Annotated in this window: 43 protein-coding genes (2 of these 43 running past the window's edge); 11 read left to right on the top strand and 32 right to left on the bottom strand. The window is 66.4% G+C overall.

All coding sequences use genetic code 11. The annotated features are described in order from the left end of the window. On the bottom strand, positions 1-1,026 hold the 5' portion of the coding sequence (locus ABN401_RS07745) for a DUF932 domain-containing protein (RefSeq protein ID WP_349684265.1). 174 nt of this gene lie to the left of the window's left edge; the window shows 1,026 of its 1,200 coding nt (coding positions 1-1,026); the start codon lies at positions 1,024-1,026; the stop codon falls past the left edge of the window. Between the two features lie 235 nt (positions 1,027-1,261). Between ABN401_RS07745 and ABN401_RS07740 the strand changes: the two genes are divergently transcribed. The 3 genes from ABN401_RS07740 to ABN401_RS07730 are packed head-to-tail and all read left to right on the top strand — an operon-like array spanning position 1,262 to position 10,079. Next, positions 1,262-7,402 carry a DEAD/DEAH box helicase gene (locus tag ABN401_RS07740; protein WP_349684264.1) on the top strand — a complete coding sequence of 2,047 codons (6,141 nt, stop codon included), beginning with the start codon at positions 1,262-1,264 and terminating at the stop codon, positions 7,400-7,402. Continuing rightward, on the top strand, positions 7,402-9,123 hold the full coding sequence (locus ABN401_RS07735; protein ID WP_349684263.1) for an NERD domain-containing protein: 1,722 nt from the start codon (positions 7,402-7,404) through the stop codon (positions 9,121-9,123). The genes ABN401_RS07740 and ABN401_RS07735 overlap by 1 nt, the downstream gene beginning before the upstream one ends. Further along, positions 9,120-10,079, top strand: coding sequence for a hypothetical protein (locus ABN401_RS07730; protein ID WP_349684262.1), 960 nt, complete (start codon positions 9,120-9,122; stop codon positions 10,077-10,079). Before ABN401_RS07735 ends, ABN401_RS07730 begins: the two co-directional genes overlap by 4 nt. On the opposite strand, the gene ABN401_RS07725 is transcribed toward ABN401_RS07730, so the two are convergent. From ABN401_RS07725 to ABN401_RS07655, 15 genes are all read right to left on the bottom strand, one after another. Further along, positions 10,060-12,918 carry a helicase-related protein gene (locus ABN401_RS07725; RefSeq protein WP_349684261.1) on the bottom strand — a complete coding sequence of 953 codons (2,859 nt, stop codon included), beginning with the start codon at positions 12,916-12,918 and terminating at the stop codon, positions 10,060-10,062. The two genes, ABN401_RS07730 and ABN401_RS07725, sit on opposite strands and share 20 nt — an antisense overlap. Beyond that, on the bottom strand, positions 12,915-15,803 hold the full coding sequence (locus tag ABN401_RS07720) for a hypothetical protein (RefSeq protein WP_349684260.1): 2,889 nt from the start codon (positions 15,801-15,803) through the stop codon (positions 12,915-12,917). The genes ABN401_RS07725 and ABN401_RS07720 overlap by 4 nt, the downstream gene beginning before the upstream one ends. Positions 15,804-15,854: 51 nt before the next feature. Next, entirely contained in the window at positions 15,855-16,559 is a 705-nt protein-coding gene (locus ABN401_RS07715; RefSeq protein WP_349684259.1) for a hypothetical protein, read from the bottom strand. Positions 16,560-16,597: 38 nt separating this feature from the next. Then, entirely contained in the window at positions 16,598-18,616 is a 2,019-nt protein-coding gene (locus tag ABN401_RS07710) for a Druantia anti-phage system protein DruA (RefSeq protein WP_349684258.1), read from the bottom strand. A gap of 69 nt (positions 18,617-18,685) precedes the next feature. After that, positions 18,686-20,395 (bottom strand): ATP-binding protein, encoded by a 1,710-nt coding sequence (locus ABN401_RS07705; RefSeq protein ID WP_349684257.1) that lies wholly within the window; start codon positions 20,393-20,395, stop codon positions 18,686-18,688. A 4-nt stretch (positions 20,396-20,399) separates the two neighbouring features. Beyond that, a complete protein-coding gene (locus tag ABN401_RS07700; protein ID WP_349684256.1) occupies positions 20,400-21,050 on the bottom strand; it encodes a hypothetical protein in 651 nt (216 codons plus the stop codon). Between the two features lie 194 nt (positions 21,051-21,244). Then, positions 21,245-23,206, bottom strand: a complete 1,962-nt coding sequence (locus ABN401_RS07695) for an ATP-binding protein (RefSeq protein WP_349684255.1) — start codon at positions 23,204-23,206, stop codon at positions 21,245-21,247. 116 nt (positions 23,207-23,322) lie between these two features. Next, positions 23,323-23,973, bottom strand: a complete 651-nt coding sequence (locus ABN401_RS07690) for a hypothetical protein (protein WP_349684254.1) — start codon at positions 23,971-23,973, stop codon at positions 23,323-23,325. Between the two features lie 481 nt (positions 23,974-24,454). Beyond that, positions 24,455-25,816 carry a glutamate--cysteine ligase gene (locus ABN401_RS07685; protein WP_349684253.1) on the bottom strand — a complete coding sequence of 454 codons (1,362 nt, stop codon included), beginning with the start codon at positions 25,814-25,816 and terminating at the stop codon, positions 24,455-24,457. Between the two features lie 107 nt (positions 25,817-25,923). Then, a complete protein-coding gene (locus ABN401_RS07680; protein WP_349684252.1) occupies positions 25,924-26,637 on the bottom strand; it encodes a 16S rRNA (uracil(1498)-N(3))-methyltransferase in 714 nt (237 codons plus the stop codon). After that, a complete protein-coding gene (locus tag ABN401_RS07675; protein WP_349684251.1) occupies positions 26,634-26,894 on the bottom strand; it encodes a Txe/YoeB family addiction module toxin in 261 nt (86 codons plus the stop codon). The genes ABN401_RS07680 and ABN401_RS07675 overlap by 4 nt, the downstream gene beginning before the upstream one ends. Then, positions 26,891-27,145 (bottom strand): type II toxin-antitoxin system Phd/YefM family antitoxin, encoded by a 255-nt coding sequence (locus ABN401_RS07670; protein WP_349684250.1) that lies wholly within the window; start codon positions 27,143-27,145, stop codon positions 26,891-26,893. Before ABN401_RS07670 ends, ABN401_RS07675 begins: the two co-directional genes overlap by 4 nt. Positions 27,146-27,186: 41 nt before the next feature. Continuing rightward, positions 27,187-28,350 carry an acyl-CoA dehydrogenase family protein gene (locus tag ABN401_RS07665; RefSeq protein ID WP_349684249.1) on the bottom strand — a complete coding sequence of 388 codons (1,164 nt, stop codon included), beginning with the start codon at positions 28,348-28,350 and terminating at the stop codon, positions 27,187-27,189. 176 nt (positions 28,351-28,526) lie between these two features. Then, positions 28,527-30,311 carry an acyl-CoA dehydrogenase C-terminal domain-containing protein gene (locus ABN401_RS07660; protein WP_349684248.1) on the bottom strand — a complete coding sequence of 595 codons (1,785 nt, stop codon included), beginning with the start codon at positions 30,309-30,311 and terminating at the stop codon, positions 28,527-28,529. A gap of 4 nt (positions 30,312-30,315) precedes the next feature. Then, positions 30,316-30,798 (bottom strand): MerR family transcriptional regulator, encoded by a 483-nt coding sequence (locus ABN401_RS07655; RefSeq protein WP_349684247.1) that lies wholly within the window; start codon positions 30,796-30,798, stop codon positions 30,316-30,318. Between the two features lie 89 nt (positions 30,799-30,887). On the opposite strand from ABN401_RS07655, the gene ABN401_RS07650 reads away from it, so the two are divergent. The 3 genes from ABN401_RS07650 to ABN401_RS07640 all read left to right on the top strand — a co-directional run bounded on the left by ABN401_RS07650 (position 30,888) and on the right by ABN401_RS07640 (position 34,026). Further along, on the top strand, positions 30,888-31,082 hold the full coding sequence (locus ABN401_RS07650) for a DUF2256 domain-containing protein (protein WP_349684246.1): 195 nt from the start codon (positions 30,888-30,890) through the stop codon (positions 31,080-31,082). Positions 31,083-31,122: 40 nt separating this feature from the next. Next, positions 31,123-31,800, top strand: a complete 678-nt coding sequence (locus ABN401_RS07645; protein WP_349684245.1) for a hypothetical protein — start codon at positions 31,123-31,125, stop codon at positions 31,798-31,800. Between the two features lie 120 nt (positions 31,801-31,920). Further along, a complete protein-coding gene (locus ABN401_RS07640; RefSeq protein ID WP_349684244.1) occupies positions 31,921-34,026 on the top strand; it encodes a TonB-dependent receptor plug domain-containing protein in 2,106 nt (701 codons plus the stop codon). A gap of 82 nt (positions 34,027-34,108) precedes the next feature. Here the strand turns inward: ABN401_RS07640 and ABN401_RS07635 are convergent, their stop codons facing one another. The 7 genes from ABN401_RS07635 to ABN401_RS07605 all read right to left on the bottom strand — a co-directional run bounded on the left by ABN401_RS07635 (position 34,109) and on the right by ABN401_RS07605 (position 40,340). Next, on the bottom strand, positions 34,109-35,839 hold the full coding sequence (locus ABN401_RS07635) for a peptide MFS transporter (protein WP_349684243.1): 1,731 nt from the start codon (positions 35,837-35,839) through the stop codon (positions 34,109-34,111). 363 nt (positions 35,840-36,202) lie between these two features. Continuing rightward, the gene (locus ABN401_RS07630) at positions 36,203-36,724 is read right to left on the bottom strand and encodes a methylated-DNA--[protein]-cysteine S-methyltransferase (protein ID WP_349684242.1); all 522 of its coding nucleotides are present in this window, start codon (positions 36,722-36,724) and stop codon (positions 36,203-36,205) included. Continuing rightward, complete coding sequence (locus ABN401_RS07625; RefSeq protein ID WP_349684241.1) at positions 36,705-37,841, bottom strand: bifunctional transcriptional activator/DNA repair enzyme AdaA; 1,137 nt, start codon at positions 37,839-37,841, stop codon at positions 36,705-36,707. The genes ABN401_RS07630 and ABN401_RS07625 overlap by 20 nt, the downstream gene beginning before the upstream one ends. A gap of 55 nt (positions 37,842-37,896) precedes the next feature. Continuing rightward, positions 37,897-39,015, bottom strand: coding sequence for an HAAS signaling domain-containing protein (locus ABN401_RS07620; protein WP_349684240.1), 1,119 nt, complete (start codon positions 39,013-39,015; stop codon positions 37,897-37,899). A 28-nt stretch (positions 39,016-39,043) separates the two neighbouring features. Further along, positions 39,044-39,373 carry a PadR family transcriptional regulator gene (locus ABN401_RS07615; RefSeq protein ID WP_349684239.1) on the bottom strand — a complete coding sequence of 110 codons (330 nt, stop codon included), beginning with the start codon at positions 39,371-39,373 and terminating at the stop codon, positions 39,044-39,046. An 87-nt stretch (positions 39,374-39,460) separates the two neighbouring features. Further along, positions 39,461-39,670: a helix-turn-helix transcriptional regulator gene (locus tag ABN401_RS07610; protein WP_349684238.1), complete on the bottom strand. Its 210-nt coding sequence runs from the start codon at positions 39,668-39,670 to the stop codon at positions 39,461-39,463. Then, positions 39,663-40,340, bottom strand: a complete 678-nt coding sequence (locus tag ABN401_RS07605; RefSeq protein ID WP_349684237.1) for a hypothetical protein — start codon at positions 40,338-40,340, stop codon at positions 39,663-39,665. Before ABN401_RS07605 ends, ABN401_RS07610 begins: the two co-directional genes overlap by 8 nt. A gap of 130 nt (positions 40,341-40,470) precedes the next feature. Here ABN401_RS07605 and ABN401_RS07600 point away from each other — a divergent pair, with 130 nt between their 5' ends. Then, a complete protein-coding gene (locus ABN401_RS07600) occupies positions 40,471-43,137 on the top strand; it encodes a M14 family metallopeptidase (protein WP_349684236.1) in 2,667 nt (888 codons plus the stop codon). Positions 43,138-43,412: 275 nt separating this feature from the next. Beyond that, the gene (locus tag ABN401_RS07595) at positions 43,413-44,327 is read left to right on the top strand and encodes a hypothetical protein (protein ID WP_349684235.1); all 915 of its coding nucleotides are present in this window, start codon (positions 43,413-43,415) and stop codon (positions 44,325-44,327) included. A gap of 169 nt (positions 44,328-44,496) precedes the next feature. Here ABN401_RS07595 and ABN401_RS07590 read toward each other — a convergent pair whose 3' ends face one another. Next, positions 44,497-45,267, bottom strand: coding sequence for an extensin family protein (locus ABN401_RS07590; RefSeq protein WP_349684234.1), 771 nt, complete (start codon positions 45,265-45,267; stop codon positions 44,497-44,499). Between the two features lie 152 nt (positions 45,268-45,419). Between ABN401_RS07590 and uvrB the strand changes: the two genes are divergently transcribed. Both uvrB and ABN401_RS07580 read left to right on the top strand, forming a co-directional pair. Next, positions 45,420-47,783, top strand: coding sequence for an excinuclease ABC subunit UvrB (gene uvrB / locus ABN401_RS07585; protein ID WP_349684233.1), 2,364 nt, complete (start codon positions 45,420-45,422; stop codon positions 47,781-47,783). A gap of 163 nt (positions 47,784-47,946) precedes the next feature. Beyond that, complete coding sequence (locus ABN401_RS07580; protein WP_349684232.1) at positions 47,947-50,304, top strand: DGQHR domain-containing protein; 2,358 nt, start codon at positions 47,947-47,949, stop codon at positions 50,302-50,304. A gap of 12 nt (positions 50,305-50,316) precedes the next feature. On the opposite strand, the gene ABN401_RS07575 is transcribed toward ABN401_RS07580, so the two are convergent. After that, positions 50,317-51,108, bottom strand: a complete 792-nt coding sequence (locus tag ABN401_RS07575; RefSeq protein WP_349684231.1) for an MT-A70 family methyltransferase — start codon at positions 51,106-51,108, stop codon at positions 50,317-50,319. 207 nt (positions 51,109-51,315) lie between these two features. Here ABN401_RS07575 and ABN401_RS07570 point away from each other — a divergent pair, with 207 nt between their 5' ends. Beyond that, entirely contained in the window at positions 51,316-52,137 is an 822-nt protein-coding gene (locus ABN401_RS07570) for a hypothetical protein (RefSeq protein WP_349684230.1), read from the top strand. Positions 52,138-52,441: 304 nt separating this feature from the next. Here the strand turns inward: ABN401_RS07570 and ABN401_RS07565 are convergent, their stop codons facing one another. The 7 genes from ABN401_RS07565 to ctaD form a co-directional block, all read right to left on the bottom strand. Next, positions 52,442-53,704, bottom strand: coding sequence for a M16 family metallopeptidase (locus ABN401_RS07565; protein WP_349684229.1), 1,263 nt, complete (start codon positions 53,702-53,704; stop codon positions 52,442-52,444). Then, the gene (locus ABN401_RS07560) at positions 53,701-54,387 is read right to left on the bottom strand and encodes an SURF1 family protein (RefSeq protein WP_349684228.1); all 687 of its coding nucleotides are present in this window, start codon (positions 54,385-54,387) and stop codon (positions 53,701-53,703) included. Before ABN401_RS07560 ends, ABN401_RS07565 begins: the two co-directional genes overlap by 4 nt. 19 nt (positions 54,388-54,406) lie before the next feature. Beyond that, positions 54,407-55,279 carry a cytochrome c oxidase subunit 3 gene (locus tag ABN401_RS07555; RefSeq protein WP_349684227.1) on the bottom strand — a complete coding sequence of 291 codons (873 nt, stop codon included), beginning with the start codon at positions 55,277-55,279 and terminating at the stop codon, positions 54,407-54,409. 53 nt (positions 55,280-55,332) lie between these two features. After that, positions 55,333-55,884: a cytochrome c oxidase assembly protein gene (locus ABN401_RS07550; RefSeq protein WP_349684226.1), complete on the bottom strand. Its 552-nt coding sequence runs from the start codon at positions 55,882-55,884 to the stop codon at positions 55,333-55,335. Then, entirely contained in the window at positions 55,884-56,060 is a 177-nt protein-coding gene (locus ABN401_RS07545) for a hypothetical protein (RefSeq protein WP_349684225.1), read from the bottom strand. The genes ABN401_RS07550 and ABN401_RS07545 overlap by 1 nt, the downstream gene beginning before the upstream one ends. Then, complete coding sequence (gene cyoE, locus ABN401_RS07540; protein ID WP_349684224.1) at positions 56,060-57,040, bottom strand: heme o synthase; 981 nt, start codon at positions 57,038-57,040, stop codon at positions 56,060-56,062. Before cyoE ends, ABN401_RS07545 begins: the two co-directional genes overlap by 1 nt. A 175-nt stretch (positions 57,041-57,215) precedes the next feature. Then, on the bottom strand, positions 57,216-57,671 hold the 3' portion of the coding sequence (gene ctaD, locus ABN401_RS07535) for a cytochrome c oxidase subunit I (RefSeq protein ID WP_349684223.1). The gene runs 1,224 nt beyond the window's last position; the window shows 456 of its 1,680 coding nt (coding positions 1,225-1,680); its start codon lies off the right edge, out of view — the gene reads right to left on this strand; its stop codon occupies positions 57,216-57,218.

The following is a 57,671-nucleotide window of genomic DNA, read 5'->3' as shown; positions in this document are numbered from 1 at the left end:
CTTGCCGAACCCGCGCTTGCGCAGAAACTCGGTACGGTCGTCATCGGTCCGGGCGACGATCCGTTGGCGCGCTTGGGCGATGCTGTTGATGAAGGGCCGGGGAGAGGAGTTGGCGAAGCGGGTCAGCGCCGGTGCCGCCTCGTGCGCGAACCGCGAGGCGGCGTGTTTCGAGTGCCGGATGGTGATCTCCTCGAAGTCCTCGACGCCCCAGAGATTGCGGTTTTGGCAGACGGCGCGGAGGTAGAAGCTCGCCATCCCGAGCGTCTTCGCGCCCACCTCCGAGTTCCAGCAGTAGAAGCCCCGGAAGTAGAGATCGGGCGATCCGTCGGGCAGCCGCCCGGCTTCGATCGGGTTTAGATCGTCGACCAGGAAGAGGAATACGTCGCGGTCCGACGCGTAGAGCGTGGTCGTGTCCGGTGTGATGTCGACCAGTGGATTGTAGACGCCGGTCGACCAGTCGAGCACGCCCGGGACCTTCCAGCGCGTATCGCCGGTACCGTTGCCAGCGATCCGCTGTACGGCGGTGACCAACTCATGGTCGTAGATGCGGCCATAGTCGACTCCGGTCACAGCGCGCAGTTCGATCCGGCCGTCGTCGGTCTCGAGCGTCTTCACCTGTTCGGCGCGGTGCGAGGTCAGGCCATACTGGAGATTGATACCGGCGAGCGGTGCCGGAAGCTGGCGGAGATAGGCCGCCGGTGCGCCAACGAGCGCTGCAAGCTGGCCGAAGCTCCAATGGGTGGGCACGACCGGCTGATCGGAACCGGGCAGCACAAGCGCGAGCCGCTCGGCGTTATCGCGGTCGGCTTCGACCCGGACCGCCGCGCTCTCCACGGTGCGTGTCCGACTGCGATCGGCGCGGCCCTTCACCGACGCCATCAGATCGGAGAGCGACAGGTAACGCTCGTCGGCCGGACGGCTGAACCACTCGGACGAAACGCGCCCGATCCGCTGGCCGCGGCCGACATCGACGCGGTAGCCACCCCGGGAATCGGGACGCTCGTCCAGAACTTCAGAATTGGTCATCGGAGGTCTCCTGCGACGGGCTGGCCGGGAGCCTCTCTCTCGACCACGAACCGTCACGGCGACAGCCGCCGCCCTCTCACTCGTCCTTATTCAAAGATCAGTTTCGCCCGGCTAAGTCTGGCCGCCTTTCAGGTTGGAGCGTGAGGAAGAGCCCCGTAGAGATACTTTGCGCTGTTCGCGTGGAGAATCACGACGTTACGGATCAGGGGGTAGGGTGCGGACTGAAATCCAACATATGCGTGAGGCGCTGGCCTCTTACATCGAAGCCACCTACCACCTTTCGAACTCCAAGGTTGTTGATCTTCGGCGCAGTTTGCTGACCCGCGGCGGGATCGCGCAGACCCCCTATATCGAGAGCACACCGGCCTATGTCGGCGACCGGAAGTTTGCCGCCTTGGCGATCGACCCGCAGGTTCGCGCTTTTCTGACCAGCATGGCTGCCAAGGAGTCCGACGAACTCCTTTTTGACCCGCCCTATGAGCACCAAGCGCAGGCGCTCGAACTGGCGGCGAAGCCAGATGCAGGAGGCACCGGGATCGTCGTGACGACCGGGACCGGGTCGGGCAAGACCGAGAGCTTCCTGCTGCCCGTGCTTGCCCGCCTCGCGGATGAAGCCACGCACCGGCCCGATCGTTTCGCGACGCGCGCGGTGCGGGCGCTGCTGCTCTATCCGATGAATGCGCTGGTCAACGACCAGTTGGGTAGGCTGCGGACGCTGTTCGGCGCGACCGCGGTGCGCAAATGGTTCACCGCCGCCGCCAATCGGCCCGCCAAGTTCGGGCGGTATACCGGCCGTACGCTCTATCCGGGGATGCGCGACGGCGACCGCGACCAGAAGCGGCTCAAGACGCTCGAATATTATCTCAAGATCGAGGACGGCGCGCGCAGCGGCAACCCAAAGGATCAGGCGCTGCTGCAGACCTTGCGCGACAAGGGCCGCTGGCCCGGCAAGCCCGACAGCTTCCTCGGGGGCTTCGACGGCTTGCGTAACTGGTACGGCAAGCCCGGCGCGCATTGGGTGGATGGCAATGGCGATCCGCTGCGCGCGATCGAGCGGATCGAGGATCCCGAACTGCTCACCCGGCACGAGATCCAGGCAGCCAGCCCCGACCTCCTCGTCACCAACTATTCGATGCTCGAATATATGCTGTTGCGTCCGATCGAGCGCGACATCTTCTCCGACACGCGCGCCTTCTTCGAGGCGCATCCCGACGAGATATTCTATCTGGTCCTGGACGAGGCGCATCTCTATCGCGGCGCGAACGGCACCGAGGTCGCCTATCTGATCCGTCGGCTGCTCGACCGGCTGGGGCTGCCCGCTTCGCGCGTGGTGTTCATCGCGACTAGCGCCTCTTTCTCGAACGGCGAGGCGGCCGCGAAATTCGTCGCGCGGCTGACAAGCCTTGAGCCCGAGGCGATCACCACGCTCACCGGCGACAAGCTGGCGTTCGCGCCCGCCGCCCCCGCACCCAACGGCCTGGCCAGCGCATTCGCCGCCGTGCCGCTCAACATGCTGCAATCCTCGTTGCCGCGCGATCGCGCCGCCGTCCTCAAGCCGGTCGCGGCGCATTCGTCGGCGACAGGCGCGCCGGTGACGCTGACGCGTACCGACGGCGCGGCGAGCGAGATCATCGTGAGTGTCCATGGGCTCGACGGCGCAGGCAATGCGCTCGTGGAGGAGGTGCTGCTCGCCGCCGCTGGCAGCGCTGAGACCGAACAAGCCTTCCTCGTCGTCGACCATGTGCAATTGACGGAAGGCGGCGTGGCCTTTGCCCGTCGCTTCGAGCTCGGCACAGCGACGGCCGAAGGCTGTATCTGGAAGGAAGACGACCTTCCGGCCGCCCTTGCCGAATTGCTCGGCGACCTGCCGGTGCTCGGGCGGCTGCGCAATATCACCTCGGGCGCGCAACTGGCGAGCGACCCGGTCGTCTCGCCGGGCGCCGCCTGGGCGCTGACCGAGCTTCCGGGCGCGCTGTTTCCGCAAGCCGATGCCGAGACGGGCGCGGCGGCGGTCGACGCGCTGCTTGAACTGGCGTCGCTCGCGAGGCCCAAGCCGGGGGCACCGCCGCTGCTGCCGGCGCGGGTCCATATGCTATTTCGCGGGCTTCCCGGGCTGTGGGCATGCGCCAATCCGCAATGCACCAACATCGCCGAAGCCGAGCGCGGCGGGCCGACGGGCGCGCTCTATGCCGAGGCGCGTCAGAATTGTGGATGCGGCGCGCAAGTCTATGAACTCCATAGCTGCCGCGACTGCGGGTTGTCGGTCGCCCGCGCCAATGTCGGCGCTCCCACCGGGGTCGAGCATCTCTGGCAAGACAATGGACGTGCCTATGCCGGCGACACGGGCGTCATCGAGCCGATCCATGTCTGTCTCGAGGATCCGCTGCCGCAAAAGCCGAACATGGTGCGCGCCGCGTTCCTCGACCTCAAATCGGGGCGGATCGGCGGCAGCGGCGCGTTCAGCCGCGAGGTTTGGCTGCCGCCCTTGATGGGCGCCAAGCTGTTCGAGAAATGCCCGCGCTGCGAAGCCTCGTGCGCCGACACCGCGCCGGGTGGCATCTCTAACCTGCAGACCAAGGGCGAACAGCCCTTCAAGGAACTGATCTCGGTCCAGGTGCTCGAGCAGCCGCCGCGCCCCGAGAGCACCGCGCCGCTGCAGGGCCGCAAGGCCCTGGTCTTCTCCGACGGCCGCCAGACCGCGTCGCGGCTCGCGGGCGAGATGAAGACCTATTCGTTCCGCGACAGCTTGCGGCCGCTGTTGCTCACCGGAATGCAGGCGCTGCGCTCGCCGGTGTTCACCCCGTCGCTCAACGATGCGCCGCTCGCGATCTCGCTCGGCGCCGCCAAATATGGCGTCCGCCTGCGGCCGTCGGGCGACGATGACGGGGCGATGGATCATGCCGGCCGCCGCGCCAACGCGTTGGTCACCAACCCCGACGCCGAAGCGGAGGACTTCCGTTCGCTGACCGTGCAAACCTCGGATCGCACACCTTTATCGGTGTTCCAGAGCATCTATGCGGTGCTGCAGGACGATCATACCGGGCTGTTCCCCCTCGCGCTGGCGATGCTGCGTCCCAGGCTGACCAAGACTGAGGAAAAACAGCTCAAGGATGCGCTCGTGCTTCCGCCGATCGACGGACTCAATGAAGAGATGGCGCGCGCCGCCTTGATCGAGCTCTGGCTATGGCAGGCGATGCGCAAGCACGCGATCAAGCTGCAAAGCAGCTTCAAGAATCTCGAAGGCGCCAAGGGCTCGGCAGGGATACGGCCATGGAACGGCCGGTTCAGCCAGGTGATCGCCAAGCAATTGGGCGATCGCGGCCTCAAGGCATGGGTGAAGGGCGACTATGCGAGCATCTGCGAGCCGGCATTGCGTGCGGTCTTCTCGGACGGCGAGCCCGGCGATTATTTCCTGGCTGCCAGCAAGGTCGCGCTCGATGCCGGCGAGACGTCAGCGTGGCTGCGCTGCGAACGCTGCACCAGCGTTTCGCCCCGCAACGCACTGCTCGGCGATAGCTGCGGCTATTGCGGCGGGACCGCCAAGGTCATCGACCCGACCAGCGATGCCGTGTTCCGTAGCCGCAAGAGCTTCTACCGGCGGCTATGGGAGCGGCTCAGCGATCCCGACGATGCCTATGCGCCGCACCAACTCATCGCCGAAGAACATTCAGCGGCGCTCAACGATAGCGGGCTCGCCAATGCGATGTCGCGCAACGAAGCCTATGAACTGCGCTTCCAAGATATCCCGATCGAACAAGACGGTCAGACCGGGTCGCCCATCGACATATTGAGCTGCACGACGACGATGGAAGTCGGCATCGACATTGGCGGTCTGACTGCGGTCGCGCTGCGCAACGTGCCACCGGGGCGTGCCAACTACCAGCAGCGCGCGGGTCGCGCCGGACGCCGCGGTGCCGGCCTCTCGACGGTGGTGATGTTCTGCGGCGCCGACAGTCACGACCAGAGCTTCTTCCGCGATCCTGCGCCGATCGTCGCGGGCCCCGCGCCCGATCCGATCCTCAATCTCGACAATCCGGTGATCGCGCGGCGTCAGGCGCTCGCGTACCTGATCGGCCGGTTCCAGCAGGACCGGATCGATACCGTCGGCGGCTCGGCCGATGTCTTCTCGTCGCTCGGCAGCGTCGCCGACTTCCTCGCCGGTGCCGATGACGTGTTCTCGCTCAAGGGCCTGACGCAGTGGATCGCGGACAATCGCGACGAGCTCCATTTCGACCTCGAGCGGCTGTTCACCAGTTCGTGCCCGGCGCTCGATGCCGACGATCTGCTCGATCATATGCCCGCGCTGCTCGAATCGCATCTGCTCGTGCCGGTCGAGAGCGTTCCGGCGCCGGCAGCGCCGGCCAAGCCCGCCGATATCGAGGAGGACGATATCGCGGACGAGGATGAGGAGATGGAGGACAGCGCCGACGACGATCACGGCGTCGCGGACAATGGCAAATTGCTCGACCGGCTGTTCGATGCCGGCCTGCTGCCGAAATACGCCTTCCCGACCGATGTCGCGACCTTCAGCGTGTTCGAGGAGACTACCGACCCGTGGAATCCCAAGCGCCGCTACTCGCCGCAGCAAGGGCTCAACGCCGCGCTCAGCCAATATGCCCCAGGCCATGAGGTGTGGGTCGACGGCAAGCGCTATCTCTCGCTCGGCCTCTACTCCGAGCGCGATGAGGATCGCATCGCCGCCTATCGCGCGCGGCAGCTCTATTATCAGTGCCAGTTGTGCAACTACGCCGATCTCAAAAAGCTTTCTGAAGGCTATCCCGAGCAGACGCGCGGTTGCCCCGCGTGCAATGGCCGCGCGACCTTGGGGCCGGCGCGGCGCTGGGTCCGGCCGACCGGCTTCTCGCACCCGCCCACGATCACGGCGCTGCCGCCCGACTTCGACGCCGGCACGCGGACGCGCCCGACCCGCGCCACGCTCGACTCGCTGCAATTCCCCGACGATGCGCGCATCGGCGGCGAGGACTGGCCGATGGGGACACGCTGGGAAGCATGGGGCGATACCAAGACATTGGTCGTCACCAACCGCGGGTCGCTCGACGCGAGCAACTACGCCTTCAACTATTGCGGCAAGTGCGGGCGGATCGAACCCGGCGACTTCGATCCGGCGATGCGGCGGCTGCGCTCGGGCCAGACCCACCCGCGCCCGCGGCCCAACCGGCCGAAAGAACAGGAGGAGTGCGACGGGACGCCGATCAAGATCGTGCTCGGCAACGAGTTCGATACCGACGTCGTCGTGATGCGGCTGGGCCTGCCGCACAATTGGTCGCTCGATCCCGATCGGGCGGCGACCACCATCGCGGCGCGGTCCGCGGTCGAGGCGCTTCGCCGCGCGGCCTGTGCGATGGAGGATCTCGAGCCCAACGATATCGACGGCGACTTCCGCTTCGCGCCGGGCAGTGCCGACCATCAGTTCATCGACCTCTATCTCTACGACCAGGCGGCGGGCGGCGCCGGGTTCGTCAAGGCGGCGGCGCGCGATCCGCACAAGCTGGTCGATGCCGCGCTCGAACTGCTCGACCGCTGCGACTGCGACGACAGCTGCTACCAATGCCTGCGCTCGTACAAGAACCGCTATGATCATGCGCTGTTCGACCGCAGGATCGGTGCCGACCTGCTGCGCGCCGCATTCAAAGGCATGCCGCTGGCGATCGAGCCTGGGCGCGAGGATTATGCCCTCGACCGGCTCGCCGCCGATCTCGAGGAAAGCGGTGCGGCGACCACGCGGCTCGATGGCGGTCTCGCCGACGCGAACGGCAAGATCATCTGTCTCGCCCATCCGTTCGTCGAGAATGTGCCCTGCTCGCCGCGCGCGCGTGCGCTCGTCGAGGGCAAGGATGCAGTCGCCGTCGACATCCTGCTCGTCCTGCGGGCACTGCCGATCGCGTCGAACGAAGCGCTGTCGGTACCGAATGTCGATTTGAACGCCGGCCTCAAGCCCGATCCGAACGGGGTGCCGGAGTTGAGCGCGAAGCAGGTCGTCGGCGGGGACACGGCCGCCGGCGTCGATGCGCCGCGCTTCGCGGTGGCCGATGCAGAGGCCGGCGATTTCCTGTTCAAGCTCGACGCCAATACGCTGTCGGGCAAGGCCGGCGTCGCCAAGGGCACGATGTGCTTGTTCCGGCCCTTTGCCGGCGAACCGACCAAGACCGATATCTATCTTATCCGGCGCAGCGACGGTGAAGCCTTCGGAGCGACACGCGCGAGTTGGACGGTCGGCATGCTCCAGGCGCTCGACAAGGACCAGACGCGTGTCCGCTACCGGGCGGCGTCGCACCATATGGAATGTTCGAGCCAACTCGTGCAGCCATCAAGCGCGCTGGTCGCGGTCGCCCAGTTCATCAGGGCGGTGCATTGATGGCGCATTTCATCCCTCAGATCGACCCCGAGACAATGGAGTTCTGCTCCGAGGCCGACTTCGCGCGGGCGATGCAAAAGCAACTCGGCGAAGGGTATCTAGTGATGCACTCGCTGCCCTGGGTCTTTCCCGCGCGCGACGACATCGACGCGCCAGCGCGCGAGGGCGAGGCCGACTTCCTCGTGCTGCACCGCCAATATGGCCTGCTCATCATCGAGGTGAAGGGCGGCGAGATCACGCTCAAGGGCCGGACTTGGTATCGCCACGTCAAGGCGGGGCTCAAGGAAATCAAAGACCCGGTCAAGCAAGCGCGGCGGAGCTTGTGGGCGCTGAAGAAGCGCATCGAGCTTGTTTGCGGCAAGCCGGTCGCTGAAAAGACCATCATCTCGGTGGCGATCGCCTTCCCGCATTGCCTGTTCAAGGACAATCCGCCGACCGACCTGCCGGCGGATGCGATATTGACGATGGACGATCTCGCATCGATCGAGCCCGCGATCCTTCGCGCCTACAAGGCGGGCGGCGGCGGCAAGCGCGAGTTCTCTGCCCAGGAATTCGACGCGGTGCGCCGGGCGCTCGCTCCCGAATTTCGCGTCTATGAGCCGCTGCGCGTCGGCGTCGATGCTGCCGGCGAGACGCTTGCCCGGCTGACGCGGCAACAATTGCAGGTGCTGCGCGGCTTCGACGCCAACGCGCGGGCGATCATCGAGGGGGTCGCGGGCTCGGGCAAGACCCTGCTCGCGATGCAGCGCGCCCGGTCACTCGCCACAACCCGCAAGGCGGTTCTGTTCACCTGCTTCAATGCCGAACTGGCCAAGTGGATACGCGAGGAGATGGGCAACGATCTCGTTGAGAATGGCGGCAAGATCACGGTGCAGAATTTCCATCGGCTGGCGTCGGACCTGTGCAAGGCGGCCGACATGGATTTCACCGTCAACCAAGGGGATGCTGCGCGCTGGTGGGACGAAAAAGCGCCCGACCTGCTCGCCGAGGCGGCACTGGATGTCTATGGCGGCGAGCCGCCGTTCGATGCGATGGTGGTCGACGAAGCGCAGGATTTCTCACCCTCCTGGTGGGACGCGCTCGAATATCTGTGCGATCGCAAGGGTGCCGTCTGGGCCTTTCTCGATAAGGCGCAGAGCCTGCGGCGCGATCCGGTCGACCCTCCGCTGGACGGCGCTTTCCGCTTCTCGCTCGACGTCAATTGTCGCAACACACGGCGGATCGTCGCCTGCGCCAATGCGGCGACCGATGTCGCCAGCGAGCCGTTCGAACTGGCGCCGCTCGGACGGCCGCCCAAGCTGATCGTACCGCAGACCCCGACCGCGATCAGCGGGCTGGTCCAGCAGGAAGTGCGGTCGCTGCTCAAGGAACACCGGCTCGAGCCACGTCAGATCGCCATCCTCGGTCCGGCGAGCAAGGCGAAGGGGCCGCTCGCCACAATCAGCGCGATCGACGGCGTCCCGTTGATCGACGACGCATCGCAGTGGCGCGACGGCAAAGGTATTTTGTGCAGCACCGCCCGCAGCTTCAAGGGGCTCGAAGCGGATGTCGTCATCCTTTGCGATTTCTCGGGGCTCGGGAATCTGTTCACGGTCAGCGATCTCTATGTCGCGCTGACCCGCGCGCGTTCGCATCTCGTCATCGTCGCGCATGATCGTACGGCCAAGGAGAGCCTAGACGCGGCGCTCGCGGCGGCAATCGCGACGGGTGCCGACGAATGAGCATGATCGACGCCTGGAGCGACGCGATCGGCTTGACTGCGGACGAAGCGGGGGCACCTTCCGTTGCCACGGTCGTCGAGCATGTCCGGGCCGCGGTCATAGAGGCCGGGTTCGTCAGCAGGGGGCGGATCACCAGCGGGCTGAAGGAAGCCTATCGCCCGCTTGGCGTGGACGCGGCCCTGATGCGCCAGAGGATGGACGCCGCGATCCACCTGATGTTGCTGAGCGGCGATCTCGAGGAACATGCGACCAGCGCGGGACGGGGCTATGCGGGCACGCCGTCCAGATTGATCCACTGGGACGGTGATCGCGTCAGCCTGCTCGGCACCAGCAACGATGGGATCGGCCTGGTCCGCCAATTTCCGGCGGACGCGCCGCCCAATGATGTCGTGAGGATCCCGCTCGCGGACGAGCTTGGCCGTCCCGAGTGGCGCAACGCGCTTGTCGAGCTTGGCGCTGCCGATGCGCCCAACGGCGATGCGCGGGCGCTGTTCGCTTTCTCGCAGGCGCTGGCAGCAAGCGGCGAGCGTTATTCGCTCGACGAACCAAATGCCGTAGCCGTGGTCAGCGGCCGCGCCGATTTTTTCGGGCGCGCCGATCCCGCCCCATCGGGACGCTGGCGCAGAGTTGAGGCTGACGGTTGCTATCCGGCGGCGATCCGCACCGGATACACGCTCAAGAATGTCGTGCTGCACGTTGCCGGCAAGGACACGACGCTCTGGCAACCATCGTCGCGCGATATCTGGCGGTGGATAGTTGTCGGTCAGACCTTGGCGCTAGGCGATCCCGTGTTGCGCTATGACCAGGCGAGCGGCGTGCTCGATTTCCTGACTCCTCCGCCACGCCAGGCGGAGCGCGCCGCATTGATCGCGGGCGAGCAGCAGGCACCTTGGTCGTGGAAGCTCGATTCCAGCGCCCATGCGGTGATTGCCGCGCTCATGGGTTGTCTGCGCTAGGTGCCTTGGGCACCACCCAAAACAACTTCGGCGGTTTCAGTTTCGCCACCTCGGCGAGCGCGGCCTCGAGTCCCTCTAGCCGCGCAAGGCGTGCCTGCCACGCACGGTCGGACAGTGCCAACATTAGGTCCGCGCCACGTACGACGGCCCGGTTGAACTCAAGCTTGGCATCGAGCGCCGCCGCGACGTTGGCCTCGGCCTGCGCGGCGGTGGCAAGATTGTCGGCATCAGCTTGGGCGGCGAACAAGCGGGCCGGCACCGCTCGGCGCGCCGCCTGCTGGGCGCGCCCGAGGCTTTCGCCGCCGATCGCGGTCAACTGGCGCATCGCCGCAGCGCGGGCAGCGCGCAATCGCGCTTCGGAAAGCATCGAGCGGCGGCGGGCGAGCTGGCGCGCACCAATGCCGTCATGCACGGGATCGAACACCGCCGTTTCCGCATCGGCCACGACCAATTCGTCGCCATCCTCGACCAAGGTTGCGAACAGCATTTCGGGTGGGCTCAGGTCGATCATCCAGCGGCGATCGGCCTGAAACTGCGCGAGTGCGATCCGTGCAATGGCAGTGCGCGCATCCTGCTCGGCCTTCGATGCATTGGAGTCGCCTAGGCCGAGAATCGCATCGGGATCGAAGGAAAACGCGTCGCGAAGATCGAGTTCGCTGACCGCGATCAGCAATCGGCGATTGGCCCAACGCAGGATTGGGTGGCCATCGGGATATTCGACGATGAACTCCGTGCTCATGTCCGCAGCCGGTGCCTGCTTTTCGAACGCGGTGACGGCGCCATCATGGATGCTGCAGCCATGATCGAAGAAATTAAGCCGGCGCTTGGCGTCGTCATTCTGGACGACATTGGTGCGTGGTGGGCATTCGATCGCCGTCCGCCGCGAGATGAAGGCCTGGCGATACCAACTGTTGCGCGTGTCGATGTCAGGGATAGTCAGATCGTCGCAGCCGGGCTTGGTCTTGTACCACATCGTTTTGAAGCGCTGGTCGCCATCCTGCCCGCCACGGACATCGAGAAAGTCCTCGCGTGCAAGCTTGATCATCATCTCGGCCGCGCGCTCTCGCATTAGATACCAGTTCCAAGCGAAGCCCTCGACCGGGGCCAGAGGCGCGGCGTAACGGCGCCCACGGAACCTGGCGTCGCAGCGGGTCGCCAGCGTGGTGCGCGGAGTCGGGGGCAACGTGGTGGTCTCGAGCCATGCGTCATAGGCCTCGCCGAGCGACCTCGCCTGCTTTGCCGCATTCCCCCAAGTTGCGCCCGACACGCCGTTGGCCGCACCGGCGATCGCGTCGCTGATTTGCGCCCACTCGGATTCGTCGAACACTTCGCTGCGTAGAAAGACGCCAGTGCCCTCCAAGACGGTCAGGATGCTGTTCTCGATAGAGTTTTCGACAACAATCGGCGTGATGGCGATCCGGCGGTTCGCTGGCAGCCCCTTCGTGCCCAGCCGGTCGATGCGTCCGATCCATTGCTGAATGTCGGGCGGTGACCAGGGCAGCGCGAAAAAGATGATCTCGTCGGCAAACTGCAGATTGTGGCCCTCGCGCGCCGCGTCGGCGGCAACGAGGACTTTGGCCTCCCCGCTGATGAAATCGTCGAGCGCTTCCTTGAGCAGCGCGACCTGCATTTCGAGTTCTTCGGCGGCACCGACCGTCCGGCGTTTTCGCGCGACCTTCATGTCGGTCAGCTTCTCAATCGCATCGCGCAGATAGTCAGTGGTGGGATTGTCTTCCGCAACAACCACGGCGCGGCCGTTGGGGCTTTTGGCATGAAAGAGGCGCAGATGATCGATCAGCGCATCTAGCTTGGCGTCGCCAGGTTCGTCGCGCAAACAGGTGTCAATCTGCCGCCAAGCGGCCTGGAGGTCGGGCGTCGACCGCCGCAGCGTTGAGAGGCGATCGCGTAGAGATTGCGGGCTGCGCCCCGCGACCTGAAGCAACGCCTCTCGGCGAATATCGAGATTGGCACGCCGTGCGGCGTCGAGATAGGAGCGCGTCCCCCGAGCGCGTTCGACATCGCCATCGGTCGGGGAAAGCCTAATCGGCTGGTAATTGCGCTTCGGCAGCGCGTCGGGATAATCGGTGCGCGCGGTTCGGATAAGCCGGCGGTAGAGGCCGAACGCCTCTTCCACGCCACGGCGTTTTACCGCGTCTTGCAGATCGGCATTCCATTTTTCTCGCGCGCGCGCTTCGCGCTCGGCAAGAACCTTCAGGATGTCGCGGTCCTCGGCGCGGGCAATGCGATCGGCCTCAGGTTCGAGTAGCGCCATCAACTCGCGACGCGTCCGCGCCTGATGCAGCGCGGGTGTCGCGGTCAGGGCGATGACATTAGGAACCGTCCGCGCCGCAATGATAAGATCCTCGCGGACCTGCACCTGCAGCTTGGTGAATTCGTCGACCAAAAGGAGGTCGATGCGGTTGGCGACGATGCGGCCCCCAGCGAGCAACCTGCTCGGCCGCACAAGCCGCATTACCAGATTGCCGTGGACACCGCCTTCGTCGCCGCTCTCGAGCGCGAGCACATGGCCGCGGCACAACAACTCCTCTTCCCATTGCGACACCAGGTCGTCGGGCACGACCAGCGCTGCAGTCAGTGGGCGCGGGCTTTGGGCGGCGAGCGCGCGCATGACCATGATTGCCTGGATAGTCTTGCCGAGCCCGACTTCGTCCGCGAGCAGCCAGCGGCACGCGGTCCCGGTCAACATCCGGTGCACGCTGTCAATCTGATGGGTGTAGGCAACGGCGCCGACGCCTAGTGCGCCGAGTAAGGCCTGATCGCGATCGAGTCGCCGCGCCGCAGCGTGGATGCCGAGCAGGACGCGGTGAAAGTCGCTCATGCCATGGCCCCCGCGATCGTGGGCCCAAGCCGCAGCGCAGCATAGCGCGTTGCGCGCGACACGAAGGGATCGTTGGCGAGAATATGGACGGTGGCATCGACATTGTCGCAAACGGCCGGTGACAGCCAGAGTTGGAGCGCGCCGGCAGCGGCTTCTGGCGTGAGGTGTCCGCGCGGTAGTGCGTAATTCCTGGTCCAGGCGGCCAAATCCTCGGCGAGTTCGGCGATGCTCAGGTCGGCATAGCTGCGCCGTGCGAGGAGGCGGCCACCGTCGCTAGGCGCCAACTGCCGGACCAAAGCAGGACGGCGGATCGCGCGCAGCGCTTCCTTGCTGGCGCTCTCCCAGTCCTCTGGCGGAGCCCCAAAATCGAAATCGTCCTCGACGCCCAATAATGAACCCGCGTCATGCAAGTCGGTGACAGCCTCGGAGAAGGCGGCATTGAGCGCATCGTCCATCGCACCATCAGCGGGCACGGCGTTGGCGATCGGCCACTCCGGGTCGAGCAGTCGAGCATGATGCGCGAACGCGCGCGCGAACACCGACGCCTCATCGACGCTAGCCTCTGCGGGCACGCTGGCTAGGCCGCGGGCGACGGCAATGTGCCAAAGCGAAACGTGCGGATCAGTCGGGCTGTCTTGGCTAGCCTGCTCGGCGAGCGCCCAGGTACGCCCGCACAGGTCGACGACCAGCGGGTTCTCAAATTGGCGCACGATGTGTCCCTTGGCACCGATAGCGGACAGGGTCGTGCATCGTGCGCGCGCCCAGGCGATTCGCCCTCGGGCGATATCGCCGACCCCCTTGCCTTGGTCGAACATCCGGCGGGACCCGACGTCGGTGCCCCACTGCGCGGTGAAGTCGCCATAGTCGAACACATTGGAACTGAAGATTTGTAGCGTGTCGGCGAGACGGCCGTCAGACAGCAGCAGGCCGTAAGCTTTCGCACCACGGGTTGGCGCGGCAACAGCATTTACCGGCACGAATCGGTGCGGAGCATGCGCGGTCGCCTCGACTAGCGTGGCGGTGAGGTCGCCACCCACCAGATGCGGTCCATCCTCGTGCCATTCGACCGAGGCAGGTGCCCGCTCGAGCGCAATTGCTAATGGGCGCGCTCGTCCTATTGCCAGGTGCAGCAGCCCCTTGCCTGCTTCGAGCAGTTTGGCGCGGACGGTATCGTCATAAAGCGGACTGAATAGCTTTGAGCTTGCCGCAATCGTCGTCGGCAGCGCGGTGAGTTCATCACGCCCGCGGGCGATCAGGCGTCCGTTGATTTCGAGATCGGCGGTGACGGTTACATTGACGAGCGGCAATCGGCTTTCGACACGAATCCGCAACCGCTGCTCAATCAGTGCTTCGAACGCGCTGTCTCGCTCGAACAGCACGAAATCGGCGACGGCTTCTTGGGCGGGAGGCGCTATTTCAGCACGCAGCCCGGGCCGGCCGGCGATGTGTCCATTGGCCGCGAGCCGCTGAGGCACCACGTCAGTATTCGCGTCCGCCCCATCGCTGTAGATCAGGAACGGACGGTCGGGGCGGACCACGCCTTGCGGTGCGCCGATCGCGTCGATCGGATGCCGCGCATGCATGGCACGGCGCTGCGTGGCGAGTAGGTCTTCCCCCGTCAGGATCGCCCGGTCCGCGGGGTCGGATAGATTTGCCTCGAAAAAACGATAGCCGCCGGCTGTGCCCAACTGCTTGAGTCCATCCAGGGGCGCGGCGTCGATCCGCCGCCCAAGCCAAGCATAGCCGGTGGCGCCGCTTAGCACACCGAAGCGCTGCTCCGCGTGGGTGCGCTCTTCGTTGACGTCGAATAACAGGGTAGCGGTCCAGTCGATGGTCCTGCTGGCAAGCGTCGCGGCGATGTCTGTACCGGCACCGAAAATTTCCGCTGCTTCGGGATAGGCGGCATCTTCTTCCTGGGGCACCGCCTGGCGTGAGATGGCAAAGGGACCGGCACCGAGTGCTGTGTCAGGATGGAGAAAGCTGCCCGCGCCCCACAGGCGCGGCCTCCAGCCGGCGGACCGGGCGATACCGCGCGCTTCGTCATAGATGGCGGGCGGCAGCGCCGGCCAACTCGCAAAGAGATGCACCCCGGTCGGATCGAGCAACAGCGCGAGACGACCAAAAGTCTGCCCGGCCGCAATGGGCAGTTTCGCGGTCCGCCCACGCATCCGGGCGGCCCGCGCCGCGAAGAACGCTTCGGGGTCGGTCGCAACCGCTTCGCGTAGTCGCGTATAGGTCCCCTGTGACAGGAGTGTTCCGCGGTTGTCGGTGAGGAGGGCGGACAGCACGCGCGCGCTCGGCCCTTCAAAACGGAGCCAATCGATAAGCCGGGCACCCTCAGCTGCGCTCGCCCAAGCGCGCAAGCTAGAGAAATTGGTCGTGCGTCCGGGTCCCGGCAGCGAGGCGACGGGCGCGCGAGCAATCAACCGGCAAATTGGTCCAACCAGATCGACCGGCAGAAGCGCATTGGCGATCGGCCAGGCAATGATAGAAAAATGATTGCTGAAAGCACTCTCACTGGGGCGGGACAGACCATAACGCTTGGCCTGTACTTCGAAGATTTCGGCAACACGTTGGCGCTGGGTGATGCTTACGGTGAGTCCAAGGGCCTCGCTAAACTTCGGCCAAAAAACAGTCCCGACGCCCTCGAAGCGAAATCCGATCTCGGCTGCGATTGCGCAGACAAACAGCGGCGCACGGGTAAGGAGGATATCGAGATCATGCAAAGCCGCGAGGGGGGTGATCTCGTCGAATTTTCCGGGCCATATCAGCGCGTCATCGACCGCTTCAATCAGCGTGACATCAACCGTGTTTCTCTTGTTCAATGCGACGATTGACGCTTTGAGTTGACGCTCGAGCGCATCAATCTCGCTCAGGCTCAACATCGACTGATTACCGTCACGCTGACGCTTCGCCAACATAGTGACTGCACGAAATCAAGCATCGGGTTTCGAGTCGATGAAGGGGCTCTCGTTGGCGGCCCAATAAGGTTCATAGAGGCTCAACAATTCGGTCGGTCGCATCACGCGTAGCCCAAATGCCGCTAAACGCTCACGGTGCTTCCAGAAAGTTGTTCGATCGGTCGTCAACACGACCGGAACATTAGCGAATATGGCGTGCCCGGCAATCACCCTGTCACCATGGTCGGGTAGAAAGGACAGGGGGCCATTGGTCAAAAACATGTCCACGGCGCGAACGAGGCCGAGCCCCGTGAGTAAAACAGAAGATACCGAATCGAGGTTATCTGCTTTCAGCAACCCGGCCGCTACCCCGGGGAATGAATCGCAGGATTTTTCTTCGAGAAACCCGTTTATAAAGTGATTAATTCCCTCAAGCCGCTCTAATCTATTCCCACGTGTTTTACGGATCTCTGTCAGACTGTGGTCACAAACTAACCAAGGATAACCGCCGCGGTACTCAAATCCCTTATAGAGGGTGCCGAGATCTAGAAGATCGCTCGCAAGTTCATAGCCGTATTGGTCACGAAGAGCCTTTATAGATTCATCATCCCACGCGACAACGTCATTCTGTTCAAGCTTTCTGTCGATCCAATCGAGATTCTGCAGAACACATGTGTCAAGAAGCTGAGGTTCCGGGGGCGATATGATTGTTGTCATTCTTTCCACGGTGAGCCTTTGCACAGATCGCTTCTAGATCCGCTCATCGTTAACCAGTCGGCCTAAATCGGAAGGCTGAACTGGCCGTCAGCATCGGCGTGAAGACTCGCGCGAACGCTCATCGGTCCCAAATCGGCCAAGGCTTGCAGTGTTTCTTCTCGCCGCGCGCGCTTGCTGAGCCAGCGGTGCCGCCAGGCCGCTCCAATGTCAGCCGAGGTCGGTGCATCCAACGCGGGCTTGCCCAGCCCGACGAGGGCGGCGCGCGCGCCGGGGCTCAGTTCACAACCATAGAAAATACGCGGCGTGGCGTGGTGGAGAATCGAGTCGCTTTTCAAGCCTAGGGCATCCAGACCTTCGCGGATCTGACGCAGCCGCGGGCTGGTGCCTTCACCAAACCGGTTGTTGACGCGTCGCGAGTCATGCCGCGCCATCGCCATGCTTCTAAGCGCTTGCGCCGTCTCGCCCCCGAGGTGCAGCGTTCCGAACCCGCCGGTGAGGCTTTTCCCGATGGCACCCCATTTCACGTCGTGAGGCAGGCCGGAGTGATCCTGCGCCCGCAGGACTAGGCGATTGTACTGGCTCGAACCGACCCCATACAGGCTGGTCGTGGTAAGGATGCGCAGGTCCGCAGGTTTCGAAATGATCCGACCAGCCATCTGGGAGGCGATGACGCTGGTCTGGCCGCCGTAGCGTCTCGCATACGCGTCACGCGCCTCTTTGGAGGTCAGCATCAGCGCGACCAGCTTGCCCCCCAGCAGTTCGTTGTAGGGGTGGACAGCACCGCAAATGCTGACGTCCGCGACTTCGCTGGACAGCCCGGCCTTTCGGAACTCCGCGAGCGCGACGTCGACCGCGCGCTGGCCGCTTGGCGTCGTGAACAACTGGTCCAAGGCTGCAACAGGATCGCGAGTCAGACCAGCACTTCGGAACATGCCTTTGGCGAACAGCAGTTGAGCCAGGCTCTCCGCGCGCTTGCGAACAAACAGAAGATCGTCTGATGCGGCGCGCCAGTCTGAGTCCGGCTGCGCACTCTTCAGTTCGCCGCGATGGGGCTTTACCTGACCACCCAGATCGCGATGAGTCTCGTAGTGGGCGCGCAATTGCTGTTCACGGGCGAACGCCGCGCCAGCTGCTTTCTGCTCAAGCCTCAGGGCGACAGTTTCCGTCGGTTCGACGATCTCGTCGGAACTTGCCAGATCATCCCAGCGCACCGCAGCGATGGACGCGTCAATGCGATCCAGCAGAGACGCGCCGAAGGCCGCTGCATCCCACACGCCGGAGCGGACGCGTTCCTCGGCGGCGTCCCGGAGCCAGCCGATCCATTGATCACGCGCGGTCAGCCGCATGACGGGGCTGGCGAGCATGGCGATTCCGATGATGGGTCGGCGCGGCCGTGCTGCGTTGCGGATCAGCACGAGCATCTGACGGCCTGGGATCGAGCGATATTCGTGGGCCCAGGTGTGACGGAAGTAGCGCCAGATATCGATCAGAGGTAGGCCAGTGTCCGGGCATTTGGCCCCGGCTTCAGCGACCTCCACGACCGGGTCGATGATGCCTTTCAGAGCAGCGTCTCGCTCGACGTCCGGCAGCCCTTCAATCGCTCGCAGGTCTTTGGCCAAGGCAGCGCCGTCGTCGATAAGGTCGATCACCGATGCGCGATTGCCGGATCGAAGCGACCGCTTCTCCACCCGGATGAGAAACTGCCGAACGGACGGTTCCTGGAGCTGGCGCAGGCGGGCGCTCTGCAAGGCCGCGCGGACGCGCACCTTGATGTCGTCGACGGTTTGTTCGCCCTTTCTCGCTATTCCGGGCGGCTGGAAGGTGATGCGGTCGGATTCGATGGCGACTTGCCAGCCCTGCTCGCAAAGATCGGCCACGAGAAGACAGACCGCCCGCAGCTTTATGCTGTCGCCGTCATCGATGTATCGGCGGGCGAGGGCGCGCAGCTCGTCGGCGAAGCTGGGCGGTAATGCTGCGCCGGCGTTGAGAAGGTCGTGCAGTTGCTTGCGTTCACCCGGCGCAAGGAAGGGTGAAAACGCACGCAGTCGGCCCGGACCAAAAAGCTTCTCGTCAGTCGACACCCGCACTCCAGAATCGAGAGGGCCGCGCGAAGCGGCCCTCCCTATCATCGCAAAAACGATGCGCTTCGGCTAGGCGGGATCGTCTTGCCACGCAAGCGGCCCGACGTCTTGGGCATCGCCCAGGCTGAGGTGGTCGGACAACATGCCCAGCGCCAGATCGAGCCGGCGGGACCAGGAGATCAGCTGCGCCTTGTTCCGCTCCTCCGCTTCGTCAGCGCCCTCGAGCATGACATCGCCGAGCGAAAACAGCAGAATTTCAAGGGCTGAGCGAAGCTCCGGCGTCGACACCTCGCCGTCGTATATCTCCTCGTAGAAGCGATGGGCCGTGTTCAGATGCAGGGCGCGCGAGCCTTGCTGCCGGTCAACGCGGAAGAAGGGCTGACCGGCGAGATGTTCGAAGCCGACCCGGTAGGGCGATACGCGCAAGGCCAGATCCCACTGAGGATTCCCATTGCCGCCGTCTCCCATGGCGCTGGCGATGCTCATCGCCCTCTCTGACAGACGCCGCTCGCCGGGGGGCGGGGACAAAGCCTCCAGCCGACGCGCCATCTTGGCGTCCTTGACCTTGTTTCGAAGCTGTTCGATCGCCTTGGGCAAGCCGGCTTCGCGCAAACAGTCCCATATGAACGGGGAGACCGTGACCTGCTGCTTGGAGGTCGTCACGCCGAACGCCTCGTCCAGGGTCGCAGAGAACTCGACCTCGACCTTGATGTAGCGATCGTTGTTGATGAAGCTGGTCCAGGGCGTCCGGGTCTGCACGTCGATCAGGCGCCCGTTCCGGCTGAAAATCAGGCCGTGGAAATCCTTCAGGATCGAGAATCGGGCATTCGCGTTCAGGCCCACCGCGTCCCGGCTCTTGTCGATCGAGCCGAAGCTCGGCGGCAGCCAAGCGTATCGAAGGGTGATGGCGCCGAGGTAGGCGTCCGTCTCGGGGTCGCGCACTTCGATCCGGACGGGGTCAAACGGCTGGGCGCGATCTTCGTCGAGAGCCCCGAGGTGAAAGTCGGGCGTCAGGAAAAGCGGGTCGATTGGTTCGACATAGGCGCCATCGACGTATAAGGCCGCTTCACCGCGCAGCTTGTGATAGGTGACGCCGAATTGCCGACACAGGTTCTCGCGCAATCCCTGGGTGGTCAGCCATTCGAGCCGGTCCAGTTTCTCGATCAAGATGATGGTGCCGGACCTGAAGCCGTCGGGGTAGGTCGCGGCGATGTGACGTTTCACGAACGCCGGCAACTCGCCCAGCCTTGGTTCGGGGACGATGATGTCACCGGATGCATCTGTGTACTCGCCGGCCGTGATCGCATCGAGATCGAGCGTGACGGAGTGAAATCCGCCACCTGGGACCTGCGAGATCACGGTGAACCGCCGACCCAGGCTTACGGACGAACAGGGCAGGCCGTAGCCGTATCGACCGAGGCCGAGACGGTCGTTTTCTCGGTGGGTGCCACCCCACATCACCGCCATCCGGATCATATCCGGCTCCATGCCGTGACCGTTGTCGACAACGGCCAACTGCACCGGCTTCTTGTTGGAGGCGGTGCCTTCGTAGCCGAACAGGACATCGACCCGATCGGCATAGGCCTGCAACGCGTTGTCGATCAGTTCCGCGATGGCGTCGCCGTTGCTGCGATAACCGAGATCGCGAATTCCCCGGACAAAGGCCTCCGGCACCATCAGGCCGAAGCGCGAGCGACGGGTTCTATCTGCATAGGCTCGTTGGGCTGCGAGGACCGGGCCAAAGCCCGCTCCCCTCAGCGACTGGGTGTCTTCGGACATGGGATCAGGCCGCCGCCCGCCACTCGGCGCAGAACACCTTGATCCGACGTCCCAGCACGAAGCGGCTCAGGCGAACGTCGGCGGCGGCGGCCTCGAGCGGCTCGTCGTTCAGGTGGATCAGGCGCATCGCCCGGGCCACCTCCGGGGCAGCATGACGCAGCGTATCGTCGATCTTGCGCCGATCCTGAAGCCGCTGGACGATCGTGGCCGCATCCGGGTCGGGAAGCAGGTTGAAGTCCAGGGACCGCTCGGGGCCGTCGCCAGCCATGCAGCGTTCGATCGTGTCTTCATCGACGATCCTGCCGATGTCTTCTGCGGCGACACGATGTCGATGAACCAAGGCGTTCGACCGCGTCCGATGTCCGGGCGGGCTGTAACTCGCCCGGACCGCGCGGATCGCCGCCAGCACGGCGCGGCGGAAGAGGGGCTTGCCGCCCAGCCTCGCGAGGGCGCCCGGATCGGACTGAAACAGTTCGACGAACGCCTGGCTGAAGATGTCCTCGTGCAGATCCTCGGGCAGATCCCGGCACCGGGCTAACGAGAGCCGCCTGGAATATCGGCGGGCTTCGCGGCCGAGGCGCGCCTGGTGGTAGGGTTGGCCGGTCAGGGCCGCCTTGATCAAGTCGCCAAGGGTCACGGTCGAGACGCCGTTCATGACGGAGTCCTCCTTTCACTGCTGTTGCCTTCAAAATCAGCTTGAAGGCCGTTGCAGCGTCCGGGGGACATGGCGGCTCATGGCCGCGCCTACTCTGGTTTCGAGCTGTACGCTTTACTGATGCCACCCTAGCAGCCGGATGTAGGCCCGACCAGCCAGGTTGGCCCGGGAGCGCCGAGGCGCTCCCGGTACCCTTACTCCGCCGCCTCCAGGGCGGGTGTCACGCCATCCGGGGTCTCGGCGCCCGCCCCCGCATCGTTCGCTTCGGAAGCCTCCTCGTCGGTCGGTGCCATCGTTTGCTGGAGCGCCTTCAGCGCATCGCCGAGGAAGGGGCTCCAGGCGCGTTCCCGCTGCGCCTCGTACCAGAGAACGCACTGTTCATCGTCGATCGCCAGTTCCGCGCGGGCGAGGGCGATCAGGAGGACGTCGAGGGCCTGCTTGGCCTGATCGCCGTGCGGCAGGTTCAACAGCGGGCCGTAGAGCGTCTGGAAGAACGCGTGCTCGCGATTGATCATCACGGCGACCTGGACCCCGTTGTGCCATTCCGGCTTGTAGAAGGGGCCGCGGGGCTCGTCGTAGAAGTCGACGACGTAGGGGCGACGTTTGGCTTCGTCCTCAAGCGCCTTCTGGGCCTGGTCGAGCGATAGTTGGTCGACCTTTACCCGACGCTTGGTTTCCTTGTCGAACGCCTCGCGGGCGGCCGCCTTCGACCGATCGGCGACCTTGGTCTTCTGGCCGCTGATGCTGTCGGCGGTGGCGGCTGCGGTTTCCGCTTCCGTCGGCGCCTCGCTTTTCGCGGCGATGGCCTTGGTCCGGTTCTTCCGCTCCTCGGCCCGGGTCATCCGTTGCCAGGCCTGTTCACGACCGAGTTGCTTGTCGATCCCTTCCGCCGCCAGGATCCGCCATAGATCCTGAATGGGCCGGACGGTCTGCTTGTCGTTGGTGATGCCGAAAACCTCGTCGAGGGCCGGATCGAAACGGACTTCGACGCCCCAGTGGTAGGCGTATGACTGCAGCAGCGGCCAGTCGCCTAGGCCCTTGGCCTCGTCCTTCAGGACCTTGGGGAAGACGTCGACCGTCTCGATTTCACGCCCGGCGCGCACGAAGGCCATGCCCCGGCGCGTCTTGCGGATTTCGAAGCGGCGGTTGGCGGGCTGGTCGGCCTTCTTGCCGCCGTTCTCGGCGAAACCGTACGGGAAACGCGCGATCCTGACATAGATGGCGCCGGCCGCCTCGATGCTGGCGTCGGTTCCGTCCAGTTCGCTGGAGTCCTCGACCTTCTTGAGCACGAGTTGGCCGGTATCCGGATCACGGGCGTACTTGACCGCGATGTTCCAGTCCGCGGTCATCTGGGCGCCCCCCTTGGCCTCATCGACGAAATACCGCGCACCCGGCGTCAGGAAGAGCGGATCGACGGCTTCGACCTTGGTGTTCTCCACATAGAGTTCGACCTTCGGCAGCATGTAGCGATAGGTCACGCCGAAATCGTCGACCAGGTGCTCGCGCATCACCGCCGGCGTCCGGTAGGTGATCCGGTCCGGGTTGACCCAGACGACCACGGTCCCGTGCTCGAAGGCGATGCCCTTCTTGTCCAGATAGGTCTGGACGAAGGCCGGCAGGGTGCTTTCGACGGGCTCCTGGATGCGTTGCAGGCCGTGCTCCTTCACCTCGCGAGCGTCGAGCCAGGCCTTGGTGATGACGCCCGCGTCGGCGGTCTTCGTGTAGACTTCGACCAGCCGCGTCTGGTTGATGGAGGCGTTGGGCAGGCCGAAGCCGAACTTGCCGATGAAGCCGGGATCGTCGAAGTGCGTGCCCGAGCCCCAGGACAGGGCGTACTGGGCCATTTTCGGGATCATGCCGGAGCCGTTGTCGATGAACGCCACCGCGCTGATCGACTCGGCGCGCTGGTGCGCTTTCAACTGCTTCGGGCGCTCGAAACAGACATCGATGCGGGTCGCGCCGGCCTCGATCGCGTTGTCGATGATCTCGCGGGCGGCGGCCGCGGTGTTGCGGTAACCGCTGCGGCGCTGGGATTCGAGCGCCTGGGCCGCGTTGAACAGCGGAAAGCTGAAATCGTCGGGCAGCCGGTCGAGATACTTCTGCTGGCGTTCAACTTCGGTGAGCAGGCGGTCGCTGGTGTCGGTCGTGATGGTCATGTCATCCTCCTTGATCGCGGCTCCTGGCCGCTGGTGACATCTCCACTAAGGCCAACATCGCGCACCCGATGTGCGGGGATCGGCAAATAAAGTTGCGAACGGCCGTCCGCGCGGGGTCAGGCGACCGCCTCAGCTCGGACAGCGATCCAGTCGCGAACCGCGAACAGGAAGTCGCTGTGGGTGAGTTCGTCCAGCGGATCGAGCCGACGGGCGTCCAGCAAGGCGCCGACCTCGGCCTGGAAAAGTCGATAGTCTGCCTGCATCGCCGCGACGCCGGGCAACGGAGCCGCATTGTGGGGCCGGTGTTCGGACAGCCAATTGCGGACGCAACGGATGGCCTGGTCCGGATCGTTGCGATGGACCTCGATATCCTGACCGCTGATATCGGACAGCACCGCATCATAGCGGTGCGGTTCGGCTTCGAGGATCAGGGCGCGCTTGCGGCGATGGCGACCCTCGCCAAGCAGGCGGGCGCCGAGGTGCAATCCAAGTTCCATCGGCATGTTGAAGCGAGGGATGCCGGCGGCGTCGACCTCGATCCGAGAGAGGTCGTGAATGCCCCAGTCGCACTCCCCGATCATGGTCGCGATTTTGCCGACCCGCATTTCGGCACCGTCGGTGGCGTCGAGCGCGCATCTTGGGTGGTAGCCCGACGAGATGATGGTGAAGACCATCGCACGCAGTAGCGGCTTGAAGCCGTCGTCAAACGGGCAGTTGATGAATACGGCCTTGGCGGCGGATGGTTTAGGCGTGCGCCGGTTCGCCACGCGTCTGCTCGGACTTGGTCCGCAACGCGTCCCGGATGGCCTTGGCGGTCGCGGAGCGCTTGCCGCTTATCGGCGCGATCTTGATCCCGCGATACACGACGGTGCGCTCGGACCTGTCCGAGTCGCGCGATAGTTCCGCCTTTTTCGCCTGCGTCGTCATGCTGGGACGATGCGCCCAGGAGCATGAAAAATCAATCGCCCGCTGGTGACGCCAGGCCCCGATGCAGCGCGGTCTACGCGGGGGAGAGCAGTGCTCCGGCCTACACTGTCGCAGGAACGGATAGAGAAGGATAGGAGAACTTGGGTGCACCAACCGTGCACCGCGCATCTCCTAAGGGGTTGATATATAATCTAAATCACTACAATCCATCATGGGTGCGGCGGACAGGCGGCGGTGCTCCTTCAGGGAATCCACGAGCGGGCTCATGGCGCGCACATAGTCCGAACGGGGTGAAAAATCACGCCTCGACCCGTCGCCGGCTCAGTAGGCGAAGTCGCGATACACCCGGCTGACGTCGCCCTTCCACTCACCGTGATACAGGTCCAGCAGCCTCTCGGCCGGGGTCACGCCACTGTCGGCGATGTCTTCCAGCTCGGCCAGATAGCCGCGCTCGTCGACCATGCCGCCGCTGAAGCGCGCCCGGTTCTTCAGTCCCTGCCGGGCGATGGCGACCATATCGACGGCAACGTCTCGCACCGACCGCCCCGCCACCTCGGCCCTCAGGCCCAGCCGGGTCACGTCGCGCCGCAGCCGCTCGTGATCGGCGATGTCCCAGTCCTTGCACAGGTCCCAGGCGGCGGCGAGCGACGGCGCGTCGTAGAAGATGCCGGTCCACAGGGCGGGCAGGGCGCAGATGCGGCTCCACGGCCCGCCGTCGGCACCGCGCATCTCCAGATACTGTTTCAGCCGCACCTCCGGGAACAGGGTCGTCAGATGGTCGGCCCAGTCCTTCATCGTCGGCCGTTCGCCGGGCAGGGCGGGCAGGCGACCCTCGAGGAAGTCGCGGAACGACTGGCCCGAGGCGTCGATGTAGCGGTCGCCGCGCTTGGCGAAATACATCGGCACGTCCAGCGCATAGTTGACGTAGGTCTCGAACCCGAACCCGTCCTCGAACACGAACCCCAGCATGCCGGTCCGGTCCGGATCAGTGTCGGTCCAGACGTTGGCGCGCGCCGACAGGAAGCCGTTCGTTCGCCCCTCTGTGAAGGGTGAACAGGCGAACAGGGCCGTGGCGATGGGCTGGAGCGCCAGTGAGGTCCGGAACTTGGCCACCATGTCGGCCTCGGTGTCGAAATCCAGGTTGGCCTGGATGGTGCAGGTGCGCAGCATCATGTCCAGGCCCAGCCCGCCGACCCTGGGCATATAGGACCGCATGATGTCGTAGCGGCCCTTGGGCATGACCGGAACGTCCTCGCGCGCCCACATCGGATCGAACCCCACGCCAAGAAAGCCGAGGTTCAGTTCGTCGGCCACCATCTTGACCTCGACCAGGTGCTGGCCGGTCTCCGAACAGATGTCGTGGATGTCCTTCAGCGGCGCGCCGGACAGCTCGAACTGACCCCCGGGCTCCAGGCTGATGGAGGCGGTGAACCCCTCCGAGTTCTTGCGCTCCAGGGCGATGATGTGGCCCGCCTCCTCCACGGGCGACCAGCCGAACCGCTGCAGGCCCGTCAGCATGGCGTGGATGCCGTTCGGATCGGCATAGGCCGGACGCCGCAGGGTCGATTTGTCGAAGCCGAACTTCTCGTGCTCGGCCCCGACGCGCCATTGATCCTTGGGTTTCATCCCCTTCGACAGGGCCCCCACCAGATCATCGAACGTCAGCGGCGCGGTCTCGGTCATGGGAAGCCTTGCGGGTGTCGCGGCTAGATGGGCGGGAATGGAGTGGGCGGCAAGAGGGCAGGGTCGTGGCCTACCGCTCGCGCCGCGGGCGCTCGCTGCTTGAGGCCCTACCGCTCCCAATCCCCCACGGCCGCCTGCCACAGGGTAAGGGCGGCGATGGCGGCCGTGTCGGCCCTCAGAATGCGCGGCCCCAGCGACACGGCGGTGGTGAACGGCAGGGCCCTCAGCCGTTCGCGCTCCTCGGGCGAAAACCCGCCTTCCGGCCCGATCAGAATGGCCCACGGCCCGGCCACGGTGACGGCGGTCGCGACCGGAGCCCCCCCCGTCTCGTCACAGAACATCAGCCTCCGCCCGGCCTCCCAGCCGTCCAGCATGGCCGTCAGCTTCTCCGGATCGTCGACGACGGGCACGTCCAGCCGCCCGGTCTGCTCGGCAGCCTCGATGGCGATGGCGTCGAGGCGATCCAGCCGGACGTGCTCCACATTGGTCCGCTGCGTGACGACCAGCCGCACCCGTTTCGCGCCCAGCTCGGCCGCCTTCTCCACGATCGTCTCGACCCGCGCCTTCTTCACCACCGCGACGATCAGTTCCAGATCGGGGCCGAACGTCTGGGGCCGCACCGGCTCCTCGGCCCGCAGCACCACGCCCTTCTTCAGCACCTCGGCGATGACGCAGCGCCATTCGCCATCGGTGCCGTTGAACACCAGCAGCGCATCGCCCGCCTTCAGCCGCATGACCTGGGTCAGATAGCGCGACTGATCCAGCGTCGGCGCGAGCGCCGCGCCGGCCGACAGCGGTTGGGGGACGTGGAGGCGGATCATCGGGCGTAGTGATAGCGGCACTGGGCGATCAGCAGATTGTCATCTAAGACGCGATAGATCAGCCGGTGCTCCTGATCGATCCGGCGCGACCACCACCCGGCGAACTCGCCCTTGAGCGGCTCCGGCTTGCCCGTTCCGGTGAAGGGCGTCCGCTGGCATTCGCGGATCAAGCCGTTGAGCTTTTTCAGCAGCTTTCGGTCTTGCGTCTGCCAATGAAGATAGTCTTCCCAGCCGTAAGCCTGGAAGGTGATCTTCATTCGATCAGGTCTCGGGCCTGTCCCTTTCCGGCGTCCAACTCAGCAATCGCTTCGCGCAGGCGAGCGGCATTGGCCGGGCTGCGGAGGAGATACTCCGTCTCCTGCCAGGAAGCGAAGTCCTCGAGCGACATCAGCACGGCGGCGGGCTTGCCCCCCTCCCGCGTGATGATCGTGTAGTCATGGTCCGCCGTCACCCGGTCCACAGCGGCGGCCAGGTTCTTGCGCAGTTCGCTGATCGACATCGCGTTCATGGCGGCTATGTACGCGATTGCGTACAAAACATCAACGGTTCCTACAGCGACCGCGCGATCAGCAGCTTCATGATCTCGTTGGTCCCGCCATAGATGCGCTGGACGCGGGCGTCCTTGTACAGCTGGGCGATCGGATATTCGTTCATGTAACCGTAGCCGCCGTGCAGCTGCAGCATCTCGTCGATGGTCTCGCCCTGGATGTCGGTGACCCAGTATTTGGCCATCGAGGCTGTCACCGCGTCCAGCTGCCCCTTCAGGTGAAGGCCGATGCAATGGTCGACGAAGACGCGGGCGACGGTCAGCTTGGTCTTGACCTCGGCCAGCTTGAACTGGGTGTTCTGGAAGTCGAGGATCCGCTTGCCGAAGGCCTTGCGTCCCTTGACGTATTCCAGGGTCTCGTGAAGGCCGCGCTCGGCCGCGGCCACGCCCTGGACGGCGATGTTCAGACGCTCCTGCGGCAGTTGCTGCATCAGCTGGATGAAGCCCAGGCCTTCGCCGCCGCCGATGATGTTCTCGCCCGGCACCTTCACGTCGTTGAAGAAGAGCTCGGAGGTGTCGTTGCCCTCCATCCCGATCTTGTGCAGGTTCCGCCCGCGCTCGAAGCCTTCCGCTCCATCGGTCTCGACCACGATCAGGCTGGTGCCCTTCGCCCCCTCGGCCGGGTCGGTCTTGGCCACCACGATGATGAAGTTGGCCAGCTGTCCGTTGGTGATGAACGTCTTCGAACCATTCAGAACATACCCGTTGCCCTGTTTGATGGCGGTGGTCTTGATCCCTTGCAGGTCACTGCCCGCGCCCGGCTCGGTCATGGCGATGGCGCCGACCAGTTCGCCGGTCAGCAGGCGGGGCAGCCAGCGCTGCTTCTGCTCCTCGGTGCCATAGTGCCAGATGTAGGGGGCGACGATGGCGTTGTGCAGGCTGATCCCGAAATGGTCCGCGCCCTTCCAGCCCAGCTGACGCATCAAGACGACCTCGTGGCGATAGTCCCCGCCCATGCCGCCGTCTTCCTCGGGCATGGACAGACCCATCAGTCCCGCCTCGCCGGCCTTGGTCCACAGGTCGCGCGGCACCGAGGAGTTGGCGATCCACGACTGCACGGCCTCGGGCGGCGCGTGCTCGTCGATCCATTTTCCGACGGAGTCGGAAAACAGGACGATCTCCTCGTCCTGCATGAAGTCGGGTTCGGGAACGGACAGGGGGTTCATGGGCTTCGCTCGATCATCTCCCTCCCCCCGAGGGGGAGGGTGGCCGCGCAGCGGCCGGGTGGGGGCGGCAGGGTGAAGCGGACGACGGCCGTGGGAATCAGCCTGGCCGTCCCCACCCGGTCTCCGCTTCGCTTCGACCACCCTCCCCCGAGGGGGAGGGAGAGGTCAGGGGGTCGTCAGAACGCCTCGGCCGGCATGGCCATCAGGACGTCCGCGCCGGTCTTCATCTTGACCAGGTGCCCGTGCGTATCGGGCAGGATGCGCTCCAGGAAATACCGGCCGGTCTGCAGCTTGGCGACATAGAAGGGATCGTCCGACCCGGCGTCGATCTTCGCCTGCGCCGCCTTGGCCATCTGGGCCCAGAGGTAGGCCAGGGCCGTCAGGCCGAACAGGTGCAGATAGTCGGTCGAGGCTGCGGCGGCGTTGTCGGGGTTCTGCATGCCGTTCTGCATCAGCCACATCGTGCCTTCCTGCAGCTTCTTCTTGGCGTCGGCCAGGCCCTCGACATAGGGCTTGATCGGGCCTTCCGCGCCGTTCTCGGCCACGAAGGCGTCGATGTCGGCGAACCAGCTCATGATCGCCCGGCCGCCGTTCCCCGGCAGCTTGCGCCCCACCAGATCCAGCGCCTGGATGCCGTTGGTGCCCTCGTAGATCATGGTGATCCGCGCATCGCGCAAATACTGCGACGCCTGGAAATGCTCGGTGTAGCCCGACCCGCCGTGGACCTGCATGGCCAGGGACGCGACGTGGAAGCCCTTGTCGGTCAGATAGGCCTTCAGCACGGGCGTCAGCAGGCCCATGTAATCCTTGGCCTTCTGGGCCGTGGCCTCGTCGTCCGACTTCTCCAGGTCGGCCTGCAGCGCGGTCCACAGGATGAAGGCCTGTCCCCCTTCGACGAAGGCGCGGGCCTCCAGCAGCATCCGGCGCACGTCGGGGTGGACCAGGATCGAATCCGCCGGGCCGTCGGGGTTCTTGGGTCCGGTCAGGCTGCGGCCCTGCAGGCGGTCGTTGGCGAACTCGACGGCGGCCTGATAGGCGGCCGAGCCGATGGCCAGGCCCTGCAGTCCGGTGCCGAGGCGGGCCTCGTTCATGACCACGAACATGTTGTTCATGCCCCGGCCTTCCTCGCCGATCAGCCAGCCCTTTGCGCCCTCGTACTGCATCACGGCCGTGGCGTTGCCGTGGATGCCCATCTTGTGCTCCAGCCCGGTGCATTCCAGCGTGTTGCGCTCGCCCAGCGAGCCGTCCTCGTTGACCAGGTATTTGGGCACCAGGAACAGCGACAGGCCCTTGATGCCCGGCACCGCGCCCTCGACGCGCGCCAGCACGGTGTGGATGATGTTCTCGGAGAAGTCGTGCTCGCCGGCCGAGATCCAGATCTTCTGGCCGGTGATGGAATAGCTGCCGTCGCCGTTCGGCACGGCCTTGGTGCGGACCATGCCCAGGTCGGTGCCGCACTGGGGCTCGGTCAGGTTCATGGTGCCCGACCATTCACCCGTCGCCATCCTGGGCAGGTATTTGGCTTTCAGCTCCTCCGACGCGTTGGCGTGGATGCCCGCATAGGCCCCCGCCGTCAGGCCCGGATACATCGAGAACGCCGCCGAGGCGCCCGCCGTGAACTGCCCGAAGGCCGAGCCGACGATCGAGGGCATGCCCTGGCCGCCATAGGCCGGGTCGGCGGTCAGGGCGGGCCAGCCGGCCTCGACCATCGCCTGATAGGCCTCCTTCCAGCCCTTGGGCCCTGTGACCACCCCGCCCTCGGACCAGTGGCAGCCTTCCTTGTCGCCCGAATGGTTGATCGGGGCGATGACTTCCTCGGCGAACTTGGCGCCCTCCTCCAGGATCTGCTGGACGAGGTCGGACGACACGTCGGTGAAGCCCGGCTGGTTCGTATAGCGATCGATCTCCAGCACTTCGTTCAGAATGAAGGTCAGGTCGCGGACGGGCGCCTTGTAGGCCATGGGGTCAGGCTCTCAGCTTGAACGGATGATGATGGTGTTGGTCCAGGCGTTCGCGCAGCACCGAGGCGTATTCCTCGGCGCCGGGCAGCAGGTCGGGCCGCTGTTCGGACAGGCGCGCCTCCATGGCGGAGCAGGCCTCCTCGGCCATCTCGATGGCGGCGTCCAGGTCTTCGCGCTGCTGCTTCAGGGCCTCGATCTGGGCGCGGTGACGCCGCAGGGCGATGGCCATCTGATGGGTGTTGCCGTCGTTGCGGTCATACAGATCCAGCATCTCCTGGATCTCGGTAAGGGTGAAGCCGATGCGCCGGCCGCGCAGGATCAGCTTCAGCCGCGCCCGGTCGCGCGCGTCATAGACCCGCGTCTGGCCCTTGCGCGCGGGGGTCAGCAGCCCCTTGTCCTCATAGAATCTGAGGGCGCGCGCCGTCGCCCCGAACTCGCGGCAGAGCTGGCGGATCGAATAGGTGCGATGATCGTCGGCGGTCGCCATGACTCCTCATAACTTGACGCGGACGTAAAGGGAAGCTTTCAGCGCATCCTGGTCTTGAAGGGCCTCTCGGCAAAGCCGATAGGCGGGGCATGTCCCGCAAGCACGTCAACAAGGGCCTGGCCCCGAAGAAGGGCGACCTGCCGCAAAAGGTCTGCGTCGTCTGCGACCGGCCCTTCGCCTGGCGTGCCAGATGGGCCCGCGACTGGGACGCCATCACCACCTGCTCGGATCGGTGCAAGGGTCTGCGCCGTCGTCAGGCCTCGACGGCGGAACCTTCGGCGTGACAGGCTCGTTGCCGGACCATCGTCCGACGGATTCACGCCTGTGACCCTTTTTTCCCGCCGCCCCCGCATGATCGCCGTCGCTGCCGCGACCGGCGTCGCCGCCCTGGCCCTGGCGGGATGGAGTTTCGCGCCCCGCACCGACGCCGAGGGCCGTTCGCTCGGCCCGCGCATGGCCATCCGCCTGGTCGCGCCGAAGGAGCCCGAGATCACCCCGGGCGAGGTGCTGGAGGTCGGCACCCTGAACGACGGCTTCGACCGCGCCGTTCTGGATCGCGCGCCCGAGATCGACGACCCGACCTGGACGCCGCCGGACGCCTATGCCGGGCCTGACGACGGGTTCGGCGCGCTTCCGCGCATGCCGATGCCGCGCCCGGTCGCCATGGAGGATTTTCCTCCGCCGGCCCCTCCGCCGCCGTCCGGGCGCGATCCCCTGCGCGACGGGTCGCGCTGGTTCGGCCTGGACCGGATGCGCGACGCCATGGCCGACACCCGGGCCGATCGCCGCCAGCGCCGCGCCGAACGCGACGCCATGATCGCCCGGCGCGATTATGACGATCGCCCGCCCTGGGTCGATCGTCCCCCGCCGCGCGATCGCCATGACGACCGGCCCCGCTATGAAGAGCGTCCGCGTTACGACGAGCGGGACGAACCTGCGTCGCCGCCCTCGTCCGGCCCGCGCCCCTACTATTCCTCGGACGATCGCTACGGGCCTGAATAAGTCACAAGAATTACAGCGGGGTAATGCTGTCTTCGATTTAATCCACCTGTCCCGCTTGTAACTGGAGAAGACCGCGTCGCCTCGCCACACCTCGTTTCACAACGAGGGGAACCCCAGGCGATGACCAAGTCCATTCTGCTGGCCACCACGGCCATGATCTTCGGCGCGTCGGGGGCCTTGGCCCAGACCACGCCCGCTCCCGCGTCGCCGGACGCCTCTCCGCCCCAGTCTGCGGCCCAGACGCCCGTCCCGACCGGCCCGACGACCCAGACCCCCCTGATCGACGCCAGCCAGCAGGGCGTCCTGGTCTTCACCCCCGATTTCTTCGCCGACCAGCGGCCGAACACGGCGCTGGACATGGTGGGTCGCATCCCCGGCTTCTCGGTTCAGGACGGCGACGGCTCGCGCGGCTTCGAGGGCGCGGTCGGCAACATCCTGATCAACGGCTCGCGCCCGGCGTCCAAGAACGACACCGGGTCTTCCGTCCTGTCGCGCACCCTGGTCCCCCAGGTCGAGCGTATCGAGCTGATCCGGGGCGGGGCCCCCGGCATCGACATGCAGGGCTATTCCGTCGTGGTGAACGTCATCACCCGCACCCAGGCCTCGACCGAGCAGATCCTGACGGCCCAGGGCTTCTTCTTCGAGGGCGGCACGGACCGGGCCGCGGGCACCTATCAGTTCACCCGCCGCGAGGGCGAGCGCGTGTGGGGCTTCACCCTCTCGGACGGCGTCGCCATCAACGATTCCAACGGCGTGGGCCGGGTCGTCCGCCGCGACGCCAACGGCGTCGTCACCCGCGACGAGGGGTATTACGACGACCAGACCGGCGGGGGCCAGTCGATCCGCGGTAACTTCGCCGACGCCTTCCTGGGCGGCAAGATCGACCTGACCGCCCGCCTGGGCCAGAACGACTACAGCCAGTTCAGCCTTCAGGACGGGCCCGGCGTCCTGCGCGACAGCCGCTTTTCCGATGAGGGCACCAGCGGCGAGGTCGGCGCGGTCTTCACCCGCCCCGTGGGCACCGGCCTGACGTCGGAGACCCGCTTCATCCGCGAGTGGAACGATTTCGAGAACGCCTCGACCTTCGTCACCACGACCAACGGCACGGCGGGCCCGCTGCAGCGTTTCGCCTCCGAGGGCGAGGCCTCCGAGACCATCCTGCGCTCGCTGCTGCGCTGGGAGCGGTCGTCCTCGGTCACGCTCGAGGCCGGCGGCGAGGTCGCCTACAACATGCTGGAGATCGCCCAGCAACTGACCGACGGCGGCGTGGCCATCCCCCTGCCCAGCGACCAGATCAAGGTCGAGGAGACGCGAGGCGAGATCTTCGGCAAGGCGACCTGGCGCGTCCGCCCCAATCTGACCGTCGAGGGCGGCCTGCGCCTTGAGGCGTCGACCATCAGCCAGTCCGGCGACGCCGATCAGGAAAACAGCTTCTACTTCGCCAAGCCCCGCCTCCAGCTCACCTGGACCCCCCGGCCCCAGAACCAGCTCCGCCTTCGTTTCGAGCGCGAGCTGGGGCAGCTGGATTTCGGTGATTTCGCCGCCGGCGCCGACCTCGAGGACGAACAGTTGTTCGGCGGCAATGTCGACCTCGAGCCCGAGGAACGGTGGATCACCGAACTGACCTATGAGCGCCGCTTCCTGGGCGATGGCATCGTCTCCATCGGCTACCGCCATGACGAGATCATCGGCGTGATCGACCGCCTGCCCTTGCCGCGCGGCCTGTCGGCGGTCGGCAACATCGGCGACGGCACCCTGGATCAGCTGGCGGTCAACGTCGTCCTGCCGCTGGACGGGGTCGGTTTCTCCGGGGGCGAGTTCCGCTTCCGCAACACCTGGAACGACACCTCGGTAACCGATCCGACGACGGGTCGGGACCGTCCGATATCGGGTGTGCGCCCGTCCCAGCCGGCCTTCACCATCGCCCAGGACATCACCAGCTGGCGGATCAACTGGGCCGTGACCTATCTGGAGAGCCTGCGCCAGTTCAACTATGGCCCGGACCAGATCTCGGGCTTCTCCGGCAGCGACTATTTCGAGGCCAACATCGAATACAAGCCCACGCCGACCCTGGCCATCCGCGCCCAGGTCAACGTCTGGAACGATTTCCAGGCCGAACGCACGGTGTTCGCGGACCGCTCGACCGCCCGGCCGGTCGCCTTCACCGAACTACGCCCGACCGATCCCCGCACCTTCTGGCAGATCCGGCTGCGCAAGACCTTCTGACGCCGCGTCTCACCCCCGCGACAGCAGAAAGGCCCGGCGGATCGCTCCGCCGGGCCTTCTTTGTCTTCGCCGAGGCGTCGGGTCAGTGGACGCCCGCCATCCCCTTCTTGAGGACCGGCGACAGCACCAGCAGGACCACGCCGGTGCCGACCCCGATCCAGCCGATGGTGCCGAAGATCGAGCCATAGGTCTCCAGCGCCAGGGCCGGATTGGTCACCACGCCCGCGACGGTGTCGGTCGCCGTCGCCTTGGCGATCTGTCCGGCCACGATATGCGCCACCGAGCTGGACAGGAACCAGACCCCCATCATCAGCCCGACGACCCGGTCGACCGACAGCTTGGTGATCATCGACAGGCCCACGGGCGACAGGCACAGCTCACCGATCGTGTGCAGCAGATAGGTCAGGAACAGGAACAGCAGCGGCACCCGGAAGTCGACGCCGGCCTGGGTCGCCGCCGCCCACGACAGCAACAGGAAGCCCGCGCCGACGAAGGCCAGTCCGAACGAGAACTTGACCGGGGTCGAGGGCTCGATCCTGCGCTTGGCCATCCACACCCACAGGGCCGCCATCACGGGGCCCAGCACGACGATGATGCCGGGGTTGAAGAACTGGGTCTGACCCACGTTCAGCCAGCTGGGCATGGCCGTCGACTGGTCCGCGAACAGGGTCAGGGACGACCCGGCCTGTTCGAACAGGGCCCAGAACAGCACCGAGAAGAAGATCAGCACCTGGGCCACCAGCATCCGGGTGCGCTCGGCCCCCTCCAGCTTGATCAGGGTATAGCCCACGACCGCCGCGAAGATCACGCCCGCCAGGATCGGCAGGGAGGCCTCGATGAGGGCGTGGCGCTGCATCAGCAGCCACACGGGCAGGACGGCGATCAGGCCGCCGATCCAGAAGATCGCCTCGAACGGCAGGCCCAGGAACGAGCGCCGGGCCAGCAGTTCCGGCCTGGGCGGCGCGCCCCGGCCTTCCAGCCAGCTCTGGCCCAGGATGAAGGTCAACAGGCCCAGCAGCATGCCGATGCCCGCCAGGCCGAAGCCGTAGGCCCAGCCGTAGGCGATGCCCAGCCACGAGCACAGCAGGGTGGCCAGGACGGCTCCCAGGTTGATGCCGACGTAGAAGATGGTGAAGCCGCCGTCCCGACGCGGGTCGTTCTCGTCGTACAGGTGGCCGACGACGGTCGAAATGTTGGCCTTCAGAAAGCCGACGCCGACGATGATCAGCGACAGGGCCAGGAACAGCACCGGCTCCGCCGACAGGTCGCGCTGGATTCGCGTCGTATAGCCGTCCGCCGCGACGGTCAGCGGAAAGCCCGCCGCCGTGGCGATCTGGCCGCCGGAGCCGGCGGGCTGCCCGCCGATGTCGACGACATTGACGCCTTCCGGCGAGATGGAAATGGGCACCCGGCCACCGTCCGTGACGGCGTAGAGCTGGCGATCGGTGTCGCGGCCCTCGACCTCGATGGCGTATTCGGTGCCGCCGACAGTCAGGAACTCACGCCCCCCATTGCCCTCGAAGGCCATGGTGAAGTGTCCCGCGACCAGCAGGACCGCCCCGATGATCACGGCCTTCCTCGATCCCAGGTATTTGTCGGCCAGTAGCCCGCCGACCACCGGCATCAGGTAAACGAGGGCGGCATAGGCGGCATAGATGCCCTGCGCCTCGGCCGGTCCGAACAGGAAATGCTGCGTCAGATACAGGACCAGCAGCGCCCGCATCCCGTAGTAGGAGAACCGCTCCCACATCTCGGTCAGGAACAGGATCACCAGCCCGCGCGGGTGTCCCAGAAACGTCTTGCGGGGCGCCATGGCGCCTCCCCCGTCCGTCGCACTCAACGGCTCACTCCCTCAGTCCGCGCCGGATCGGCGCCCAATCGGCGGCATAAGCAGCACGGCGGGCAAGGCCCGACAAGTCTTATGGTAATCGAACCGTCACGGAGCGGCGGTGAACGCCCGCTGAACCGGCGGCCTGGTCATTGGGGTTGGCGGTAACATCTCAACCCACGCCGTCATCCTCGGACTTGATCCGAGGATCGGACGTCGGACGCGCGCGCTCGGTGAGATGAGGCGCGATCGTGGGATCATGTCCTCTTTCGCGCCGCGGATATTCCGATCCTCGGATCAAGTCCGAGGATGACGGGGAGAGGCGGATAGGGGTGAGGCCAACGCCGGCTAGACTGCTCCCGCCTCGTGCGCCAGCAGCCACCGCTTGCGCTCCAGCCCCCCGGCATAGCCGGTCAGGGTGCCGTTGGCCCCGATCACCCGGTGGCAGGGCACGATCACCCCCACCGGGTTCGATCCATTGGCCAGGCCCACCGCGCGCACCGCGCTCGGCCGGCCGATCGCGGCGGCCAGCTGGCCATAGCTGCGCGTCTCTCCGGCCGGAATGGCCCTCAACGCCGCCCACACCTCGGCCTGGAACGCCGTGCCCGCCGTCTTGACCCTCAGCCCCTCCAGCGCCCGCACGTCCCCGGCGAAATAGGCCGCCAGCGCCTGCCGCACCGCCTCGGGGGCCTGTCCCGGCGTCAGCGTCGCCCCTGGCGCGTGCCGCGCCAGCAGCCGCATCATCCGGGGCTCATAGTCGGCGAAATCCAGCGCCCGCACGGCGCCCTCGCCGTCCGTCACCACCAGCATCTCGCCGACCGGGGTCTCGATCCGGTCCAGCCTCAGGACCTCACGCCGCGCGTCGGTCATTCGTCTTCTCCATCTCCAGAATGTCGTCCGCCGCTATCCCCGCCATCCGCAGGTGCAGCGCCCCATAGGCCCGCCACGGCCGCCACCGTTCCGCCCTTACGACCAGGGCCGCGTCGTCCAGCCGGTCGCTGGGGGCGTCCTCGCCCGTATCGATCCACTGCCCCGGCAGCCTCAGTCCCGGCCGCGCCTCGACCAGCGGCCTCAGGGCCGGATCGTCCGACAGGTCGCGCGCGATCGCCTCGGGGTCCGCCGACAGGTCGAACACCCGCCGCACCCGCGCCAGCACGCCCGGCAGGGCCCTCAGGTCGTCGGCCTCGATGCACAGGTTCAGCCGCCCCGACGCCCCGGGCGTCGCCGTGACGAACCCCTCGGCCCCGTCCACCGCGCGCGCCAGATCGTGCCGCCAGATTCGGCCTCCGTCCCTGTCATCCCGGACCTGATCCGGGAAGGTCAGCGCGGCGAACATCGTGTCCCAGTCATAGGGCGGCCGATACGACAGCCCCAGCCGCACGCCGCCATTTCCCGGGCCATCCCCGACCCGCTCGGCCCGCCGACGCAGCGCCGAGGGCGGCCGCCCGTACAGGGTCTGAAACGTCTCGTTGAAGCGTCGGACCGAGCCGAACCCGGCCGCCAGCGCCACCTCGGCCATCGACAGGTCGCTCTCCTGGATCAGGGCCTTGGCCAGCAGCACGCGCCGCGTCTGGGCCACGCTGACCGGCGCGGCCCCCAGATGCTGGCGAAACAGCCGCCTCAGCTGCCGCTCCCCGACCCCCAGCCGCCCGGCCAGGGCCTCGACGTCGTTCTGGTCCAGCGCCCCCTGTTCGATCAGGGACAGGGCCCGGCTCACGGTGTTCGACGTGCCGCGCCAGGCCCCCATATCCGGGGCCGTCTCCGGGCGACAGCGCAGGCAGGCGCGGAACCCGGCCTCCTCGGCCGCCGCCGCGCTGACCACGAAGATCATGTTCTCGCGCCGGGGCGTGCGCGCCGGACAGACCGGCCGGCAATAGATGCCCGTCGTCTTCACGCAGCCGAAGAACCGCCCGTCGAACCGCGCGTCGCGTGTCAGCACGGCGCGATAGCAGGCTTCCTGATCCAGGGTGGCGGCGGAGGTTTCCATGGCTCGAGGATGGACCCGCCCGCCCCGCCTGTCTCGCGGTTTTCGGACATGGCCGTCAGGGACGCACAGCCCGCCAGGCATTGGCGAAGATCGAATAGACCATGGACACCGCGCCGATCGCCGCGACCCAGGTGAACACCACCGACAGCGTCAGGGCGATGCCCGCCACGTCGCGCGGCCCGTCGCCCAGGGTGCGCATCCGGTCGATGTTCAGCAGCGCCCAGTCCCCCACGACCCGCCCCGTCTCGTCGTCCGCGCTCAGGGTGAACCAGTGCCCGGCCTGGAAGATGGTCCAGGTCAGCCACAGCCCCGCCACCGCGATGCCGATCCGCATCAGCGCCCTGATCCGCGGCGCCCCGGGGTTGGTCAGCTTGAACAGTTCCTCGCCCATCTGCGCCAGGGCATAGAACAGGATCGGCGCGAACAGGACGCCCCAGATCGGGGCGGGCGTGATCGTCGCCGTCTCCCCGCCCAGCGTCAGGGCCTGCAGCCCGGGAAAGTTCAGCAGCCCCAGCCACCATCCGACGAACAGCCCCAGTCCCACCAGGGCAAAGACCGACTCGCCCGCCGGGCTGGGTCCGGACACGCGCACGGGCCGGAGCGCGGGCCCCCTCGTCTTGACCGCCTCCCCCGCCGTCGCGCCCCAGGTCATGGGATCCGACAGGCCGAACGCCGACAGGTCCTTGGCCCGCCACTCGGTCATCCAGCGCGGCCGGATGCGGTAATGCTCCATGATCGCCCCGGCCAGCGTCAGGGCCCCGATCAGGGTCAGCCCAGAGCCGAAGAAGCTGTGGAACGCCTGGCCGATCGCCTGTCCCGCGTCGCGGGGCCCGCTGATCAGGGTGATGAACAGCGAGATGGCGTGGATGGCCAGCAGCACCAGCGCCCCCGCCTTCACCCCATACAGCCACCACGGAAACAGCTCGGGCCCGATCAGGCTATCGGGGCCGGGGCGATAGCGGGCGGCGACCACCAGCGGATGGCCGATCTCCTTCAGCACCGCCTCGACCTCGGCCTCGGTCGGTGCCCGGCCCAGCTCTTCCTCCCTGGCGTCCAGCCGCGACAGGATCAGCTCGCGCAGCTCGGCGGTGATGTCGTCGCGGGTTTCCGGCGATAGCTGGGCGGCCACGGCCTCCAGATAGCGATCGATGATGGCCTCGGACTTCGTCGTCATGACGCGCCCCCTCCTTGGAATTCGAATGTCAGAGAAGCCGGTCCAGCGAGCCGTTGATGGCCCGCCATTCGCCGGTCAGTCGGTTCAGAAGCGACACGCCCAGGGGCGACAGGACATAGAAGCGCTTCTTGCGCTTCTCCTCCTCGCGCCATTCGCTCAGCAGCAGGCCCTGGCTCTCCAGCCGGCGCAGCAGGGGATAGAGGGTCGATTCCTCCATCTCCAGCCCGTCCGCCGCCAGCGCCTGGCGCAGCGTATAGCCGTAGCGCTCGGTCCGCAGGCAGGCCAGCACCGCCAGCACCAGCGAGCCCCGCCGCAGTTCCAGCCGCATGGATTCGAAAAGCTCGTCGTCAGCGGACACGGGTCGCTCCAAGGCGTCACATAGTGTGTGACACACAGTGTATGCGACATACTGTGCGACCGAGTCAAGTGACCGCGTTCGTTGGGGTCAGTCGGTCAGATAGAACAGGGCCTCGACGGTGGTGCCCAGCGCCCGCGCCAGGGCTAGCGCCAGCAGGGTGGAGGGCACGAAGACGCCGTTCTCGACGGTATTGATCGTCTTTCTCGACACCCCGGCCCGCTCCGCCAGCTCGGCCTGGGTCAGCCCGGCGGCGGTGCGGATGTCCTTCAAACGCGACCCCAGCCGGGGGTCACCCATCCCTGCTGAACTCCCGGTCCAGCCAGACGAAGCGCAGCCCCGCCGTCGCTCCGGCCGCCGTCAGGCCATAGAGCACGCCATAGGTCGCCAGCTCCGGTCTCCACAGGCTCAGGCCGAAGACCATCGTCATCGCGCCCATCAGCACGAGGAAGGCGGCCGTCACCGCGCGCGAGCGCAGCAGCTGGGTCAGCTCGTCCTCGAGGAATTTCCGATGGGTGCGCGACTGGTGGTCCAGGCCCAGGGTCGTCAGGGCCACGACCCAGGCATAGAGCACTGGCAGGGGTGCCGCGATATAGTCGCCGAAGCTGCCGGTCCCCTCCAGGATGTCGGCGATCGCCCATGTCGCCTGCATCAGGAAGGCGATGTTCACCAGCGAGAATAGGGCCAGCAGCCGCACGCGCTGTCGCTGCATCCGGTCCCGCGTCAGGGCCTCGGTCTCGACGCGCCGACCAGGGCGGCACAGCCACGACAGGATAGCGCCGCACACCGCCATCCCGACGCCCAGCCCGGCCAGCACGCCCCACCCCGTCGCCGCGTCGCCCGTCCGCTCGGCCCCACCGGCGAAGCCCACGCCGGTCAGGACGCCGCCCAGACCCATCACTCCGATCGAGATCCAGAAGTTGCGCGCCTGCAGGCGAACTTCCCGCTCGATGTCCTTGTCGTCCGCCACACGCGCCTCCGGAACTCTATGTCACCTTGGGGTTACATATCACCTATGGGTTACATGCCGTCAAGCGGGGCATTGGCTTTTCCCGTCCGCCGGGTAGGGTGAAGCCTCGTTCCCGGGGGTTCCTGTTCTGATGTCGTCCGCCTTCGCCCGTTTCGCCGCGACCGGTCTCGTCGCGCTCGCCGCCCTGTCCGCCCCGCTGTCGGCCCAGACGGCCTCCTTGCCCCAGGCAGCGCCCGAACCGCTCATCGCCGGATCGACCTTCGACCCGGCCGTGCCGACCGTCCGCGCCGTCCTCGGTTACGACAGTGGCGACTTCGTCACCCGCCCGGCCGACGTGCGGACCTATTTCGAACGACTGCGCGCCCACGCGCCCGACCGCGTCGTCATCGGCGAATACGGCCGCACGCATGAGGGTCGCCCCTTGTGGTGGGCCGCCATCGGCACGCCCGCCAACATCGCCCGCATGGACCAGATCCAGGCCAACTCCCGGGCGCTCGCCGATCCGCGCGTGACGACGCCCGCCCAGGCGCAAGCCATCATCGCCGACCAGCCCGCCGTGGTCTGGATGGCCTATTCGGTCCATGGCGACGAGATCAGCCCCGCCGACGCCGCCATGGCTGCGGCCCATCACCTGCTCGCCTCGCGCGACCCGGCGGTCCAGGACTGGCTGTCGAAGACCCTCGTCATCATGGTCCCGACCCAGAACCCGGACGGCCGCGACCGCTTCACCGACAGCTTCTACGCCGGCTTCGGCACCCGTCCGAACCCCGATCCCCTGTCGGCCGAGCGCGACCAGCCCTGGCCCGGCGGCCGCTTCAACCACGACCTGTTCGACCTGAACCGCGACTGGTTCATCCAGACCCAGCCGGAAACCCAGGGCCACGCCCCCCTGGTCCTCGCCTGGCGGCCCCAGGTCCTGGTCGACAGCCACGAGATGGGCACCGACGAGACCTTCTTCTTCCCGCCCGAGGCCGAGCCCCTCAATCCGCTCCTGACGCCCGAGACGCTGGAGAGCCGCGAGATCATCGGCCGCAACACCGCCCGCCGCTTCGATCAGGCCGGCGTCGCCTATTTCAACCGCCAGACCTACGACGCCTTCTACCCCGGCTACGGCGACGGCTGGCCCGCCTATCTCGGCGCGGTGTCGATGACCTACGAACAGGGCTCCGCGCGCGGGCTCGCCGCCCGGCGCTCGTCCGGCGAGGTGCTGACCTATCGCGAGACGGTCCGGAACCACCTCATCGCCACCCTCTCGACCGTCGAGGCCGCCGCCGACAACCGCGAGCGGCTGTTGAGGAACGCCTATGCCTATGGCCAGGACGGCGTCTCCGGCGGCCGGGGCGCCTTCGTGCTCGCGCCCAATCCGGCCGATCCGACCACGGTCGACAAGCTGGCGGGCCTGCTGACCCGTTCGGGCGTCGAGGTCGGCCGCGCCGAGGCCGCCTTCACCGCCTGCGGCCAGAGCTATCCCGCCGGCTCCTACGTCGTGCCCCTGGCCCAGCCCCAGCGCCGCATGGCCGAGGTGCTGCTCAGCCAGTCGGTCCCGCTCGATCCCGCCTTCCTCGCCGAACAGGAGCGCCGCCGCGCCCGGGGCCTGGGCGACCAGATCTATGACGTCACCGCCTGGTCCATGCCGGTGATGTTCAACGTCCCCTTCGCCCGCTGCGCCTCCGCGCCATCGGTCTCGACCACCCCGGCCGGCTCCGCGCTCGTCCGCCCCGGCTCGGTCGCCGACGCCTCGGCCGCCTACGGCTATCTGGTCCAGCCCGGCGTCGCGGGGCTGAAGCTGATGAGCGCGGCGCTGCAACAGGGCGTGACCCTGCGTTCGCTCGATCGCGCCTTCGAGAAGGACGGCCGCCGCTGGCCCTCCGGCACCCTGCTGATCCCCCGCGCCGGCAATCCGGCCGACCTGACGCAGAGGCTCCAGACCCTGGCCACCCAGACCGGCGCCCGCGTCACCGGCATCGCCGACAGCTGGGTCTCCGACGGTCCCAGCTTCGGCTCGGACGGCGCGGTCCTGGTCCGCGCGCCCAACGTCGCCCTGGCCTGGGACGAGCCGACCAGCCCCACCGCCGCCGGCGCCACCCGCTATCTGCTGGAACGCGAGTTCGGCCTGCCGGTCACCGTGGTCCGCACCGCCAGCCTGTCGTCCGCCGATCTGTCCCGCTATCAGGTCCTGATCCTGCCCGAGGGCGGCAACTACGAGAGCGCGCTCGGCGCGGGCGGCCTCGCCAATCTGCGCGGCTGGGTCCAGCGTGGCGGCACCCTCATCACCCTGGGCCGCGCGAGCCGCCTGATGGCCGACGAGGACGCCGATCTTCTCGCCTCCCGCCGCCAGGACCCATCGTCGGAGGCCGAGGACGAAGCCGCCGACATCATCGCCGACGAGGCCCACTACGACAGCCTGATCGGCGTGGCCGAGCCCGGCCCCGCCAGCGTCGCCGGGGCGCTCGCCCTGGCCCGGGTCGACACCGAGCACTGGCTGGCGGCCGGCGTCGCCCCCAGCGTCAATGTGCTGGTCCAGGGCGCCGACATCTATGCCCCCCTGGGTCAGGGCCAGGGCGTCAACGTCGTCCGCTTCGCCGGTCCGGAGGATCTGGTCGTCTCGGGCCAGATGTGGGCCGAGAACCGCGCTCGCCTGGCCTTCAAGCCGGCCGTCATGGTCAACGGGCTCGGCCGCGGCCAGTTGATCGCCTTCACCCAGGACCCGACCGTGCGCGGCTATCTGGAGGGCCTCAAACCCCTCCTGATCAACGCCGTCTTCCTCGGCCCGGCGCGCAGTTCGCCGAGCTGGTAGGCGGTCCGCGTCTCCTCCCCATCGGCCGCTTGGCCGATGGGGAGGTGGCAGCGAGCCCTTCGCGAGCTGACGGAGGGGGCGAGGCGAAATCTCCGATGACGGCTGCCAGCCCCATCGCCAAGGTCGGAGTTGCCCCCTCCGTCACTTCGCTTAGCTCCGTGCCACCTCCCCATTCGCCAAGCGGCGAACGGGGAGGAGACCACCGGCGAAGGCAACCTTCGCCGTCGCACGCCGTTATCGATGCACAGGGCGACCCTTCGCCAGAAAGCATCTCCATGACATCGATCAAGACCTTCACGGCCCTCGCGGCCGGCACCCTCGTCATCGCCACGGCCGGCGCGACCCAGGCCCAGACCCCCTACAGCCAGTCGCAGCCCCAGCCCTACGGCCAGTCGCAAACCTCCGGTCAGGAGGTCTTCGGCCAGATCCTCCAGAACCTGTTCGGCGGTCAGACCACCGGCACGGTCGATGCCGAATGGAGCCGCGGCCGCCGCGCCCTCGGGGGCCAGCAGGCCACCTTCAACGCCCGCCTCGACGCCCAGGTCCGCTCCGGCGCGCTGCAATCCTGGTCCGCCGACCGCATCCGTACCGACTATGACGCCCTGGTCCGGCTCGAGGCCGACTACGCCCGCGACGGCCGCTTCACGACCCAGGAACGCCAGGACCTGACCGCCCGCTACGACGCCCTGACCCGCGCGCTGGACGACGGTGGCTACGGAGACGACATCGGCGGCTACCAGTCCGTCGCCGACGGCCGGGCCGAGTTCGAGCGCCGCATCGACGCCGCCGTCAGCGCCCGTCGCCTGTCGCGCACCGACGCCACCCGCCTGCGCGCCGACTACGCCGCCCTGATCCGCGTCGAGGCCGACTACCAGCGCGGCGGCCTGACACTCAGCGAGCGTCAGGACATCGAGACCCGGCTGGATGCGCTCGACGCCCGCGTCGGCGACGTCGGCTACGGCAACAATAACGGCGGCTGGCAGCAGTCCCCGCGCGACCGCCTCGCCGCCATCGAACGCGCCATCGCCTCGCTGAACCGCGACGCGCGCGCCGACCGCGTCCGCGTGCAGCTTGAGGACCTGACCCGTCTGGAAGCCGCCTATTCCCGCGCCAGCGCCTCCGCCGACGACCGCGCCTACCTCGACCGCCGCATCGGCGAGCTCGAGATCGAGGCCCGCGTCCGCCGCTGAGGAAACGGCGCCTCTCCCGGTGGGAGGGGCGCGCCTAGACCCTGACCGGCTGAGGTGGAATCGCTTCGCGATTCCGCTGATGCCGTGACTCAGGGTCCAGGATTTAGCGAGAGCATGATTCACGCTTTCGGCGGACCCACGAAGTGGGTCCACCTCAACCGATCATGCTCTAGCGACACAGCCGCCCGCTTTCGGCCTCCAGGTGCAGGTGGTCGTGGTGGGCGGCGTTGTAGTCGGGGCTCAGGGTGGTGCCGAACACCCGGCAGGCGTCGTCGCGGATGCGCCTGAGGAAACGCGCCTCAGGGTCGTCCCCGCGCCAGTCGCCCCGCACCGTGATCCGCCGCCCGTCCCGGAGGCGCACGCCGCTGAAATCCAGCGCCGCCGCCCGCGCGTGGGCGCTGACCCGGGCCGTCTCCCCTGAGTCGTTGCGCACGCCCCGGCAGGCATAGACCCCCATATGTTCCATGGCGACGACCTCCGAGCCGAGGATCTCCAGCGCGGCCGGCTCGACCGACTGCCGTCGCCACACGCTGACCGCCGCAGCGAGAGCACACGTCATGGTCACGTCCCCCGGCGTCATCCGCGCCACCGTGCCCAGATCGGGGCCCAGCACCCCCGCCGCCGTCAGGCCGCAGGTCGGCGAGTTCACCCGGTCGGGCGTGGGCGAGAAGGTCACCCGCGCCGCCGCCAGCTCCGCCTCGCACTGCGCCGCCGAGCCCGTCGCCTGCCTCAGTCGCCCCAGCGTCCCGCCGTCGATCGGCCGGTCGATCACGCCCGTCCCCGGCGCGACATAGACGCTCGGCCCCGGCAGGGGGCCGGTCGGCGCGGTGGGATAGGGTCGCGCGCCCGGCGGCGGCAGGGTGTCGGGGATCAGCCGCCCGCACCCGGCGACCATCAGCACCGCCACCAGCGCCAGCCGCATCCCGCCTGAAAGCCGCATTGTCGAATCGCCTGTTCGTCGCCCCCTCCCTGCCTAGAGCAGGATCGGGCCGGATCGAAGGCCGGCGTCTGCTGCCACCTTCCTGTCAGCATCCCCGCGTGCGCCTGCGCGTTCACTGGCGTCTCTGTGTCGCGCGACCTACATTCCCGTTCATGAACCGTTCCTCCTCGCCCTCGTCCAAGGCCGCGCCGTCGAAGAAGCCGGTGCATGTGCCCAATCCCGGCGTCGCCGAGGCCCGGACCCCCTTCGTCCGCGACGGCGCGCCCCTGCCCGACGTCATGGCCAAGATGCCCATGTTCGCGCCGGTCACCGGCCCGCGCCTGACGCCGGAGGAGGCCCCCGGCAAGCCCGACGACTGGACCCCGCACCGCCCCTCGCGCGACGCCAAGACCAAGGGCGGGCGCTTCCGTCTGGTGACCGACTACACCCCCGCCGGCGACCAGCCCGCCGCCATCGCCGAGCTGGTGGCCCAGGCCGAGGCCGGCGACCGCGATCAGGTGCTGCTGGGCGTCACCGGCTCGGGCAAGACCTTCACCATGGCCAAGGTCATCGAACAGACCCAGCGCCCGGCCCTGATCCTGGCCCCCAACAAGACCCTCGCCGCCCAGCTGTATTCCGAGTTCAAGGGCTTCTTCCCCGACAACGCGGTCGAGTATTTCGTCAGCTACTACGACTACTACCAGCCCGAGGCCTACGTCCCGCGCACCGACACCTACATCGAGAAGGACAGCTCGATTAACGAGCAGATCGACCGCATGCGCCACTCGGCGACGCGGGCGATCCTGGAGCGCGACGACGTCATCGTCGTGGCCTCGGTCAGCTGCATCTACGGCATCGGCTCGGTCGAGACCTATACGGCCATGACCTTCGACCTGAAGGTCGGCGCCACCATCGACGAGGCGAAGCTGAGGGCCGACCTGATCGCGCTGCAATACAAGCGGAACGACGCCGCCTTCGAACGCGGCATGTTCCGAAAGCGCGGCGACACGATCGAGATCTTCCCCGTCCACCTGGAGGACCGCGCCTGGCGCGTCAGCCTGTTCGGCGACGAGATCGAGGCCATCGCCGAGTTCGACCCCCTGACCGGCAGGAAGACCGCCGACCTGACCGAGGTCACCGTCTACGCCGCCAGCCACTACGTCACCCCCCGCCCGACGCTCAACCAGGCCATCCACGGCATCAAGGCCGAGCTGAAGGAGACGCTCGACTGGATGGTCGAGAACGGCAAGCTGCTGGAGGCCCAGCGGCTGGAACAGCGCACCCGCTTCGATCTGGAGATGATGGAGGCGACCGGCTCCTGCGCCGGCATCGAGAACTATTCCCGCTGGCTGACCGGCCGCAGCCCGGGCGAGCCCCCGCCCACCTTCTTCGAATACATCCCCGACAACGCCCTGCTGTTCGTGGACGAGAGCCACGTCACCATCGGCCAGATCAACGGCATGTTCCGGGGCGACTACCGGCGCAAATCCACCCTGGCCGAATACGGCTTCCGCCTGCCGTCCTGCATCGACAACCGCCCGCTCAAGTTCGACGAGTGGGAGGCCATGCGCCCCCAGACGGTCCACGTCTCCGCCACCCCCGGCCCGTGGGAGATGGAGCGCGCCGGCGGCGTCTTCGTCGAACAGGTCATCCGCCCCACCGGCCTGATCGACCCGCCGGTCGAAATCCGCCCGGTCAGTGGCCAGACCCGCAACCAGGTCGACGACGTCATCGACGAAGTGAAGGCCACCGCCGCCGCCGGCTACCGCTCCCTGGTCACCACCCTGACCAAGAAGATGGCCGAGGACCTGACGGAGTACATGCACGAACAGGGCGTCCGGGTCCGCTACATGCACTCCGACGTCGACACGCTGGAGCGGATCGAGATCCTGCGCGACCTGCGCCTGGGCGCCTTCGACGTCCTGATCGGCATCAACCTGTTGCGCGAGGGGCTCGACATCCCCGAATGCGGCCTGGTCGCCATCCTCGACGCGGACAAGGAGGGCTTCCTCCGCTCCGAGACCTCGCTGATCCAGACCATCGGCCGCGCCGCCCGCAACGTCGACGGCCGCGTCATCCTCTATGCCGACCGCATGACCGGCTCGATGGAGCGCGCCATCGCCGAGACCAACCGCCGTCGCGAACGCCAGACCGCCTACAACCTCGAACACGGCATCACGCCCGAGAGCGTCAAGCGCGAGATCAAGGACATCCTCGACAGCCCCTACGAGAGCCGCGCCCTCGACAAGCTCACGGCCCCCGGCGTGAAGGAACAGGCCAAGCCCTTCACCGGCTCCAACTTCCAGGCCGCCTTGCGCGACCTGGAGGGCCGCATGCGCGAGGCGGCGTCGAACCTGGAGTTCGAGGAAGCCGCCCGCCTGCGCGACGAGATCAAGCGCATGAAGCTCATGGACCTGGAGTTCGCCAACGAGGTCCTGACCGGCGAAGGCGAGGCGGTCGACACCGCCGCGCCCAAGCGCTGGCGGGCGGAGGCCAATGCGGAGAAGGCGGAGCGGTTCAGGAAGGGGCGGCTCTAAGGGGGTTGAGTAGTGTGGCGGTGGACGGATTCGCTTTTTGAAGACGCAGATGGCGCTGATAAACTCATTGTCCGCTGCTAAGCCCCAGGATCAAACAAGCTAGACAAGAACGCGATATCAAGGGTCTAGTCCCGCATAGGACGAATCTGCGGGGCGGCGGGACATGACTGACGAACTCACTCCAATCGATCAGAAGACGGTGGAAGTTGGACTCGCGCCCCTCCTGTTAGACGACACCTCTCGACGGAAGGCCTACCGCGCAAGAAAGTCCGCCTTCAAAGAGCGGAAGAACCACCCAGCTGACGAGGCCGAGGTGGTGGCAGCCGGCTGGGAAGTTGTGCGGCGATCGAAACGAGTGCTTCTCTCTAGACGACGTAAACCGGTGGGGGAATATCTCGAAGACCGCTTTTGGTCTCTATGTCACGACATGGGATATCCAATTCTGAACGGCGAGCGCTTCAATATCGAGTTTCAGAGAGAGGATGGATCAAAGGGACGCAAACAAATCGATGTGTTTGCAAAAGATGCTGAGACGGTGATCGTTGCCGAGTGTAAAGCTAAGGATGTACGCGGGCGCCGAACACTCCAGAAAGATTTACACGAGACAGCCTCTCTTCAGAAGGGCATAGCGAATTCTATTCGCGAGCATTTCGGCGCCAGTTTTAATCCTAAGATACTGTGGCTCTATGTAACGCAGAACGTGATCTGGTCAGAACCAGACATAGAGCGCGCGGCAGCTTTTAACATACGAATCGTAACCGAGAATGAGCTTCAGTATTTTGAGGCATATATCGGCCACGTCGGTACGGCTGGTAAGTATCAGTTCTTGGCGGAGTTCCTGCAGGGCCAGGATATTGCGGGACTGTCCCACAAAAAGGTCCCGGCGACAAAAGGCCGATTTGGATCAGATGTCTTTTATTCTTTTACGATAACGGCTGGCCATCTGTTGAAGCTTGCGTTTGTAAATCATCACGCGCTGAATCATCCTGAGGGCCGACCGGCCTACCAACGCATGGTGGACAAGCGCAGGCTGCGCGGAATCGGTGAGTTTATCACAGGTGGAGGCTATTTTCCTACTAATATACTGGTAAACTTTACTACTCCTTGCACCTTTGAGCCCTTGTCAAAGACCGACAATACGGTCGACGGGATCAAATTTGGCCACCTTACCCTACCAAGTAAGTTCAAAAGCGCGTGGATTATAGACGGACAGCATAGGCTGTTTGGATTTACGAATTTGGACGAATCTTACCTTGAACGTCCGTTGTTTGTGGTCGCATTTGAGAAAATGGATGTTGCCCGAGAAGCGGACCTATTCATAACGATCAACCACAAACAGAAGAGCGTACCAAAAGACTTGTTGGTCGCTCTCCAAGCTGACCTTCAAATGGGAAGCGATGATCCAGACGAGGCGCTTGGTGCCCTGGCGTCATTCTTGATCCGCAAGATTGCAGCAGATGCAACCAGCCCTTTATTCGGCCGCTTGGAAATGCCCGGCGTTCCGGCGTCTGAGGAGCAAGTTCTAACGATTCCGGAGTTGCAAAAGGGCATACGTCGGTCTGGTTTGATCGGCAGGATAGTCAAGAAGGCGCGCTTGGCAGGCTACCTCAGTGGCGCCACGGACGATGCGACCATCGAGAGAGCCCGCAAAACCATAAACGGGTATTTTGCAGTCCTGGAGGAGGCGGTACCCGCTAAGTGGCTGGCGGGACGCTCTGCGCATGTCGCAACCAATCCCTCCGTTAGGGCCCATCTTACGCTCATGTACGAAGGCCTTCGCTACCTCCACGGCCGCGATAAAATCGACCCGTATACAGCGGCGCCGGCGGAACTGGTTACAGCGCTCGGAGCCTTCGTTGCGCCGATTGCGGCCTGGCTGAAGAGCGCGTCTGACGAGCAGATCGCAGACAAATTCGCAAGAAAGTACGGGGAGGGCGGCGTAAAGGAGTACTTCTTCGGTCTGTGCGATCTCGTTGCGGCTCAGTTCCCCGATTTCGGCTCCGAGGAATATCGACAGTACAAAGCAAGGTCATCAGACGAAAGAATTGCGCAAGCGAAGCTGGACGTCTCTGACATGACAAGCCTGATATCGACAGCTGTCATCGAGACGTTGAAGGGTTTGTACGGCACTGACGAAACTCAATCCGGCGAGAAGAAGTACTGGGAGCTTGGAATAGCTGACAGTAACATCAAAGAGTCGGCATACAAGAAACAACAGCAAGCCAAAGCAGAGAAGCGGGCTCCTCGTGAAGCCTATCTCGACATCGTCGATTTCGAGAAGATTATTAGGCAAAAAGGTAACTGGGAAACGTTGAAGCCGATCTTCAGCATTCCGCTTCGAGGAACTCCGCCGAAGGCCAAAGAGTATCATCTTGACTGGATCAAGGAGTTTAACGACATCCGCAACGTCGCGGCGCATAGTTCGATCTATCGGCAACTGAGCGACGACGACTACGAGTTTCTCGCTTGGCTCAAGGCAGAACTTTACGATCGATGTGCGCTCGCTGGATTTGCGCCTTGATCGTCGGTTTGGCTAGCTGGCAGCATTCCGATAGGTCGGCCAGTCAGGCTGGTAACTCTCGCCTGCCTGATTGCCCCAAACTAACCAGTTGGACCGGTTTCCCCTGGCGAAGAGTTCAAGATACGGTCCTGGGCTGCATGACTCGATCAGTCCGTATTGCTCGTCCGGTTTGCGACTGTGTTCGCGCTTACGAGTTTGGATCATGTTGACCTGACTGCGGCCGGGGGGCTCTGTGCGGGCATTCTTGCCTCTGGTGCCAAACAGCAAGATCTCCGTGACATTCCGGAAATAGAATCCAACGCCGCGGCCGTCTGAGCCTCCGTCCTTTCTCACCTTGTGCCAAACGAGGTTAGATTTGTAGGTGAAACCCCAAGCCTCCATTACCTTGAGCCCATCAGGTAGCAGTGCGTTTGGTACCCACATATACAGGTGGGCCGTTTCCGCTGCGCAGCTTTGCACCGGAAGGGCACAGATGTCAGCCAAATCCATCGTTGGATAGCGCGTCAGGCGGTGGTGCTCCGGTGCGATCTTTCCAGTCCGGTTCTGAAACTGCCAGGGAGGGTCAGCTAGGATGGTCCGAAACTTCGTCCCTTGCGTCGCTAGCTGAAGATCGATGCTCGCCTCGCGAGCGATTGCGCTGAGTGCCATGACCTGTCCTGCCAGTTGCGGAACCGAACCACCTTCGTCCTTAACGCGAGGTTGACGAGGGGTACGTTTGTAAGAACAAACAATGAACGTTCGTTGCGTCAAAATCGGACGTAGCATGAGACAATTGCTTTCCCCCGACCGGCGCACGTCAAACATCGGTCGTCTCGGTGCCGATCGCGCCGATCCACTCCCCCATCGCCCTTCGGTGACGGGGGAGAGACCCGTGTCATCCGCACTCACCCCCAAAACCCCAATCCAATCCACGCCCCTCCCCATCGAGACCCGACGAACGCGCCCGCATCGCCCCCGGCGCTACCCTCTCCCCCTTTACCCGCCCCCCACGGCGGCCGACGGAGGGACCGCATGTCCGAGCTCTATGATCCCCGCGAATGGGAGGACGACGACCAGACGCCGACCCGGGCCGTCTGGCACGACGCCCAGCCCGACACCCGCCAGCGCGGCCCCCAAAACCCAGGGAGGCCGCCCGCCCCGCGCGGCGGCTATCGCATCCGCTCGGACGAGACCTGGGCCAGGGCGCGCGACGCCTATCTGGCGGGCGAGACGGCCGAGGAGGTGGCCTTCCGCTTCGACCTGACCCTGGGGTCGCTGCGCCACCGTGCCCGGCAGGAGGGCTGGCGCAGGGCGGATCAAGATGATCCTGAGTGGGGCTATCGCTCGGCTCGCGGAGCCTCGCTGCTTGAGCCCGGTGAGGGGCGTGTGGACGATCGATGGGGCCACATCGGCGACGACGAGGGCTATGCCGAACTGGCCGAGCGGGCCCTGTTCCAGCTGCGCCGGGCGATGGCCCAGGGCCGGGGCGGGGCGGCGGCCAGCTGGATGCGGGTGCATGACCGCCTGACCGCCCGCGCAGAGCTGGAGGAGGCCCGCGAAGCCCGCAAGGCTACCCAGGCCGCCGAGGCCGCCCGCCTCGTCGCCGAACGCGCCGCCGCCGAGGTGCGCGCCGCGACCGCCGCCCGCGCCGAGGCCAACCACGCCCTGATCCGCGATCTCGGCACGGCCGCCCGCCAGAGCGCCTCGGTCGCGCCCGGCGACGCCGTCGCCCGCGCCGCCCTCGACGCCGAACTGGACCGCCTCTCCCGCGCCTCCGACGCCCTCGACGCGGCGGCGATTTCGCACGTTTCAGACGGTTCGCACGCTGTTTCGGAGCAGGAGGGCGATCCGTGACCTTCCTTCTTTTCCGCTCATCCCCGCGAAAGCGGGGACCCAGTGCTTTGGGCGCGGATGAGCTATGCGGAGGGGCCCACCCTCACTCCAGACACCCTGCGTCACCCCAGGACTGGGTCCCCGCTTTCGCGGGGATGAGCGGAGATGGGAGGCGCATACTTTCTGATCGGCGGCAAAGCCGCCCGTCTTCCGCGCCTGATCTCACGGGGGGACGGTGCACTCGACGTCCGCTCGCTCCCGTTGTGTTCGTTGTGGCCTTCGTCGTGCCCGTTGTGATGAACCCCCTTCGGCCCACCACACGGCCTCACCCCAGGCGGGCAGCGAAGGCCTTGCCCGCCCCGGCGGCGGCCTTGGGCCCCAGGACGGCGGTGGCGGCCCGGGCGGGGGCCAGGGCGCGGGCCCCGACAGCGCGGATATCATCGGCCGTGACGGCCCCCAGCCGGGCGATCGACACGTCCGTGGGGACGGGCGCGCCGTGGATCAGGGTCTGGCTGGCCAGGTTGGCGGATCGGCCGGCGGCGCGCTCCTCGGCCATCCAGTGGCCGGCCTTGAAGCCGATCTTGGCGCGGGCCAGCTCCGCCTCGGTGGGGCCGTCCTCGGCCAGGCGGCGGATCTCGTCGGCGCACAGTTCGGCCAGTTCGACCGACCGCTCGGCCGCGGCCCCGGCGAAGACGCCCAGGAAGCCGATGTCGTCATAGGCCTCGACATAGGCGTCGATCGCATAGGCCAGGCCGCGCTGTTCGCGGGCGCTCTGGAACAGGCGCGACGCCATCCCGCCGCCCAGCATGTCGCCGAACAGGCGCATGGCCGGGAAATCGGGGTCCAGGGCCCCCGGCGCGGGCAGCTGGAAGACGAGGTTGGCCTGTTCGATCCGGCGGCTCAGGGCGGCGCCGCCCCCGGTGAAGGCGGCCGGCGCCGGGGCCTCGGCCGGGGTCGGGACGGCGTCGCCGAAGAAGCGTTCGGCGAGGCTCAGCAGGTCGTCCTCCTCCACCGCGCCGGAAACGACGACGGCCATGCGGTCGGGGGAATAGAGGCGGGCCCGCCAGGCCTGCATGCTGGGCCGGTCGGCGGCGGCCAGGCTGTCGACGGAGCCGAGGATGGGCCGACCCAACGGCTGGCCGGCGAAGGCCTGGGTCTGGGCCATCTCGAAGACGTGGTCGTCTGGCGTGTCGAAGGCCTCGGCGATCTCCTGGGCCACGACGTCCTTCTCCCGCTCGATCTCGACCGGGTCGAGCGTGGGGCGGAAAACGAGGTCGGAGACGACCTGCATGGCCAGGGGCAGGGAGCCGTCCAGCGCCCGGACCTCATAGCTGGTGCGTTCGTATCCGGTGGCGGCGTTGATCGACCCGCCCTCGGCCTCGATCCGTTCGACGATGTCCCGGGCCCCCATCTCGCCCGCGCCCTTGAAGACGAGGTGCTCCAGAAGGTGGGACCAGCCCGACCGATCCTCAGCCTCCCACCTGGCCCCGCCCTTGACGGCCACGGTCAGGGCGAGCGTCCTGAGGCCCGGCATCGGATCGCAGACGACGCGGACGCCGTTCGACAGGGTGTGCAGCCGGGCGCTCAAGCGCGGGGCCTCATCCGGCGGGCGATCAGGGCGATTGTGACGCCCAGAAGGGCCAGGGCCAGGCCGAACCAGGTGATCGCATATCCCAGATGATTGTTCGAAAAGGCCGCGGGCGGCGCCGAGGCGATCAGGGCCGGGGTCTCCGGATTGGGGCTGACAAGGGCATAGAGGGTGAACTCCGACGGGCTGGCGGCACCCAGCGCTTCGGCCATGGCCGCATTGTCCCGGCCATAGAAGACGCGCCCCTCCGGTGCCGGCGTCATCCCGCCTTGCATGGGCGTGCGGCGCAGCTCGACGGTCAGGCTGAGCGGCAGGGTGGAGGGGGCAACGCGGGGGCGCTCGGTGACGGTCTCGGGGATGAAGCCCCGGTCGACGAGAAAGGTCTGATCGCCGCCCTCGGGCACGCAGGCCGAGATCAGGCGCAAGCCCGGCTCGCCCTCCTGGATCGAGCGCAGCTCGACGAACGGGGCGGTGGGCAGGCCCCGGCACAGGACGAGCGCCTTCCTGAACTCCGGATCGGGCGCGGTCAGCACCTCGTCCAGCGGGCGGGGCGGCTGGGCGGCCGCCGCCTCGGCCCGCTCGATCAGGTCGGTCTTCCAGGCCAGCCGCTGGCTCTGCCAGACGCCCAGCCCGATCAGCACGGCCAGGGCCGGGACGACGAGGGCGATCAGCAGCCACGGCAAGGCTGGCCGAGAGGAGGGATCAGCCAAAGGTGACGTAGACGAAGGCGAACAGGAACAGCCAGACCACGTCCACGAAATGCCAGTACCAGGCCGCCGCCTCGAAGCCGAAATGCTTCTCCGGACGCAGCTGGCCGGCCAGCAGACGGATCAGGCAGACGGCCAGGAAGATGGTGCCCACCAGGACGTGGAAGCCGTGGAAGCCGGTGGCCATGAAGAAGATCGAGCCATAGAGCCCCGAGCCCGCCGCCTCTTCGTTGAAGAACAGGTTCTCGTGGATGATGTGGTAGTATTCATAGGCTTGGACCCCGGTGAACAGCACGCCCAGGGCGACGGTGATGATGAGCCCCAGGCGCGCGCCGTTGCGGTCGCCGACCTGAAGCGCATGGTGGGCCCAGGTCACCGTGGTGCCGCTCAGCAGCAGGATCACGGTGTTCAGCAGCGGGAGCTGCCAGGCGTCCAGCGTCTCGATCCCGCGCGGCGGCCAGGTCGACCAGGCGGCGGCCGTCTCGGCCCAGCTGGAGATCTCGGGGATGTTGGTCCGGGCCTCGTTGAACAGGGCCATTTCGAAGAACATCCAGAAGAAGGCGGCGAAGAACATGATCTCCGACGCGATGAACAGCGTCATGCCGTAGCGCAGGCCGATCGAGACGACCGGCGTGTGATCGCCCTTCTGGCCCTCGCGGATCACGTCCCACCACCAGGCGCCCATGGCGTAGAGGGTGCCGACCAGGCCTGCGACGAACAGCCAGGACGTGCCCTCAGGCAGGCCGAACAGGCCCTTCATCCAGACCACGGCGCCGATCATCATCACCGTCACGGTGATCGAGGAGATCAGCGGATAGGGGCTGGGGTCGACCAGGTGGTAGTCGTGGTGCGGAGCGGCGTGGGCCATGTCGTCTCTGGGGTCAGGCGATAGGGAGTTGCGGCAGGCTATAGCGTCGGGGGTCAACCCGCGCCAGAGGCGGGGGCGTCTTCAGACGAGGGATAGAAGGTGTAGCTGAGGGTGATCTCATCGACGCCGTCGGTCTCGGCGTTCCGGGCGATCAGGGGGTCGACGAAATACTGGACCGGGAACTGGATCGTCTGGCCCGGCGCGATGGTCTGGTCGTCGAAACAGAAGCACTGCAGTTTCTGGAAATACTGCCCGGTCTGCTCCGGAACCACGTTGTAGCTGGCGCGGGCCGCGATCGGCTGGTCCGAGGTGTTGGTCACGTCGAAATAGGCCAGGCCGGTTTCGCCGATGCGCACCGTCTGGGTCACCTGCTCGGCCTTGAAGGTCATGGGCAGGTTGCGGACATTGGTGTCGAAGCGGACCTTGACCGTGCGGTCGAGCACGACGTCGGACGCCTTGTCGGCGCGCATGGTGGTCCCGCCGAAGCCGGTCACCTGGCAGAACAGCTGATACAGCGGTACCGCCGCGAACGCCGCGCCGGTCATGGTCACCACGACGCCGGCGCAAAGCAGGGCGACGAACCGGGCGGACCGGGGAGCGGCCATCAGCGCGTGGCCTCCGCGGCGGTGGCGGCCATGGCTTTCCGCTCTGCGAGGTTGGACTGCATGCGAAGGAAGGTCGTCAGGAAGATCAGGACGATGAATCCGACCAGGCCCAGGGCGATCCACAGGCTGCGGCGGTTGCGGGCCTGAAGCTGATCGGGGGTCAGATAGGTGGGCATCAGGCGGCTCCGAAGGACGCGAACCGTTCGACCAGCAGGGCGGCGAACAGGGCCATCAGATACAGGATCGAAAAGGCGAAAAGATTGCGTGCCGGTTTGGCCTCGGCGCGCACGTCATACAATGCGGCCTCTCGCCCCACGACCTCGGCCCCGCTCTTGCCAATCCCGTCGGGCTGATCGCCAGCGCGCGAGCGCCACAGGCGAAAGGCCAGGGCGAGGAACAGCAGCCCGCCCAGGCCCGACACGGCCAGATAAACGGGACCGCCGAGGCCCGTCAGGCCCGGCGCGATCGCCACGGGCACGAAGACGAGCGAGTAGATCAGGATCTGTAGCCGGGTCGACTTGGCGCCGCGCGCCACCGGCATCATCGGGATGCCCGCCTTGGCGTAGTCGCCGGTCGAATAGAGCGCCAGCGCCCAGCTGTGCGGCGGGGTCCACAGAAAGATGATGAGGAACAGCAGCCACGCCTGCCACGGCGCCTCGCCCGTCGCGGCCGCCCAGCCGATCACGGGGGGGAAGGCCCCCGCCGCGCCGCCGATGACGATGTTCTGGGGCGTCCGGCGCTTCAGCATCAGGGTGTAGAAGACGGCATAGTAGACGATGGTCAGCCCCAGCAGCCCGGCCGCCGTCCAGTTGGTGTTCATGCCCAAGAGGGTGACCGAGAAGATCGACAGCACCACGCCGAAGGTCAGGGCGTCGTTCGACTTGAGCCGGCCGGCCGCCACGGGACGCCCGCGCGTGCGCCGCATCAGGGCGTCGGTCTCGCCCTCCAGCGCCATGTTCAGCGCCCCCGCCGCGCCCGCGCCCACGGCGATGCACAGGATGGCGATGGCGGCGACCAGAGGGTTGATGTCGGCCCCCGCCACGACCAGCCCGGTCGCGGCGGTGAAGATCACCAGCGACATGACGCGCGGCTTCAGCAGCTGGAAGAAGTCCTCCGGCTGGGTCGTCGACAGGGCGGGCGCGTCGGCTTGGGTCATCACGTTTTTACGCCGTCATCTCATCCAAACTCCGTCATCCTCGGACTTGATCCGAGGATCGGAGGCCAATCCATCAAGAACGGAACCCCGGACGCACGAACGTCCGGGGTCCATCCTGTCTTTCGTGTCGCCCTTCGTCCGGTCCTCGGATCAAGTCCGAGGATGACGGGGAAGGCTAGTGCGTATCCGCCTTGACCACCGGCAGTTCGTTGAACTGGTGATGCGGCGGCGGGCTGGACAGGGTCCATTCCAGGGTCGTGGCGCCCTCGCCCCAGGGGTTGGCGACACCCACGCGGCGACGGATCGCGGCTTCGGCCAGCATGATCAGGAAGACGACCACGCCCACGGCGGTGATGACATAGCCCCACGACGAGACCTGGTTCCACAGGGTGTAGGCCTCCGGATAGTCGATGTAGCGGCGCGGCATGCCCTGCAGGCCCAGGAAGTGCTGGGGGAAGAACACCACGTTGACGCCGACGAACATGATCCAGAAGTGCGCGGCGCCGAGGAACTCGTTGTACTTCACGCCGAACATCTTCTCGAACCAGTAGTAGAAGCCGGCGAAGATCGCGAACACGGCGCCCAGCGACAGGACGTAGTGGAAGTGGGCCACGACGTAATAGGTGTCGTG

Origin of the sequence: Brevundimonas aurifodinae, assembly GCF_040195595.1 — a bacterium.
In the GTDB taxonomy this organism is placed as follows: domain Bacteria; phylum Pseudomonadota; class Alphaproteobacteria; order Caulobacterales; family Caulobacteraceae; genus Brevundimonas; species Brevundimonas aurifodinae.
The sequence above is the reverse complement of the archived record's forward strand: the minus strand, read 5'-3'. Positions and strand labels throughout refer to the sequence as shown.

Coding starts and splice junctions, on each gene's coding strand:
- ABN401_RS07680 (WP_349684252.1), bottom strand. CDS start 26,637: ATGATCCGCCTCCACGTCCCCCAACCGCTGTCGGCCGGCGCGGCGCTC.
- ABN401_RS07640 (WP_349684244.1), top strand. CDS start 31,921: ATGACCAAGTCCATTCTGCTGGCCACCACGGCCATGATCTTCGGCGCG.
- ABN401_RS07625 (WP_349684241.1), bottom strand. CDS start 37,841: ATGGAAACCTCCGCCGCCACCCTGGATCAGGAAGCCTGCTATCGCGCC.
- ABN401_RS07705 (WP_349684257.1), bottom strand. CDS start 20,395: ATGTCCGAAGACACCCAGTCGCTGAGGGGAGCGGGCTTTGGCCCGGTC.
- ABN401_RS07600 (WP_349684236.1), top strand. CDS start 40,471: ATGTCGTCCGCCTTCGCCCGTTTCGCCGCGACCGGTCTCGTCGCGCTC.
- ABN401_RS07660 (WP_349684248.1), bottom strand. CDS start 30,311: ATGGCCTACAAGGCGCCCGTCCGCGACCTGACCTTCATTCTGAACGAA.
- ABN401_RS07730 (WP_349684262.1), top strand. CDS start 9,120: ATGAGCATGATCGACGCCTGGAGCGACGCGATCGGCTTGACTGCGGAC.
- ABN401_RS07650 (WP_349684246.1), top strand. CDS start 30,888: ATGTCCCGCAAGCACGTCAACAAGGGCCTGGCCCCGAAGAAGGGCGAC.
- ABN401_RS07675 (WP_349684251.1), bottom strand. CDS start 26,894: ATGAAGATCACCTTCCAGGCTTACGGCTGGGAAGACTATCTTCATTGG.
- uvrB (WP_349684233.1), top strand. CDS start 45,420: ATGAACCGTTCCTCCTCGCCCTCGTCCAAGGCCGCGCCGTCGAAGAAG.
- ABN401_RS07550 (WP_349684226.1), bottom strand. CDS start 55,884: ATGGCCGCTCCCCGGTCCGCCCGGTTCGTCGCCCTGCTTTGCGCCGGC.
- ABN401_RS07670 (WP_349684250.1), bottom strand. CDS start 27,145: ATGAACGCGATGTCGATCAGCGAACTGCGCAAGAACCTGGCCGCCGCT.
- ABN401_RS07725 (WP_349684261.1), bottom strand. CDS start 12,918: ATGAGCGACTTTCACCGCGTCCTGCTCGGCATCCACGCTGCGGCGCGG.
- ABN401_RS07665 (WP_349684249.1), bottom strand. CDS start 28,350: ATGAACCCCCTGTCCGTTCCCGAACCCGACTTCATGCAGGACGAGGAG.
- ABN401_RS07570 (WP_349684230.1), top strand. CDS start 51,316: ATGTCCGAGCTCTATGATCCCCGCGAATGGGAGGACGACGACCAGACG.
- ABN401_RS07655 (WP_349684247.1), bottom strand. CDS start 30,798: ATGGCGACCGCCGACGATCATCGCACCTATTCGATCCGCCAGCTCTGC.
- ABN401_RS07630 (WP_349684242.1), bottom strand. CDS start 36,724: ATGACCGACGCGCGGCGTGAGGTCCTGAGGCTGGACCGGATCGAGACC.
- ABN401_RS07555 (WP_349684227.1), bottom strand. CDS start 55,279: ATGGCCCACGCCGCTCCGCACCACGACTACCACCTGGTCGACCCCAGC.
- ABN401_RS07720 (WP_349684260.1), bottom strand. CDS start 15,803: ATGTTGAGCCTGAGCGAGATTGATGCGCTCGAGCGTCAACTCAAAGCG.
- ABN401_RS07740 (WP_349684264.1), top strand. CDS start 1,262: ATGCGTGAGGCGCTGGCCTCTTACATCGAAGCCACCTACCACCTTTCG.
- ABN401_RS07685 (WP_349684253.1), bottom strand. CDS start 25,816: ATGACCGAGACCGCGCCGCTGACGTTCGATGATCTGGTGGGGGCCCTG.
- ABN401_RS07620 (WP_349684240.1), bottom strand. CDS start 39,015: ATGACGACGAAGTCCGAGGCCATCATCGATCGCTATCTGGAGGCCGTG.
- ABN401_RS07575 (WP_349684231.1), bottom strand. CDS start 51,108: ATGTTTGACGTGCGCCGGTCGGGGGAAAGCAATTGTCTCATGCTACGT.
- ABN401_RS07545 (WP_349684225.1), bottom strand. CDS start 56,060: ATGCCCACCTATCTGACCCCCGATCAGCTTCAGGCCCGCAACCGCCGC.
- ABN401_RS07735 (WP_349684263.1), top strand. CDS start 7,402: ATGGCGCATTTCATCCCTCAGATCGACCCCGAGACAATGGAGTTCTGC.
- ABN401_RS07610 (WP_349684238.1), bottom strand. CDS start 39,670: ATGGGTGACCCCCGGCTGGGGTCGCGTTTGAAGGACATCCGCACCGCC.
- ABN401_RS07635 (WP_349684243.1), bottom strand. CDS start 35,839: ATGGCGCCCCGCAAGACGTTTCTGGGACACCCGCGCGGGCTGGTGATC.
- ABN401_RS07590 (WP_349684234.1), bottom strand. CDS start 45,267: ATGCGGCTTTCAGGCGGGATGCGGCTGGCGCTGGTGGCGGTGCTGATG.
- ABN401_RS07580 (WP_349684232.1), top strand. CDS start 47,947: ATGACTGACGAACTCACTCCAATCGATCAGAAGACGGTGGAAGTTGGA.
- ABN401_RS07595 (WP_349684235.1), top strand. CDS start 43,413: ATGACATCGATCAAGACCTTCACGGCCCTCGCGGCCGGCACCCTCGTC.
- ABN401_RS07695 (WP_349684255.1), bottom strand. CDS start 23,206: ATGACCATCACGACCGACACCAGCGACCGCCTGCTCACCGAAGTTGAA.
- cyoE (WP_349684224.1), bottom strand. CDS start 57,040: ATGACCCAAGCCGACGCGCCCGCCCTGTCGACGACCCAGCCGGAGGAC.
- ABN401_RS07700 (WP_349684256.1), bottom strand. CDS start 21,050: ATGAACGGCGTCTCGACCGTGACCCTTGGCGACTTGATCAAGGCGGCC.